The organism is Shewanella sp. 10N.286.48.B5, from assembly GCF_002874355.2.
GTDB lineage: Bacteria > Pseudomonadota > Gammaproteobacteria > Enterobacterales > Shewanellaceae > Shewanella.
In genome coordinates this window covers 288358-345001 of the sequence record NZ_MCVG02000002.1, presented here as the reverse complement: position 1 = coordinate 345001, position 56644 = coordinate 288358, and the positions used below count along the sequence as shown (strand labels likewise).

Sequence of the window (56644 nt, the reverse complement as noted above, 5' to 3'; positions counted from 1 at the left end):
GATTATTGGTGTATTTACTGCACCTATTACGCTTGCTGATTCAATGGAAATAAATGTTAATCCACTAGTCAAATCTGTTTTATTGCAAGAGATTATTGACGACGCGAGTGCTCATGACCGCATTGCTTTGAGTAATCAAACCTATCTTGGTAATGCGATTATTAATAAGCCCCTCACATTAATCGGTCATCCCAGGTCAATTATTGATGCTCAAGGTCAAGGTAGCGCCATCACGATTGCCAGTAATGACGTCAATATTAAGCAATTAAACATTCTCAATTGGGGAGACGATCAATATGAACTGAATGCAGGCATATTGATTAATGATGGCATGACAAACATTGTGATCGCTGACAATGTACTCACTGGCGATGGCTTTGGCATTCGCGCCGATAATAGCCATCATATTGAAATTTCTCACAACCTGATTAGCGGCGATGCTGAACGCTTTGTATTGGATAGAGGCGATGGTATTTATCTAAAACGTGTGGATCATGCTGTTATCAATGGCAATGTAATTAAAGATGTAAGAGATGGCGTGTATCTAGAATCAGGTAAACACAGTTTAGTCACCAATAATCAATTTTCTAAGCAGCAATACGGTATTCATTACATGTATACCGAAGATGACGAAGCCTTTAATAATGCAGCCACAAAAGTCGATGGTGGTTACGCATTAATGAACTCTAAGCGGATTAATCTACATCATAATCAAGTTAATGGTGCTGCGATATTTGGTGTGTTGCTAAACATGACCAATGACTCAGACGTTCAAGCCAATCATGTGAATAATATCGTTAATGCAAACCCTAAAATGCCAACGGGCGATGAAGGTAAAAGCATGTTCATTTATGGCGCCCGTGATAACCGTGTTTATAACAATGAATTTGCTAATAGCGAAATTGGTATTTATATGGCGATGGGCGGCGAAGGCAATCAAATATATCGTAACCAGTTTATTAATAATCAAGCTCATGTGAAGTATGTCGGCGATACGATTGTTGAATGGAGTCATAAAGAACAAGGGAATTATTGGAGCGGTTTTATCGGTTGGGATCGAACAGGTGATGGGTTTAGCGAGCAAGCTTATCAGCCAAGCGATCATTTAGATCGTTTGTATTGGCTTTATCCTGAAGCGCATTTTTTATTGAAAAGTCCTGTGGCTTCTTTGCTGCGCTGGACTCAGCAGCAATTTCAAATTATGCCGGAAGCAGGTGTGATGGATAGTTTTCCAATGATGAGTCCGACTGCAAATTCCAATATTGGTTATGCCGCTGAACTAGCAGATTATTCATATGTAAATTCAAACATAGTTTCAACAACTCAGCCTTCTGAGCATTCGTTAAATAAGTAGGTTTTTATGCCAAGAAATTCAGTTATTCAGGTTCAGAACCTCATTAAACAGTACGGTGAATTTACTGCCGTAGGCAATATCAGTTTACAGGTACATGCGGGGGAAACGTTAGCATTGCTGGGGCATAATGGTGCAGGTAAATCTAGCCTGATAAAAATGCTGTTAGGCATAGTAAAACCCACATCGGGCCAAATTACCATGATGGGTAAAACGGTGACTCATGAGAAAGATCGCCGTCAGATCAATCTAGGTTACCTACCTGAAAATATCAGTTTATATGAAAAGCTCACCGGCAAAGAGGTGTTGAATTATTTTGCCGCGTTAAAGCGGATTGATAAATCAAAAGTTCTACAAGTACTCGAAGAGTTTGGCCTTGAGCATGCGCAAGATAATCCGGTTAAAAGCTATTCAAAAGGCATGAAGCAGCGTCTAGGTTTTGCCCAAGCAATATTGTCATCTCCTGATATTTTATTACTTGATGAACCTACAGTTGGACTTGATCCACAGGCCTCACTGTTTATGTATCAAAAGATTGATGAACTCAAACGCCAAGGTTGCGCCATTGTAGTGTGTACCCATGAGTTGGCAGTTGTTGAAGATAATATTGATCGTGCTTTTATTATGGCTAACGGCATGGAATTAGCCTCTGGCTGTGTAGAGACGTTGCGCCAATTAACAGACTTAAAAGTGTTGTTTAAAGGAGAGGAAATTAATCAAGCGATAGCAGAGGATGAGTTTTTAAATACATTGGCTGTGAATAATCAATTATTGATTCATCAGGTAGATAAGCCAAGAGTCATGCAGTATCTCACGCAGCATTGTGGCGTTTATAACTTCTCTATTGAAGAACCTGGTTTAAGTGATATTTATCATCACTGCATGAATAACCGTCAGCAAAACGTTGCTTGAGGAATTATGATGTTTACACCTATTTTAACCATCGCCAGTAAAGAAATTAAAGACAACTTTCGTAATCGTTGGGTTGTGTTTATCGGTCTGATATTAACTAGTTTATCCTTAATAATTTCATTTTCAGGTTCAGTTGTCACGGGTGAGTTAGCTGTTCCAGAGCTGCCAATGTTAATGGCCAGTCTAAGTTCCATTGGAGTATTTATTTTACCATTAACGGCTATTTTGTTGAGTTATGACAGTTTTATTGGTGAAGAAGAGTCTGGTACCTTGCTGTTGCTATTGTCATACCCTTTAAGCCGCAGTCAGATATTATTAGGTAAGTTTGTTGGCCATATCACTGTGCTAGCTTGCACTATTGTATTTTCTTTTGGATTAACAGCTGCACTTATTCATGTGTTTACTGGCACTGAATTGTCATTATTGTTGCCGTTGTTCTGTCATTTAGTGTTTAGCAGTATTTTACTGAGTATGTGCTTTGTATTAGTGGGTTATGTGGTGAGTTTGCAGGTGGCTGAAAAAGCTAAAGCCATTGCTATTTTATTGTTTATTTGGGTAGCGGTTGTATTGGTTTACGACCTTATTTTACTCACACTTATGGTAGCGGAAACTGTGGAGCTTTCTAGTCAACTTTTACAGGTAATGATATTGCTTAATCCAAGTGACATTTTCCGCGCTCTGATGTTAGTTGCTGCCCCTCAACAGGATACTAGCAGTAGTTTATCGTCGTTAGTTCAATTTCCTCTGTCTAACTTGTATATCGCATTAACAATATGGGTTGGGGTAATGATGTTGATTTCACAAAGTTTATTTCATCGGAAAATATTTTAACTGCAATGCTTAATTTTAGAGAATGAAATGGTTATTCATTCACAATGTTAATAGCAGTAATTAACAAAAATATATTTTGAGGTATATCTATATAAGTGTTTGTATTATCAGATTTTAAAATATTTTAAGACTGAGTCGGTAATCACATATTTTTGATAAGATATGAATTATGATTCATGTGATTTCAATTGACTCAATAGTAAAACTTTAGGTGCAGGCAGTGCTAAAAATTACTTCATATTTAACACTCGATACTTCAGCCAAGCAGCTGATTAATCATCTTAATGATGAGAAAACCAGTCTGACTTTTTCTGAAAATGCAGTATTAATTAAATTATTAGATAATAGCGAAGAAATCTGGACAAAAGAGCACCTATTGGCGGAAGGATGGCCTGATAGGGTGGTTGCACCTACTTCATTAACGCAGTGTATTAGTACATTACGCCGTAAATTAGAGCCTTTTTCTGAAATTCATTTAAAAGCTGTCGCAAGACGTGGCTACCAGCTTCATATTGATGAACGCAGTCATGTGAAAATGGTTTCTTTAACTGACTCCGGTACGATTAGAGCTGCTTTTTTAGATGTCAGCGTGATGGTCAAAATTGCTGGAGCGTTATTTGTTATTGGATTAATCATTCTTGCTTGGTATCAATGTGAGTACCATAAAGTCCTTAAAAATACCGCATTTTGGAGCAGTGACAAGCAAGTTGAGATTAATATTGGTGGCTTAGAAGAAAGCGCAACTTTATTATACAAAAACGATACTGATCAACTGCATAAATCTAAGTGGCAGAAACATATTGCGCCTGAAAGTAATGTTGTGCTTGGACTCAAGGGCTTTAGCGCTTTCGCATTGACCAATGGCAACAATTACTCATTTGCTGCTTGTCCTGGTTATGCATTAGATGATTGTAATGGCGTCGGGATTATCAATATCAATGCGCTATCTCCAGAGCCTGCTGGCTTGAATATGCGTGAATTTGTACCGTTAACTAAAAAAATGGAAGAACGTATTCGATTTAATCGAGTGCTGATCCCAAAAGATAGCGTTGGCAATATTATCGAGCATCATTACCATGCTGACGTGTATTTTCCCGCAGCAGGTGAGAAGCTTATCCGTGGTGATTTTAGTCTCTCACTTGTCTATGACAGTGAAAAGAGTGGCCAAATCTATACCACGATCTGCATCACTGACGAAGATTGCAGTACGACGCCAATTAAATGGAAAACCCGTGGTACGTTTAATCAATATGAACAAACCATTGGCGATTATGAGGTTGACGTTTTCTATAGCAAAATAGCTCAAAAAGAGTTTATAAAGCCAGACTTCGTTACCCCGTCGGCAATGCGCTTTTACCGTGAAATTCGTCGAATGGATATTCAAGAAACCGAATTGATTTTCTTTAGAGTGCATTCCACTGAGAATACCGCTGTATGGATATTCCCTTTTATGGATGGACTTGTAGCTTGGTCTAAATATGAGAAAGTACAATTCTAGCCATTAGTTTAGCGTACTGAATAATTGAGTTTTAGTGCGAAGAAATAATGGGGGTAAACAAAAAGCCGACTAAAATAGTCGGCTTTTTAATGGGTAAATCAATTAGGCTTATTTGATAAATGCGAAGGCATCACCATAAAGGTGAGCTTCTTCTACGCCCATACCGCGAAAGACTTCACGGGCGGCGCCAACCATATCGAAACGGCCAGCAATATAAATGTCGTAACCCACTAAGCTGATATGATCTTGGTTTATTTGCTCAAGCAAGTTGGCTTGTTTACCATTCCAGTTAGCTGTCGCTTCTTCAACAACGGGAATAAACTCTAACCATTCATGGTTTGCATGCCATTGGCGGGCAATGTCTTGGTAGTACATGGCTTGCTCGTTACGACAACCCCAGTAAAACTGTGTTTTTATTGTATGGCCGCTAGCAATTTGCTGCTCAATAATACTCTTAATGTATGAAAACCCCGTGCCGCCAGCAATCATGATGCGAGGGCGTTGGCTGTCTTGACGAAAAAAAGCCTCACCAGCAGGGGCTTCAATATCAATAAACTCGTTGTTTTTTAGGCGCTCAACCACTTGCATTGGGTAGCTTTCTGATACTGCGGCGCCAATGTGTAGCTCAATTAAATCAGCGTTAGGCGCAGAGGCGATAGAAAAAGGACGTTTGTCTTTTTCTCCCATAACGATGGATAAGTATTGCCCTGCTTTGAAGTCAAAAGGGACTTCTGGTTTAAGTATGACCTGAAAAACAGCATCATTAAATGGGGTGATCTTTTCAATTTTACAGCGAATGGTGTTCATCTAACATCCTTGGTAGCCCTTTCTTTGAAGGGTGTTTTTATTTTATTTGTAGGGTAGAGGGTTAACTCTTTAGCTGGGCATTATAGCGTTGGGCTATCATCAATACCTAATTCGTCCCAGATTTGATCCACTTTATCTTTGACTGCTGGATCCATCACAATTGGCGTGCCCCATTCTCTGTCAGTTTCGCCTGGCCACTTATTGGTCGCATCTAAGCCCATTTTTGAACCTAAACCGGCAATAGGCGAGGCAAAATCAAGGTAATCAATCGGCGTATTATCCACCATTACGGTATCTCTTGTTGGGTCCATACGGGTGGTAATCGCCCAAATCACATCTTGCCAATCGCGGCAATTGACGTCTTCATCAACGATGATGATGAATTTGGTGTACATAAACTGTCGCAAGAACGACCAAGCGCCCATCATTACCCGTTTGGCATGACCGGCATATTGCTTCCGAATTGAAATTACTGCCATGCGATACGAGCAACCTTCAGGCGGCAAGTAAAAGTCGATAATTTCAGGATATTGCTTACGTAAAATCGGCACAAAGACTTCGTTTAACGCCACACCTAACATGGCAGGCTCATCCGGTGGACGACCTGTGTAGGTGCTGTGATAAATCGCATCTTTACGCTGGGTCATATGGGTGACGGTGAAAACTGGAAACTTGTCTGTTTCGTTATAGTAACCAGTGTGATCGCCATAAGGGCCTTCTTCAGCCATCTCTTCAGGGTCAATATAGCCTTCTAAAATGATTTCGCTGGTGGCTGGGACTTCTAAGTCGCAACTGATGGCTTTGCACACTTCGGTGCGTTCACCACGCAGTAAACCCGCAAAAGCATATTCGCTCATTGAGTCTGGCACAGGGGTTACCGCGCCTAAAATAGTCACCGGATCGGCGCCTAATGCCACTACCACAGGGTAGCGCTCACCTGGGTGTTTTTCTTTGAAATCTTTAAAGTCTAATGCGCCGCCGCGGTGATCAAGCCAGCGCATAATCAGTTTGTTTTTACCTAATAACTGCTGGCGATAAATGCCTAAGTTTTGTCTTTTTTGGCGCGGACCTTTAGTAATGGTTAATCCCCAAGTCACTAGAGGCGCCACATCGCCAGGCCAGCAATGTTGTACCGGTAATTTGGTTAAATCCACCTCGTCACCAGTTAATACCACTTCCTGACAAGGTGGGTTACGTACTGTTTTTGGCGGCATGTTTAACGCTTGTTTGAACTTAGGTATTTTGGCAATCGCGTCTTTAAAGCCACTTGGCGGCTCAGGTTCTTTTAAAAAAGCTAGCAATTCACCCACTTCACGCAAAGCCAGTGGGTCGTCTTTACCTAACGCCATAGCAACACGTTTTGGAGTGCCAAATAAATTCACTAAAACTGGCATGTCGTTATTGGTTGGGTTTTCAAATAACAACGCAGGGCCGCCAGAGCGCAAGACGCGATCGGCAATTTCAGTCATTTCTAGATTGGGATCAACAGCATAACTAATCCGCTTTAGTTCACCATTAGCTTCAAGGTGATCAATGAAGCTACGTAAATCCTTAAAACTCATGGCTTATTCACTCTATTGTTAATCGCTCTTTGGGGCGCACTATAGCATTTTTCTAAAATAGGGTTAAGCGATGTTTATTTGTTGGTCGTTGATTTTAATTAACCTGCTCATAGCTATTGCCCGCGTATCTATCAGCATTTTTATAAAACTGGGTTAAGCGATGATTATGGGTTAGATGTTGATTTGAATTAACCAGATAGCGCCGGTATCTATGAGCATTTTTCTAAAATAGGGTTAAGCGATGGTTATTGGTTATAGGTTGTTTTGAGCTAGACTTGTTTATAGGGTAATTGCCATTTAATTGCCCTATATTAGCTGCTGTAGAAAATGCTGCTTAGGTACAAAGGGGGGCGTGAGATGAACAAAGAAGCACAACAGACACTGCCAAAGACCTGCTTTACGGCTTTATATCTGATGAGCTTAAAAGGGTATATCTCAGTAACTGTAGGCTTGAGTTTAATGCTTGGCATAAGCACTAATGCCCAAGGGGCTAATGCTCAAGACGCGAGTCCCCACAAGATTTCAGCTAGCATGCAAGCTTTTGATGGCTTGCCGCAACTGCGATATCTTACATCCGATCGTCATCATGGTCATTCACGTCATTCACGTCATTCACGTCATTCAGGTTCATCAGTGCGCTGGGGCGTCGGTGTGGGGTGGAATAACGGTTGGCGTTACCCTTATTATAACCGGTGGGGAAATCGATGGAATAATGGCTGGGGCTATGGCTGGAATAATGGCATAGGCTGGAATAACGGCTGGCAAACGCCCTATCGCTATGATTACTATGATCGCCATTACCGCAGAAACTATGTGCAACCGCAGCAACATCAAGTGGTGTCTCAACCGAAACGATCCACCACCAGTATTGAATACGCCAGTGGCTTAACCCAGCTACCTGAAAATGCCCGCGCTATCCAAAGAGACGGCAGAACAATTTATCAGTGGCAAGGGCAAGAGTATTACTTTGACTGGTCATCACAACGCTATATGAGATTAGCCGCAGAAAAAGACTAATTGAGTGGCGCTGTTTCTACATAGGCTGAGAACGTTTATAACGTTTAAAGATAAAAAAGCCCTGATGGATCCTTCCATCAGGGCTTTTTGTGCATTGTCTACCGACAAAATGTATCGGCATTAAAACTGTTGTTGATGAAAACTTATTCATTCGCTCACTACGAAAACTGGGGAGAGAAGCAGTTGCTCATGTCCAAATAGTCGTCAACGGACTCAATAGGTTTGATAGTAGAAAGCCATTCCATGAAGTAAGGGGTATAGAATGTTTTCATAATCAATAGTCGCTGGGGACGACCATCAATCAAATCAAAGCTATTGGTTGTTAAATTAGTTAATACTCGTAATACATCTCCTAGTTTATGCTTTTTAATATTTCCCCTTATGACTTCCATTCATCAGAGTTACGCTGTTGCTTGCCTACGACATATTATTGTTATTATTCCTTGTTGCAGGTATTCAATTCAGTGACCATGCAAGCATGGGGGAGAGTGCTGTCACCTTGTTGAAACGGATAAATTAGCCATGTTGATAGAAGTATTACCTTGGGCGCTTAAGCCCTAATAAAACCTCTATTGCTCACTGCTGGGGAACAGTTAGCAACACATCAAATCTGCCTGAATCTATCTCCAATCACCCTAGTGACATCCTTACCTTAGGGTGGTTTACCTGCCTGTAGGCATACCTGCGACTTATAATTATTGTTAGCCTTGTTGCAGGTTTCAATTCAGTGATACTGCAATCATGGGGGGAATGCAGTCACTGAGCTTGAATAAAATTGACAAGCTTGATTGTTTAAAAGCCTTTATCGTCGGAATATTAGCTTCTTAATAAGTGCACTTGGGGTGGTGCGCTTATCGAATCAAACCTGCCGGAACCGTTATAAAATCAATTCGTTTTGTCTTTACTGGCACTAATGACATCCTTTCATTAGCACCGGCCTTACACTGCCTTTTGGCATTCCTGCGACCTATTATTATTGTTAGTCCCTGTTGCAGGTTTCAATTCAGTGATACTGCAATCATGGGGGGAATGCAGTCACTGAGCTTGAATAAAATTGACAAGCTTGATTGTTTAAAAGCCTTTATAGTCGGAATATTAGCTTCTTAATAAGTGCACTTGGGGTGGTGCGCTTATCGAATCAAACCTGCCGGAACAGTCTTAAAATCCATTCGTTTCGTCTTCACGGGCACCAATGACATCCTTTCATTAGCACCGGCCTTACACTGCCTTTTGGCATTCCTGCGACCTATTATTATTGTTAGTCCCTGTTGCAGGTTTTTTACTTACATAGCTGCTTTATAACAGCTTTTTTTGTAATAAAATTGACAAACCTGAGGGTGAACAGCTCTATATCTTACAATAGATTTGTCGCTAATTAATTGCCGATGGGGGCAGCGTTTAATTCAATCAAGTTTGTCGGAACTGTGTTAATCCCCACTAATTGCTATTAATCGATAACAGCTGCTGATTCAGCTGAGATAACTTAAGTTGTAAGTGAGCTATCTCTGACACTAAAGCGCTTTTCTGTTTAGCTTGTGTACGCTTGCGAGTGGTCACGCCCTCGGCATTAGTTTTTGATGTCATCGCGGTTTCTTTATTTTTAACCCATTGGTAAACCGTTTTTGCTGAGATGCAGTATTGCTTAGCAACATCAGAAATTAATCGATTATGTTGCTTCACTTCAGCGATCACTTGCTGCTGAAAGCTCTCGGGATAAAACTTTGTTTGTGCTGACATATTAGCTCCAAGCATTTAAAAGCGATTAACTTCGTCGGCTTAACGATAAGACTATTCTACTTCCCATAGGCTACAGCCTACATGCTTATAAAAGTGGCACTGATTACGACAAAGATTCAAACATGTGTGTAATAATTTCATCATCGACTCCTGCTGATATTCAAATTTATAAGGCTTAAATTTCTCCACTAAATTGGTCAAATTAAAAGCTACCTCTTTAGTGATACGTAACTCAATGGAATACTTGTGCCAATTATGAAATAAATATTTTACCCTTTTATTACAGTGACTTATTTTTTTAAAGTGTTAGCTCTAAAAAGTGAGCGTGAAACATCTTGGTGCAAAAGTACTATTTTGGTGCGAATTGGTTTTAATTGGTAAACAAAAGTAACCATTAAAACTCTATGGTTTTAAGGCACAAAAAAGCGGCAATAAATGCCGCTTTTTATGTTGATGAGAGAGGGGGTTTTACGGCGCTACATTAAGAAAATGGTCGCTAAGCCTAAAAAGGCGAATAAGCCAATCACATCGGTGACTGTGGTTAGTACCATACCGCCAGCCAATGCCGGATCGATATTGAGTTTTTTAAGTATGAGCGGAATACTGGCCCCCGCTAGTCCGGCAACGGTCATGTTAATGAGCATCGCGCCGCCAATGAGACCGCCCAGTGCCATATCACCTTTCCATAGCCACACTGCAAAGAAGACCAGTACCGACCACATGAGGCCATTAAGAAAACCAATGGCTAATTCTTTACCGATAAGCCAACGGGAGTTACTTTGGCCAATATGACCCAAGGCGATACCACGAATAACCAGAGCTAAGGTTTGATTGCCTGCCACACCGCCCATACTAGGGACAATAGTCATTAAAATCGCGATGGTGGCAAATTGCTCTAACGTGCCTTCAAACATATTACTTACTGATGCAGCAAGTAAGGCGGCAAACAAGTTAATGGTAAGCCATAGCGAGCGTCTGAAGGTGCTTTTCATTACGGGGCCAAAGGTATCTTCATCGTCATCCATACCCGCCATCCCCATCATTGAGTGTTCGGCATCTTCACGAATAACATCGACCACATCATCAATGGTAATACGGCCTAATAATTTTTGCGCTTCATCTACCACTGGGGCCGAAATCCAGTCATGGCGTTCAAATAATTGCGCCACTTCATTATCAGGCATGTCCACAGGGATGCTTTCTAATTCAGGATCCATGATGCTGCGAATGGTTGAATTAGGATCACAAGTGAGTAGATCGGCAAGGCGCACCCCACCAAGCACATGATCGTTGCGATCAACCACATATAAGGTATCTGTGGTATCGGGTAAGTTGCCGCGCTGGCGTAAATAGCGTAATACCACATCAATATTAACGTCAGGACGCAAAGTGACCGTATCAGTATTCATGATACTGCCAGCGGTGTCATCAGGGTATGACAGTGCTTGTTCGACGCGATGGCGGTCTTGACTGCTCATGGATTGCAGTACTTTTTTATAAACAGCATCTGGCAAACTTCTTAAGATGTAAGCCAAGTCATCGGTATCCATCCCTGAGGTGGCTTGGGCTACTTTTTCTGGGGTCATAGCGCTGATGAGTGAATCTTTTAACTCTTCACCGAGTTCTTCTAGGATTTCACCCGCTTGCTCATGATCAATCAGTTGCCATAACACTTGACGAGTTTTCGGCGGTGATGATTCAAGAATTAATGCGACATCGGAGGCGGCCATGTCATGAAGCATATTTCTGACATGAACAAACATACCGCTACCTAATGCTTGTGTAAGCTGATTAAGACGTTGTTCGGTCAGTTCGCTGTCGATGACTTCAATACCCATTGGCTACTCCTGAAAAGACGATGATGAAATGTTAACTTAACTCACCGGAAAGAATGAAGAAATTTCTAATATCTGATGGCTTGATGCGCAATTCATAAATACGCTAATACTGCTTGGTGGTGTGTTGAGTATAGCTAATAAAATAATGGAAAAGGTGAGTCGCTGTGTTTCCTTGGAGATGTTACTGGGCGCAGGCGGTTAGCTTTCTTCGTCAAATTTATCGTTGATTAACTTGCATACGGCCTCAAGGGCTTTTTCTGCATCACGGCCTTGAGCTTCAACAGTAATGATTTTACCAATGCCACTTTCTAACATTAATAACCCCAATACACTGGCAGCACTGGCTTGTTTCTCACCTTGGATAAGGGTGATAGTTGCGTCAAACTCGGTAGCTAAAATTGCCAATTTAGTCGCCGCTCGCGCATGCAAGCCTAGCTTGTTACTGATGGTAATTTGCTTTGAATAGGCCACCGTTTTGGCTGGCGTTGTGGTTAGCTTATTCAATGCCAAGCTCTCTATGGCGGGCGCTGACTTTGTGCTTAGAGTTGTTGAAACGTTTAGCGAGCTGATCGGCAATATAAACCGAACGGTGCTGACCGCCAGTACAACCAATGGCAATGGTCAGGTAGCTGCGGTTATTACGCTCTAAATGTGGCATCCAAGTGTCAAAAAGGTTTTCAATTTGCCAGATAAACTTATTCACCAAAGGCTGTCGCTCTAAGAACTCTTGCACGGGCGCATCTAGGCCTGTGTAGGGCCTTAACTCAAGCTCCCAGTGCGGATTCGGTAAAAAGCGCACATCAAACATAAAGTCTGCTTCAGCCGGCATGCCATGCTTAAAGCCAAATGACTCAAAATGTACCACTAATTCTTTATCAACACTGCCTAGCAAGATTTGCCGAACATGATCGCTCAATTCGTAGATATTAGTTTGCGAGGTGTCGATATAGTGATCAACCATTTTGGCTATGGGTTCGAGTAACCGCCCCTCAAGCTTAATGGCTTCTTGTAACGAAATTTGATTCTTAGACAGTGGGTGTAATCGGCGGGTCTCACTAAAACGCTTCAGTAACACTTTATCGTTGGCGTTTAAAAAGAAACTGGTAATGCAGGTATCGTCAGACAGTAAAGCAATTTGCTCTTTGAGTACTTTGCCTTGCTCTTCGATATTACGCACATCGACGCTAATGGCGACAAGCTCGTTACTATCTTTAAGCTGTTCAAGCAGGCTGCCAATCAGTGGCAGTGGCAGGTTATCAACACAGTAATAACCTAAATCTTCAAGCACTCTCAGTGCGACTGATTTTCCTGAACCTGAACGTCCCGATACGATGACAAGTTTCATGCAGTAATAACCTGATAAAGTTCTGTAGCGTCATGACTCTTTCGAAGTCGTTTAAGTATCAATTTATCACTGAGTTTCTCTGCCATGCTAGATAATGTGCTTAGGTGTTGCTGGCACTGATCTGCAGGTACAAGAAGCGCAAATAAAATATCTACAGGTTGCTTGTCTATGGCATCAAAGGCGATTGGCTCTTCGCATTTGATTAAAATAGCAATGGGTTCTTCGATATTATCTAAGCGCCCATGTGGAATTGCTATGCCATTTCCTATACCTGTACTGCCCATTTTTTCACGCGCTATTAGACTTTCAAAAATAGCCTGTGAAGAAAGGGTTGGGTACTGGGCAGCCATTAAATTGCTGATTAATTCCAGTACCTTTTTCTTACTGCCCGGAGTGGCACAGGTAGTGCACGCCGGCTGCAGGATGGTACGAAGTTCCATCGTTAATGCTTAGTGAGTTTCTCTTTATGTTTAATTACCTGACGGTCTAGCTTATCTATCAGGGCGTCTATTGCCACATACATATCAGCGTTACGCGATACAGCAAACACTTCACCGCCTTTTAGGTGCAGTTTGGCTTCGGCAATCTGTTGTAGCTTTTGAACATCGAGCACAACGTGAACATTATTGATCTGTTCGAAGTGTCGTTCAAGCTTTGAAAATTTTGTTTGCACGTATTCCCGTAAAGATTGAGTTATTTCAATATGGTTTCCAGTCAGGTTAATTTGCATAGGTCATCCTCCAATAACAAAAGTTATAAGCTTTTGCGTTGGTTTGAGGGAGGGATGAGCATTGCCTCTCGATATTTGGCTATCGTACGTCGAGCAACGTTAATCCCTTGTTCAGCCAATAGTGTCGCCATTTTACTATCACTAAGAGGCTTTTTCGGGTTTTCTGCAGCTACGAGCTTTTTAATAAATGCGCGAATTGCTGTAGAAGAGCATTCTCCACCATCATCGGTACTTACATGGCTTGAGAAAAAATATTTTAGTTCAAAAAGTCCACGGGGGGTATGCATGTATTTTTGGGTCGTGACCCGCGAAATGGTCGACTCGTGCATTTCAACCGCTTCAGCAATATCATTGAGCACCATCGGCTTCATGGCTTCTTCACCGAACTCAAAGAAACCTTGCTGAAATTGTACGATACAGTTAGCCACTTTTAGTAAGGTTTCATTACGGCTATCGATGCTTTTGATAAACCATTTAGCTTCTTGTAAATGACCACGAATAAATTGGCTGTCAGCTTGGCTTGAACCGCCTTTGGCCATAGCTGCATATTGCTGATTAACGCCAATTTTAGGCATGTTATCGGGATTTAGCTCGACCACCCAGCGACCATTCTTTTTAAGTACAGTAACATCAGGAATGACGTACTCATCTTTAATGGGGGTAATTTGCAAGCCTGGACGTGGATTGAGCGTTTGAATAAATTCAATGGCTTCACGTAAATCATCTTCTTTAAGCTTGGTTTTACGCATCAGTAACCTAAAGTCACGACCGGCGATTAAATCAAGATGATCTTTAATCAGTAACTTAACATTATCTATGCAAGGAATTTCATTAGGGTATTGGCCTAATTGAATTAATAGACACTCACTTAAATCTCGCGCTGCAATGCCGACGGGATCGAAGTGTTGTACCCGTTTAAGTACAGCTTCAACTTCATCGAGTTCGATATCGTCAGTGCCTAAGGATTGCAAAATGTCTTCAACGCTCTGGGTGAGGTAACCGCGCTCATCAATGGCATCAATAATGGCGGTTGCAATCACTAAGTCATTTTCAGAAAAGGGAGTGAGGTTTTTTTGCCATTCAAGATGCTCATACAAGCCTTCACTGGTTTCGCCTTGAAACGGCATATCATTACCGCTCGATACTGCGCCAGAGCCAGAAGTAGGCGAGGCGGTATACACCTCATCCCATGTGGTATCCATAGGGAGTTCTTCAGGCATAGAATCTTTAGTGAGCGATTCAGTGGTATCAACCGTTGAGGTGTCTTTTTCTATGGTGACTTGGCTATTATCACTAAAATCGGTGTCAGTTTGCAGGGCGTTTTCTTTTACGGGCTCTTTGGCTTTAGTGAATTCGTCTTCAAGCTCTAATAGCGGGTTTGAATCAAGTGCTTGTTGAATTTCTTGCTGTAGCTCCAATGAGGAAAGTTGCAATAAGCGAATCGCTTGTTGCAACTGTGGGGTCATGGTTAAGTGTTGACCCATTTTGAGTTGGAGTGAGGCTTTCATGTACCGCTTGTCCCTAATTGAATTACATCATCGCGACGAACAGTGTGGGCGCTAGTTTATGATCCTAGAAAAATAGACTAGATTAAGGTTTGTTGTTGGCCGCGAATGCCATACTAAAAACTGAATAGTGCTAACTATAGCTTGAATTGTTCACCTAAGTATACCGACCTAACTTGCTGATTGACTAAGATCTCAGCAGGTGTTCCTTCAGCAATCAAGTTTCCGTGACTCACAATATATGCTCGCTCACACACATCAAGTGTTTCACGGACATTATGGTCGGTAATTAGCACCCCTAAACCACGGCTTTTAAGTTGTTGAATAATTTTCTTGATGTCGATTACTGAGATAGGATCTACCCCTGCAAAAGGTTCATCTAATAAAATAAACTTAGGATTTGCCGCTAATGCGCGTGCAATTTCAACTCGGCGACGCTCGCCTCCCGATAACGCCATACCTTGGCTATCACGGATATGAGTTATGTTAAATTCTTCTAATAAATGTTCCAGTTCTTCAATGCGCTGCTCATTTGATAAGCTTTTGCGAGTTTGAAGCACTGCCATTATATTATCGTGTACTGTGAGCTTACGAAAAATACTGGCTTCTTGAGGTAAGTAGCCAATGCCTTTTCGGGCGCGCAAATGCATTGGATCTGCGGTTAAATCATCTTCATCGATCAGAATGCGGCCCTTATCACTTTTGACTAGGCCTACGACCATATAAAAGGTGGTGGTTTTACCCGCGCCATTAGGGCCAAGTAAGCCAACAATTTGGCCGGTTTTTACCGTCAGGCTGACATCTTTTACTACCTGGCGACTTTTATAACTCTTAGCGAGATTTTCAGCGGTTAACGTAATTTGGGTCATTAGTCATTTTGCTCAGCTGCTGGGGCTGACAATGTCGCCTGCGCCTCAGCGTTAAGTGATTCAGTTACTTCGGGTGTTTCAGTTGAGTTCACAGCCTCTACAGCAGATAAATTGTTGTTTTCAATTATAGCTGGTGGCGTGTCATCACCGGGTTTAGCGCTGTCTGGTAAATGTGGTTGCTCATCTTTTTTCTTTTCAGAATCAATCAAGTCTGGGTGACTTTCTGGTTGAAAAATAGTGATAACCCGATCTTCACCAGTACCGGTGCTTTCAGCAATTAACTGCTGCTTTTCAATGTTGTAGCTAATTAGGTTACCAGTAACCTGGCTGCCAGCTTGGTCCAATTTAGCATTACCCGTTAAGGTTAAAATGCTAGTGGCAAGCTCATATTTAATTTCATCGGCACTGGCAGTACCAATACGGCCATCATCTAACTCTTGGGAAAATGTCGCAGGGTTACCTGTGGCAACCATGGTTTTTTGGGTGCCGCTTTCGGTGCCAAATGCGCGTAATTCGTCGGCATTAATGTTAATCGACCCTTGAGTCACATTAACTGGGCCATAGAAGATGACCTGATTGTTTTTTATGTCAGCTTTTTGGCTCACAGCTGCGACTTTAAGCTCTTGCTGTAAATCGCCTTCTTTTGCATAGGCGCTGGCAATACTGACTACACTGAGTAGTGAGGCAATCAAAAGTTTACTTTGCTTCATACGTTCCTTCTACTTGACTTAAAAGTTCAAGTTCTTGAGCATTTAAATCAGCATACAGGCCTAAACCTTGTATATTAAAATCTGACCCAGTAACAAAAATTTGTCTATCTGAGGTCAAAATCATGGTGTTCATATCGAGTGCCAACATGGTGGTTGTCAAAGATTGTAATGGCTCGTCGATGTTTATTGCATCAATAATAACATTATTTTCTAAAACTACTTTGCCTGTTTCATTATTCAGCTTGCCTAAATCTGCGCTTAATTGCCATTCGGCTTCACCATTTTCAGGATAAATAAGGTAGACAGGCTCAGTAAACATGGTTTCATTACTTTGCTGAAAGTGCTCCATGTATTTCGCTGAGACTCGGCTTTGCACTAAACCTTGCTCATTAAATTCAGTGGTGCGTAAGTCATTGGCGATAAAATCAGGGCGAGCAGGGGCAGGCAATTTACTTGCCTCCATCTGACTACGTTTAATTTGTACTTGCCAATAAAGGACTAAGGCTGCGCCAAAAAATCCGATAATAGCGAAGGTCACTCGGCTCATATACTCATTCCGTGGGCATTTTCAAACTTATCTTGGCTAAGTAATAGCAAATCGGTGAGTTCACGTAATGCGCCATTTCCGCCGTTAATGGTGGTGGTCATATGGCAATGTTGTTTAACATAAGGATGGCCATCAGCCACACAAACTGCAAGGCCAACCTGTTTCATCACAGGTAAGTCAACCATGTCATCACCAATATAGGCGACTTCATCTGGGCTAACGCCATAGGTATCTAACAGGCTTTGGTAAGGCACTAGTTTATCATCAACACCTTGATAAATATGAGTGACACCTAAAGCGGTCATTCTATTTTCCACAATGGCAGATTTACGCCCGGTTATCACAGCAACATGAATATTACTGGTTAAAATAGAGCGAATGCCATAACCATCACGGGTATGAAATGCTTTTAACTCTTCCCCTGCATTACTTAAATAAATACGGCCATCGGAAAATACCCCATCGACATCGCAAATAAGCAGCTTAATTTTTTTGGCTTTTTGCCAAACATCATCAGAGATTGGGCCGTAAAAACCTTGGTGCAGTGTTTCGTGTAATGACATGTTAAATGACTCCAGCTTTAACCATATCGAGCATGTTAAGTGCGCCGACTGGGCGTTGGTTCTCGTCTACGACAATTAAACCGTTAATACTTTTTTCTTCCATAATCTGTAATGCTTGCGCGGCTAAAATACCTGGGCTGATGGTAATGCAGTTGGTTGTCATTACATCGGCAATAGCGGTAGTACGCAGGTTCACTTCAGCATCGATGACGCGGCGTAAATCACCGTCAGTAAAGATCCCGACTAGCTTGTCTGCATTATCGATCACTGCAGTCATACCTAAACCTTTATTTGAGATCTCATATAGGGTTTCAGTAATGCAGAGCTCACTTTTCACCAGTGGAATATCAGCGCCTTTGTGCATTACATCGCTGACTTTAAGTAATAGTTTACGACCTAAAGATCCACCAGGGTGGGATAGGGCGAAATCATCACGGGTAAAGCCTTTCGCTTGCAATAATGCTACGGCCAAGGCGTCACCCATCACCAAGGTTGCGGTAGTGCTTGATGTTGGTGCTAGCCCTAATGGGCAGGCCTCTTCAGGCACTTCAATACATAAATGCAGTTTAGATAGCTTGGCCATATTGGATTCTGGTTTACCCGTAATCGCGATTACCGGGACCCCCATGCGCTGTATAACGGGCATTAAGGTGAGAATTTCACTGGCTTCACCAGAATTTGATATGGCTAAAATAATATCATTTTTTGCCAGAGCGCCTAAGTCGCCATGGCTTGCTTCGCCAGGGTGAACAAAAAATGCAGGCGTGCCTGTGCTGGCGAGTGTGGCAGAAATCTTATTGCCAATGTGGCCAGATTTGCCCATGCCCATGACAATGACTTTGCCTTTACATTCTAAAATGAGTTCACAGGCTTGGCCAAACTCGTCTGAGTCTACATATTGATAAAGGTTATCTAATGCTGCCTTTTCAATATCAATGACTTGACGACCCCATTGGCGCAATTGTGTTTGTTCTGTCATATGTATCTCTCTATTGTCCAAAGCGATTTCGGGTTACGCTTTGGTGAGTCACACATCTTTATGCCCCATTATTGTGATTGAAATAAGACAACTTGGTACGCAATAAAGACGATTAATAAAAGGGCTCCATGCCAGCGAGTAAGCTGCTTTTTAGCGCCACTCGATAATACCAGTACTGCTAATGCGGTGCTGGTTGCTAGTACCATGTAAAAATCTCGACCGCTTGCATTTATGTCGATTTCACCTGGGGCAATCAGCCCTGGAATGGCCAGCACTGCTAAAATATTAAAAATGTTTGAGCCAACAATATTACCAATCGCGAGGTCGTCTTCTTTTTTTAGGACGCCAGCGATGCATGCTGCTAGTTCCGGTAAACTGGTGCCAATGGCAATAATGGTCAGGCCGATGACCAGATCTGACAAGCCAAATGTCTTGGCAATGCCTACCGCGCCTGTCACCATCCAGTCTGCCGAGAGTGGCAATAACACCATACCAACAATGATCCAGATAATAGCATGTAATGTGGGTACATTTTTAGGGATCTCTGCGTCAGACTCATCAGCTAGGACATCTTTTTTCTTATTTCGCATCGCGCTCCAAATGAAATAGCCCATCAAGGCGAAAAATGCGATTAATAATACCCCACCTTCAACACGGGTGAGCATGCCGTCGTGAATAAGGTAGCCAGCTAATACGGTTGCCGCAATCATGATTGGAATTTCACGCTTTAAGGTTTCTGAGCGAACTGAAATAGCCCCAAACAATGCGGTAACCCCTAATATCAAGGTGATGTTAGCCACGTTTGAGCCGAGCACGTTACCAATTGCAGTATCGCTCATGCCTTCCATTGATGCGGTGGCAGCAACCAGCATTTCTGGCGCTGAGCTGCCCATGGCCACAATGGTTAAACCGATTAACATTGGTGGCAGGCCTAAGTTTCTAGCAAAGGCGGCAGCTCCGTAAACAAAGCGATCTGCGCTCCAAACTAATGCGCCCAATCCGACGATGAGCATCATGATATTAAAAAGCATCTTGTTCCAATTATTTGAGTTATGGCGATATTTTTGTCAGATATTAACAAAAATCGTCGCTATTGCGAAAATTGTTAGGGATTGTAACGCATGGTGATTGATTTGTTGTAGGTTCTTACACAATTTCGTACACTTCAGCTCTACATCTCGTTCTCTAGGAAGGCTATTATTTCCTCTATAGACATGTCTACTCCAAGTTTAGAGCCCACTAGGTCAGCCCTTGTAGAAGTTAAGAACATGGGCTTTAGCCGAGGGACTAAGGTTATCTTTGATGATATCAGTCTCAGCATTCCAACTGGCAAAGTGACCGCCATTATGGGGCCAAGTGGCATAGGTAAAACCACCTTACTTAAACTTATCGGCGGTCAATTAACCCCTGATAGTGGTGAGGTGCTTTTTGCTGGGCAAAACATTCACCAACTGAAGCGGCAACAATTATTTGAGCAGCGAAAGCGCATGAGTATGTTGTTTCAAAGTGGGGCGCTTTTTACCGATATGAATGTGTTTGATAATGTGGCGTTTGCGCTGCGTGAGCACTCAGGGTTAGCTGAAACTATTATTCGTAAGATTGTGTTGATGAAGCTGCAAGCCGTGGGGCTGCGGGGCGCCGCTCTGATGATGCCCAATGAGTTATCCGGCGGCATGCAGCGCCGAGTTGCATTGGCGCGGGCGATAGCACTTGAGCCTGAAATGATTTTGTATGACGAGCCTTTCGCCGGTCAAGATCCTATTTCGATGGCGGTGCTGGTGAAATTGATTGGCGAATTATCTGAAACATTGAGGCTGACTTCGGTGGTCGTGTCCCACGATGTGGATGCAGTATTGAGTATTGCCGACTATGTTTATGTTATCGCCGAGAAAAAAGTAATCGCTTCAGGCACGCCTGCTGAATTACGGGCTTCAACCAATCCACAAATTGAGCAATTTATTCATGGAGCACCCGATGGGCCGGTGGCTTTTCATTATCCAGCTGAAGACTATCAACAGGAGATGTTAAGTGGACGTGATTAACTTTATCAGTAATATTGGCCGCTTTGCTTTGGATTTTATTTCAGGTCTAGGCCGAGCAGGGCTGATGTTATGGGGCGCTATTGCCCGTTGGCCGAATGTTAAAAAAGATATTGGCTTAATCACCAAGCAAGTTTATGTGTTGGGTGTTCGCTCCATGGTGATCATCATAGTCTCTGGCCTGTTCATCGGTATGGTGCTGGCATTACAAGCTTATACGGTACTGGCTGATTTTGGCACGGTCGAAAGCCTAGGGCCCATGGTGGCATTGAGCTTATTAAGAGAGCTTGGTCCTGTGGTTGCGGCATTACTTTTTGCCGGGCGCGCAGGCTCGGCATTAACCGCTGAAATTGGCTTAATGAAGTCAACCGAGCAGTTATCAAGCTTAGAGATGATGGCGGTTGACCCTTTACACCAAATCATAGCGCCACGTTTTTGGGCGGGGGTTATCACCCTGCCATTATTAGTGATGATGTTTTGTCTTGTTGGCATTATCGGCGGTCATTTAGTGGGAGTTGAATGGAAAGGCATTGATAGCGGCTCTTTTTGGTCAATTCTGCAAGCATCGGTTGAGTGGCGCCAAGATATTGTAAATTGTTTAATCAAAAGTGTGCTTTTTGGCGTAGTGGTAACCTGGATATCTTTATATCGTGGTTATGAAGTCATTCCCAACCCCGAAGGCATTAGCCGAGCGACCACATCCACTGTGGTTCAGGCGAGTTTAGCAGTGTTAGCGCTCGATTTTTTACTGACAGCGATTATGTTCGGCAATTGATGTTAACTGCTGAGTGTTAGCGGGAGGTAAGTTGGGTAAATTTTGCATTCATTAATTAAAGTGGTTTAGTCGTATGTTGACACGGAAAATAGAGTTATTGGTTGGATTGTTCTTATTGTCAGGCTTAGTGGCATTTTGTGTGCTGGTATTTAATGTGGCCAATGTTGAGCTTAAGCCTAATCAGGCAACTTACAGTTTACACGCTGAATTTAGCAATATCGGTGGCTTAAAAGTACGCTCGCCAGTGAAAGTGGGCGGGGTGGTTGTCGGAAGGGTAACTGATATTCAGCTCGACCCCAAAAAGCTTGTACCGATAGTGAGCATCACTATGGATAAGCAATATGATCAATTTCCAGAGACCAGCAGCTTATCGATTTTAACTGCAGGTTTATTGGGTGAGCAGTTTTTGGGGTTAACCCCAGGCTTTATGGATGATGATATTGAGATGCTCGCTGATGGCGATAAAATTTATGACACGCGCTCAGCATTAGTACTGGAAGACTTAATCGGTCAGTTAATCTATAGCATGTCATCGGATGATAAGTAGGAGCGGTATATGAAGCAGTTTATTCGCGTTATGTTAAGTGTCTTTTTATGGTTAAGCATCAGCCCGCTTGGTGCTGCAGAGCTGACGACTGATGACATAGATACCCGTGATCCGTTCAAGCTAGTGCAGCAAGTATCAGAGAAAACCTTTGCGCGTTTTGATAAAGACAAAGCCCTCATTGACAATGATTTAAGCTATTTAAAAGTTATCGTTCGCGAAGAGCTTATGCCCTATGTTGATTATAAATACGCCGCGTATAAAGTGATGGGGCAATACCTGCGTGACACGACTCCTGAACAACGTCAGCGGTTTGTGGATGCTTTTGAAGGTTATTTAGTGGCTACCTATGCCCAAGCCTTTACTGAGTACACTGGTCAGCAAGTACAGTTTTTCCCGGCTGCTGATTTTAGTAACGAGAAAATGATCGATGTCCGCGTCGAAATTATTGAAGATGGTCGCCCGCCCATTAAAGTGGTGTTTAAAGCCAGACGTCTAAAAGATGACAGCTGGAAAGCGTTTGATTTGGTGGCGGAAGGCGTGAGTTTACTGGCGTCAAAGCAATCAGAAATTTCCAATTTAATTCGCCAAAAAGGCGTCGATAAGGTCATCGACATGCTTTATGAGCGCACCAACCAAGATATTCGCTTAGATCAGGACGAGGGTAATGCTGCGTGATTGAATTTTCACAGCAAGGTGATATTTGTCACCTAAAAGGGCAATTAACTCAGGTTGAGGTCAGAGAATTGTGGCCAAATCAACAACAATTGTTTACTGATACGACTCAAGTGTTAGACTTGTCTGCTTTAGAGTATGTTGACAGTGCAGGCGTGGCCTTATTGCTTGAACTAATATGTTTAGGTCATTGTCATGGGGACAACACTCAGCCAAGGAGCTTGGCTAATCCGAGTAAGCATCTAAAAAAACTTATCGAGTTGTATGATTTAGAGTCCTTTTTCATAGAACAATAGCATTGAATTTAAGGTAGCACATTTCATGGATTGCAAAGTAATTGAGCAGATTTTATCAGAGGCGTTAACCCTAGATGAAGTACATGTGACTTCAGATGGTAGCCACTACAAAGTGGTTGCAGTTGGCGAAATGTTCGACGCTATGAGTAAAGTGAAGCAGCAGCAGACCATTTATGCACCACTGAATGAACATATTGCCAGTGGTGAGTTACATGCGCTTACTATCAAGACTTTTACGCCGACTCAGTGGAAGCGTGAAAAATTATTTAATATGTAAGCGTAATACTGAGTGTAGAGAATTAGTGTGGATAAATTAACAATACAAGCCAGCAAGCCCCTTGCCGGAGATGTGACCATCTCTGGCGCCAAGAATGCGGCTTTGCCGATCCTGTTTGCTGGTGTTTTAGCTGAAACTGACTTTAATATTTCGAATGTACCTAACCTTCGCGATGTAAAAACAACCTGTGAATTACTTCGCTGCCTTGGTGCTGATGTCACTGAGTTAGGCAATAGCCAATATCGGATCTCAACCACTAATCTCAAAGAGTTTTGTGCGCCATACGATTTGGTTAGAACCATGCGCGCCTCTATTTTGATTTTAGGGCCGTTACTGGCTCGATTTGGTACCGCTGATGTTTCATTGCCTGGTGGCTGCGCGATTGGCGCAAGACCTGTAAACTTGCATTTGCAAGGGCTAGAGCAAATGGGCGCTACTATTGAGGTAAAAGAAGGTTATATTAAAGCCAGAGTTGATGGCCGCTTAAAAGGCGCGCATATCTTTATGGATATGGTCAGCGTTGGTGCCACTGAAAACCTATTGATGGCTGCGACCTTAGCTGATGGTGAAACCATTATTGAAAATGCCGCTCGCGAACCTGAAATTAATGATTTAGCACATTGCTTAATTGCAATGGGCGCAAAAATTACCGGTGTTGGCAGCGCAACCTTGCGTATTCAAGGGGTTGAGAAACTCTCTGGTTGTAACCACAGAGTGATGCCTGATCGCATCGAAACCGGCTCATTTTTAGTGGCTGCAGCCGTGACGCGCGGAAAAATTCGCTGTCTAAGCGCTGATCCTTCAAGCCTAGAAGCAGTTCTGGCAAAACTTGAAGATGCTGGCGCGGTGATTAATACTGGCGACGATTGGATTGAACTTGATATGCAAGGCAAGCGCCCTAAAGCGGTTAATATTAAAACTGCGCCATATCCTGCTTTTCCGACGGACATGCAAGCGCAATTTTGTGTGTTAAACGCATTAGCTGAAGGCACCAGTCATGTGACTGAAACGATTTTTGAAAATCGTTTTATGCATGTACCTGAGTTAAGCCGTATGGGCGCTGAAATGGAGCTAGAGGGTAACACCTGCATCATTAATGGTATTGAGCGCATGAACGGTGCGCAAGTGATGGCGACAGATTTACGCGCTTCAGCGAGTTTAGTGATTGCAGGCCTTATGGCTGATGGTACGACAACCGTTGATCGTATATATCACTTAGATCGTGGTTATGAGCATATCGAAGAGAAGTTTAAAGCCATCGGCGGTGAAGTGGTTCGTATTGCATAAGCTGTAGATTGCTTAAGTTGTTTGCCAAAGCTTTATAGTAAAGAATAAAAAGTCAGTTACCTAAGGTAGCTGACTTTTTTATGATTAAATGGTTAAGTTGTAATTTGTGCTTAAGGTTCGACAGCCTTCTCACCAATAATCACTGGCACATCATAAGACTTACCTTCGCGGATGATGGTCATTGTGATGCTATCTCCGGGCGCTGTTTCAGCAATTCTATCCATCAGCATTTCAACCCCAGGAACACTCTCTTCTGCATAAGCGATAATCACATCTCTTGGACGCAGTTTCGCATCTGCCGCAGGCCCTTTGGGATCAACAGCGGTGACTAATACGCCTTTTAAATCCGGTAAGTTGAGGATTTGCGCCATAACAGGGCTTAACGGCTCGCCTGAAATCCCTAACGCGCCACGAATAACGCGGCCATTTTTAATCAACTTTCCCATAATGCTGTGAGCCAGTTTAATTGGGATGGCAAAGTTAATACCGTGCCCGCCACCTTCATCACCGATTTGAAATGCCGCAGTATTAATACCAATTAGTTCGCCAGTGGTGTCGATAAGTGCACCGCCAGAGTTACCGGCATTAATGGCTGCATCGGTTTGTAAGAAATCAAGATAGCCTGAACTTAAGCCGTTTCGGCCGGTTGCACTGATAATACCTTGGGTAATGGTTTGGCCTAAGTTGTAAGGGTTACCAATGGCAAGTACCACATCGCCCACTTGTGCAGGTTTGGATAAATTGATCGGCACGATAGGTAGATTATCGCCTTCAATTTTAAGGACCGCTAAATCGGTGACTGGATCTGAACCGACAACTTCTGAGGTAAATTTTCGGCCATCTTGTAGCGCGATAACAATTTCATCGGCTTTTTTAATTACATGGTAATTGGTTAAAATGTAGCCTTCTTTACTCATGATAACCCCAGAACCCAAGCCTTGAAGCGAGCTTGAATTTAATGGGCTATTTTGATCTAAACTAAGGCTATAAATATTGACCACAGCAGGGGCTGCTCGACGAACGGCTTTAGCAAAGGATAAGTCATTGTGGTGCTGGGTAGTGGTTAAGCCATTATTGAAATTACTGTTGTTGGTTATCGAAGTAACAAATATGAAAGCGGCCGCCATGACTAATCCAAATGCCACAGCTTTGGTCAAATATAAAATTGTGTCTTTGAAATTCATTGGCTGACTAAATTATGAAAAAGTACCCAAGATATTATCATGATTAAAAAAATTAAGCATCGTAACAGGGCTACGATGCTTATTGGGTAAAACAACAGGGTTTATTCGGTGCTGCTTTAACGCAGTACCAAGTAAAGCAGCTTATTGTCACGCAATATTTTCAATGCGACCGCGCCTTGCTGAGTCTTTAGCTGCTCTTTTAAGTCTTTAAGGCTTTTTACTTTACTGCGATTTAGCCCGACAATTAAATCGCCTTTCTCGAGTCCATTTCTGGCGGCTGGCGATCCTTGAGCCACTTCAGCAATTTCAATACCTTTACGGCTATTACTTAACTCAGCCCCTTCAAGCATTGGGTGTAATGCATCAGCACTGGTGCCTGAACTGCTATTTGACTCACCAAGGGTGACATTAATGGTTTCATTATCACCATCGCGAATGATGCCAATTTTAACTTTAGCACCAGCGCCCATAGTGGCGACCTTTGCTCGCAAGGCTTGGAAGTTTTTAATCTGCTTACCATTGACACTGACAATGATGTCACCCGCTTCTATACCTGCTTTGTCTGCGGCGCTATCAGGCATGACTTCACTAATAAAACCGCCATGCTGGGTTTCTAGACCAAATGCTTTGGCCAATTCGTTATCTAAGTCTCGGCCCATAACGCCAAGCACGCCACGTTTAACTTCACCATGCTCAATAATTTGATTAATTAGGTTGTTAACCATATTAGCCGGAATAGCAAAGCCAATACCGACGTTGCCACCACCGGGGGCCACAATGGCGGTATTAATACCGATTAACTCACCGTTAAGATTAACCAAGGCGCCGCCTGAGTTACCACTATTAATCGCGGCGTCAGTTTGGATAAAGTTCTCCAGCATTTCAATCCCTAAACCGCTACGGCCCAAGGCGCTAACAATACCTGAAGTCACGGTTTGCCCTAAACCAAATGGGTTACCAATGGCGATAGCAAAATCGCCGACACGGATATCATCAGAGTTGGTTTGTTTCACTTGGGTAAGGTTTTTCGCTTCTATTTGTAATAGCGCAATATCAGATTCAGGATCTGAGCCAATGAGTTTTGCGTCAATCTCACGGCCATCATGCAGACCAATTTTAATTTCATCAGCACCATTAATAACGTGGTTATTCGTGACGATGTAACCCTCTTTGGCGTTAATGATGACCCCTGATCCTAAGCCTCTAAAAGGGCGTTCACGCACTTGTTCTTGGGGGGCGTTAGGGCCAAAGAAATATCGAAACACATCGGGAATTTGTTGTTTAGAGGTTTGGGTGCCGCTGACTGCAACAGAGACGACAGCGGGAGTTGTTTTTTCTAGCATGGGAGCGAGGCTAGGTAGCGCTTGACCATTAACAGTTTGTGGAATTGCAGCTTGGGACAACGCCGGCATTAACGATAAAGAGGCGGATAATATCGCTGCTGAAACTAAGGTTAATTTGGGTTTCATTGTTTCTTGCTCCTTGAAAATTAATCTTTGCTTATACACATATTATGGGTGACTGGCGTAAATACAACTTCAGTTTAGCTGTATTGACTATATAACCTCGGAGTGTTCTAAGTTTCAATAAGTTCAGCCATCATTAACAAAGGTTAATTTTTATGTGGTTTACCGTTACGCCGGCTAAGGGTGATATGTTATGGTTGTGTGGAATTTTCAGCAGTATATAGAGAGTAGTCCCCGTGTCGCAGTTAAGCCCTTGGCAGCATTACCAGCAAGATTTAACCCGTGAAGGTTTCTCCCATGATTTAGCCCAAGAGCAAGCGGTAAAGTCATTGCAACGTGTTTATGAAGAACTTATCGCAGCCGATGTTCAGCAGTCCTCATTGAGTCGGCTTTTAGGTTCAATCGGCCTTAAAAAATCAGCCCCTAGCGTCAAAGGTTTATATTTATGGGGCGGAGTAGGTCGTGGTAAAACTTACTTGATGGATACTTTTTTTGATGCGCTGCCAACAGAGAAAAAACTGCGGGCCCACTTTCATCGCTTTATGCACCAGCTACACCATGACTTAGGCGAACTTGACGGTGTTCAGGACCCATTAATTACTATTGCTAACAAAATGGCGCAGCAATATAACATCATATGTTTCGATGAATTTTTTGTTTCTGACATTACCGATGCCATGTTATTGGGCACCTTGTTCCAACACTTATTTAAAGAAGGGGTCGCGTTAGTGGCCACCTCAAACATCATTCCCGATGACCTCTATAAAAATGGCTTACAGCGCGCAAGATTTTTACCCGCAATCGCCTTAATAAACCAAAACTGCGAAATCCTTAATGTGGATTCGGGTATTGATTATCGCTTACGAACCCTTGAGCAAGCTGAGATTTACCACTACCCACTGGATGAGCAGGCTGACACCAACTTGTTAAGCTATTTTGCCCAGCTTGCTCCAGAATCAGAAGTATTCACTGACGCCATTGAAATTGAAGGCCGTGAGGTGAATATTCGCCAGCAATCCCAAGGGGTGCTATTGGCCAACTTTAGAGACTTATGTGACGGCCCTCGATCCCAGCGCGACTATATGGAAGTGGCTCGTTTGTACCATACCGTTCTATTAAGTGGGCTTGAACAAATGGGCTCAGCCACAACCGGTGATGATATTGCTCGGCGATTTCTCGCGATGGTAGATGAATTTTATGAGCGTAATGTGAAGTTAATTATTTCTGCTGAAGTTTCATTAGAAGATATTTACACAGATGGTTTACTCAGTTTTGAGTTTAGACGCTGCCGCTCAAGATTGATTGAAATGCAATCACATGACTATTTAATGTTGGAGCATTTACCATAAATAGTTATTGAGGGATGAAATCAGCTAAAGCACCAGAGAAGTTTTTTAGAAAACTATCAGAAATTAGGTGATTTTTAACTCAGCTTTGTCTATAATCCGCCACCTGCCCTCGTTACTCCACCGAATTTGGGTGGACGATTTAAACCAATTTCAGCTCGAAGGGGCTTTGAAATGGTCATTGTGTTGTTTGCATTCCGCATTCAGCATTGAGACAGAATTTTAAACATTGGGTTTTTGTAAAAATGAAGACTACATTTACTGCTACACCAGAAACAGTCACACGTGACTGGTTCGTCGTTGATGCCGAAGGTAAAACTTTAGGTCGTATCGCTACTGAAATTGCTACTCGTTTACGTGGTAAGCACAAGCCAGAGTATACTCCTCATGTTGACACCGGTGACTACATCATCGTTATTAACGCTGAGAAAGTTACTGTGACTGGTAACAAAGCTAAAGGCAAAATTTACTACTCACATACAGGTTTCATCGGTGGTATTAAGCAGATTTCTTTTGAAAAGCTGCAAGATCATAAGCCTGAAATGATTATCGAGAAAGCAGTTAAGGGTATGTTACCAAAAGGTCCTTTGGGCCGTGCTATGTTCCGTAAGCTTAAAGTTTACGCTGGCACTGAACATAACCATGCTGCACAACAACCTCAAGTTCTTGATATCTAATACGGGAGTAAGCTAATGTCTGCAACTCAGTACTACGGCACTGGCCGTCGTAAAACATCAACTGCTCGCGTATTCGCTAAAGCAGGTAGTGGTCAAATCGTTGTTAACCAACGTCCACTAGATGTATATTTTGGTCGTGAAACTGCTCGCATGGTTGTTCGTCAGCCTCTAGAGCTAGTTGAAATGACTGACAAACTTGACATCTATGTAACTGTTAAGGGCGGTGGAACCACTGGCCAAGCAGGTGCAATTCGTCACGGTATTACTCGTGCATTGCTTCAGTTAGACGAAGCTCTACGTCCTTCTTTACGTTCTGCTGGTTTCGTTACCCGTGATGCTCGTAAAGTTGAGCGTAAGAAAGTTGGTCTACGTAAAGCACGTCGTAAGCCACAATTCTCAAAACGTTAATACGTTTTCAGAATTCAAAAAACCCAGCTATATGCTGGGTTTTTTATTGGCTTTTTTTAGGTAAAAACGCCAATTAGTCATTCGATGTAATGCGATGACCGCTTAGAAGCGTTATGGTGTAGTCGATGTTTTTTGCTAATGTGTAAACCAAATAGTGGAACTAGACCATGAATTTTCAAATGTTGATGTTTGCCATGGGGCTTGTTTTGGTACTTGAAGGTATCGGACCCTTATTATTTCCGCTGCAATGGAAAAAATATTTAGCCGAATTTTCGATGCAAAATAAGAATAATCTCAGGCGGTTAGGTGGCTGCCTAGTCTCTGCCGGCATAGTACTATTAATAATTTTCGCATAAAATACTTGCATATTACCCCCCTAAATCTGTTAAAATTCGCCTTTATACCGCAACCTTGCAGCAGACGATGGGCAAAAACGTAGTAGTACTCGGCACTCAATGGGGTGACGAAGGAAAAGGTAAGATTGTCGACCTTCTAACAGAACAGGCAAAATATGTAGTTCGTTACCAAGGCGGCCACAATGCTGGTCATACTCTGGTAATTGACGGCGATAAAACCGTACTTCACTTAATTCCGTCAGGGATTTTACGTGATAATGTGAAATGCATTATCGGTAATGGTGTGGTATTGGCTCCTGATGCTTTGATGAAAGAGATCAACATGCTTAAAGAGCGTGGTGTTCCTGTCGAAGAGCGTCTTCTTATTTCAGAAGCATGTCCACTGATCCTACCTTTCCATTGTGCTCTTGATGTAGCTCGCGAAAAAGCGCGCGGCAATCAAGCTATCGGTACAACGGGTCGTGGTATTGGTCCAGCTTATGAAGATAAAATTTCTCGTCGTGGTCTACGCGTTGGTGATTTATTCAATGCAGAGTTATTCGCAGTTAAATTAAAAGAAGTGATGAAATATCACAACTTTATGCTGACTGAATACTATGACTGTGACGCAGTTGATTATCAAACTACCCTTGATGATGCATTAGCAATTGCTGATTATCTTAAGAGTATGTGTACTGATGTTACTGAATTACTTGATACAGCCCGTAAAGCGGGTGAGCCTATCTTGTTTGAAGGTGCACAAGGTACATTACTTGATATCGACCATGGTACATACCCATATGTGACTTCATCAAACACTACAGCAGGTGGCGTCGCTACCGGTTCTGGTTTTGGTCCTCGTCACTTAGATTATGTTCTAGGTATCATGAAAGCTTACACTACACGTGTAGGTGCAGGTCCTTTCCCAACAGAGCTTGAGAATGAGATCGGTGATTACTTAGGTCATAAAGGTCAAGAGTTTGGTGCAACTACTGGTCGTAAACGTCGTCCAGGTTGGTTAGATGCTGTGGCAATGCGCCGTGCAGTTCAAATCAACAGTGTTAGCGGCTTCTGCCTAACTAAACTTGACGTTCTTGACGGTCTTGAAGAAGTTAAGATCTGTGTTGGTTACCAGTATCCTGATGGAACTGTAGAAACTGTCACACCACTTGCAGCTGAAGGTTACGAACAGGTTACTCCTGTATTCGAAACTATGCCTGGCTGGAGTGAGTCTACCTTTGGTGCGACTTCAATTGAGCAACTGCCACAAGCAGCGCTTAATTATATTGCTCGTATCGAAGAGTTACTTGAAGCGCCTGTTGATATCGTATCAACCGGTCCTGACAGAAACGAGACAATCGTATTAGTTAATCCATTTAACTAACACATAAAAGGCCGCTATTTAGCGGCCTTTTTAATATGCAAAATTAACAAACCTTAGACGATAAAATTGAAACTGTAACTCCGCGCAATTTCTCTTCTTTTTACTGCTTTTTTAAAATCATTTTGGCAATTCAAATAACCACTAAATATTGTTGTTTGTGCAGTTAATACTCAAGATATAGGCTATAATGCCGATGCATAGAGTAACTAAAGTGTCATTGAGAATCGTTATGCTGCGTTTATGTTTGTTGGTGTTGTGCTTACTGCCGAATTTAGCTGTTGCTGAATTAACCGCGGTGGATATCTATGGTGATGAGCAATTAATTAAATTGATCCGCAATGATGTTTATTTAAAGCAAGTTAAACGCGATGACTGCCAACTAGTGCAAGATATTGAAGCTAGAGCAGAAGTACTCCAGCAGCCCATGTATCAGTTTTTATGGGCCGAAATGCTCAATCATGGTGTGTGTGTAGATAAACACGCTTCCCGTGGCATGGCGTTATTACAAACTGCTGCAGAGCAAGGTAGTGCTGAGGCGATGCTGAAACTGGCCGAATATTACTATCACGGTGAAATGGTAGTGCAAGACAAAAATCGAGCAGTGCAATATGTGATGCCGGCAGCAGCCAATGGCGATCTGCCTGCAAGATTGATGTTAGTTCGCCTATACGGCGAAGGTTATGGTAGCCCTGTTGATTATCAATTAGGTTACCATTGGTTATATAACAGCGTATTTAATGATGCCGCGACACAGAAAAAAGCCACATCATTATTGCAGATGTTAGCCGCTAAAATGCCCGCCAGTATAATAGAGCGAGCACAGCAGCCACAGCTGCACAACCGCTAAGACTCCCACGAGGGAGTAAATTATTTGGAAATTGAATGATCATCGATCCTCATTTTGAGAGAGAGCAAGACAAGTACGAAAACCCAATCCCAAGCCGTGAATACATACTAGAGTATTTGCGTGAGCAAAAGTCACCTGTCACCAGAGAACATATCGCCGCCGCGCTAAAAATGGTTGATGAAGACCACTTAGAAGCGTTAAGAAGACGACTGCGCGCCATGGAGCGTGATGGGCAACTGGTTTATACCCGAGGCCATAGTTATGGTCTTCCTGAAAAAATGGATCTGCTTACCGGTACGATTATCGGCCATCGTGATGGTTTCGGATTTTTTAAATCTGATGAAGGCGGTGACGATCTCTTTATTAATAATCGTGATATGCAGATGTATTTTCACGGTGATAAAGTGTTGGCGCAAAAAGCAGGTTCCGATCGCCGTGGACGACGTGAAGCGCGTATCGTTCGTTTAGTGCAGCAGCGCAGCGCGCCATTAGTCGGCCGTTATCATGTTGATGCTGGCATGGCATTTGTGATTGCCGATGACAGACGCATTACCCAAGAAATCTTGATTGCCAAAGAAGACGCTAATGGCGCCAGAGCTGGCGACGTTGTTGTGCTTGAATTAACCCGTCGTCCTGGACGATTTGTTAAAGCGGCAGCTAAAGTGACCGAAGTGCTCGGTAAAACAATGGCGCCAGGTATGGAAATTGAAATTGCTCTGCGCAATTACGATTTGCCTCACAAATGGTCAGCTGTTATTGAGAAAAAACTTAAGCGCATTCCGGATGAAGTCCCAGAGTCAGATAAACAAGGTCGCGTCGATTTAAGACATTTACCCTTAGTGACCATTGATGGCGAAGATGCCCGCGATTTTGACGATGCTGTTTATGCCGAAACTAAACCTAGCGGTGGCTGGCGTTTATGGGTCGCTATTGCTGATGTAAGTCACTATGTGCGTACAGACTCGGCATTAGATGATGAAGCGAGATCCCGTGGTAACTCAGTGTATTTTCCATCGCAAGTTATCCCGATGCTACCAGAGAAAATCTCTAATGGTTTGTGTTCACTAAATCCCCATGTTGATCGCCTTTGTATGGTGGCTGAGATGACCATTTCAGCTGCGGGTAAACTATCGGGTTATAAGTTTTATCCGGCAGTGATGCACTCACATGCGCGTTTTACTTACACGCAAGTGGCAGCCATGCTAGAAGGTGGCAAGATTGCCCCTGAGCATGAAGCTTTGTTCCCGCATCTTCAGTGTTTACAGTCGTTATATTTAATCTTAAATGAGCGCCGCGCAGAACGTGGGGCGATTGCGTTTGAAACCGTTGAAACCCAGTTTGTGTTTAACGAGCAACGTAAAATTGAAGCAATTGTGCCCCGTAGCCGTAATCAGGCACATAAAATCATTGAAGAATGTATGATTTTAGCCAACGTCGCTTCAGCTAAGTTCGTCAAAAAGCATAAAGGTGAAGTGTTATACCGTGTGCATGAGTCACCTTCAGAAACCAAGTTGGCAAACTTCAAAGAGTTTCTGGCAGAACGCGGTTTATCAATGAATGGCGGCACTGAACCTACGCCGTCAGATTATCAGGACTTAATGCTGAAAATTGCAGATAGACCGGATGCTGAATTGATCCAGGTAATGTTACTGCGCTCAATGAGACAAGCGATATACACCCCTGATAATGACGGTCACTTTGGCTTGGCATTAGAAGAGTATTCACACTTTACCTCGCCTATTCGTCGTTACCCTGACTTAGTCTTACATCGCGTTATCCGTTATTTGTTAGCGGCAGAGCAAGGTGAGATGAAGCAGAAGTGGACCCCAGAAGGTGGCTACCATTATCTACTTGAAGAGCTAGATAAACTGGGCGAAGAGTGTTCAACTACTGAGCGCCGTGCAGATGAAGCCACACGTGATGTCAGCGACTGGCTCAAATGTGAATACATGCAAGATCATGTTGGTGATGAATTTGAAGCTGTCATTGCTTCAGTGACCAATTTTGGTTTGTTTGTACGTTTAAAGGATTTGTATATCGATGGCTTAGTGCATATCTCAAGCTTAGTCAGCGATTATTATCAGTTTGACCCAATGCGTCAGCGTTTGATTGGCGAAAACACCCGCAAGGTTTATCAAGTGGGTGACGAGGTCAATGTCAAAGTTGCCGCGGTTAACTTAGATGATCGTCAAATCGATCTGATCATGATTGGTGATCACGGTAAGAGCCGTAAGAAAGCCAATAAGAAGCCATTAACAGCCAGAGAAAGAGCCAATCTTGAAGGCGCTAAAATGGGCGCATCAGCAAAAGGTGAGCCAGCTGCAGAGTCGCCAGCAAAGGGGCGTTCTGGCAAAGCGGGTAAAAGCACAGCGGGCAAAGCGAAAAAATCTGCCACTAAAGGCGGAAAAAAGCGCAAGCCTGCAGCTAAAGCTGCAAATAGTTCAGCGGCTGGTGTAACATCACCGGCTGCTAAAAAACCATCGATTAAAGCAAAGCGCAAGAGAAAATAAGTAAATGAAAAAACAAGATATCATTTTTGGCATTCACGCAGTAGAAGCTTTGCTAAGCAACTCACCTGAACGCGTCATTGAAGTTTGGGTATTACAAGGTCGTGATGACGAGCGTTTATTACCATTAATCAAAAAAGCGACAGAGTTTGGTGTGTCTGTACAAAGTTCAGGTCGTAAAGTACTAGATGACAAAGCATCGAGCACTCAGCATCAGGGTATTGTTGCACGAGTTAAAGCTGCTAAAATCTTGGCTGAAGCGGACTTAGATGCTTTATTAGAAAAGACAGACCTACCATTTTTGTTAATTCTTGATGGTGTCACTGACCCACATAATCTAGGTGCTTGTTTACGTAATGCCGATGCTGCCGGTGTACAAGGGATTATCGTACCAAAAGATAACTCGGTGGGACTGACGTCAATCGTGAGCAAGGTTGCTTGCGGCGCGGCTGAAACGATTCCATTATTCCAAGTTACCAACCTTGCCCGTACTATGCGTCATATTCAGCAAAAAGGGGTGTGGATTATTGGTGCCGCCGGTGAAGCGGATTGTGAGTTATACCAAGCAGACTTAAAAGGGCCTTTAGCCATTGCGATGGGCGCAGAAGATAAAGGTTTACGCCGTTTAACCCGTGAAAGCTGTGATTCAATAGTGTCAATCCCGATGGCGGGAAGTGTCTCAAGCTTGAATGTATCAGTGGCAACCGGTATTTGTTTGTTTGAAGCTGTGCGTCAACGTTTAGTGAAGTAATTTACTGAGCTGATCAGCAGATAGTGGAACGGGCCTTAAGGCCCGTTTTTTGTATCTGGAATGTTGAAAAGGCTCATTACAGGCCGCTGTAACGGCGTTGCAATTTATTGGAAAGTATATAGCAAGTTAAATGTGGTGATGGTATCGGTTTTTACACTGTCTTCAGGAACTACCGCTGTGTATCTCACGTTCACCCCGAGTTTAAAGGCCCAGTCCTGTAAAAAGGTATTTCTGTAACTGACGTCTAAGGTCAAGGTATTGTTATCTTCACCCACTTCAGAGGTCAAATCGGCATTGAGGCTGGTATATTCTTGCAATTTAATATTGTACTTGGCGGCGGTACGCAAAATGATGTCTTGGTTGGCTGCAGGGTTTAAGTCTGTATCTGTTGCTTTGGGTAAGTCATAACGGTAACCGGGGCCGACTTCTATGCTCAGGCTCTGGGTATAGTTTGAGAGTAAATCAAAACCATAACCGGTAGAAACCGTCGACAGTTTGGTATAACTACCAAAATCATCCCAGGTAAATTCACCGCGGCCAAAAATATAGCCGCTTTCTAGCTTATAACTCGACTGGGCAAATACATCATACTTTTCAGCCGTGGTAGAGTCTTTATCTGCGGCGTAATACACCTTAAAGGTAAATTCCTGACGGGCTTTTTCAGTATCGTAATTTAAGTAGGTGCGGCCGTTGAAGTTTTGCGATTGGTTATTACCAGTATTGAGTTGCATACCGGCTTCAATTTCAGCCTTAAAGTCACTGGGAGGCTCTTTATAGTCTGGGGGAACAAGTGCCCACGCTGAAGACGTTGTGAGAAGAGAAGACATAAAGATACAGACTTTTTTCATTACGTTGTTTCTATGTAGTTATTAGGAACGCCTGAAATACGGATGAAGCGCCATAATACCTGTATTCGCAGTGGCTGCAAAGCGCTCAATGGCTTCATCTGTGAATTCAATATCAAATTAAATTTCACGCTGGTTATTGTTTTTTGCTGGGTATTTTCATTATTTACCGTCATTGCTGTCAACGCCTGCTTGAGTGAGTTAATCAGTTAAAGGTAATAAAGCATGCACCACACAAGTATTGCTTGAGTTTTGTGCGGGCTTTATGTATCATCCCGCGCTTAAATCAGTCATTTAATTCCGTTCCTTGCCTCCAACTTGGTCTGACTGAGCCACACGTGAGGCTAATTAACCGTAAGGAGCAATAAATGCGTCATTATGAAATCGTATTTATGGTTCACCCAGATCAAAGTGAACAAGTCCCAGGTATGATCGAGCGTTACAGCAGTTTAATCACTGATGCTAACGGTACTATCAGCCGTTTAGAAGATTGGGGTCGTCGTCAATTGGCTTACCCAATTCAAGACCTACATAAAGCTCACTATGTTCTTATGAACGTAGAAGCAACTGCAGAGTCTATCGAAGAGTTAGAAACAGCTTTCCGTTTCAATGACGCTGTTCTGCGTAACATGGTAATGCGCACTAAAACTGCTGTTACTGAAGCTTCTCCAATGGCTAAAGCAAAAGATGAGCGTGATTCACGTCGTGCTCCTACTGCTGCACCAGCTGCTGAAAAAGAAGTTGAAGCAAGCGCTGAAGAAACTGCTGAATAATTAGTCTGTGATTAATCACTTAGTGTTGACCGGAACGATAACTCGTTCAAAGCGTTTTGATAGTCCCAGCGGCATTCCCCATAAGGTGATTACGCTAGAACACAAAACACAGCGGTATGACGATCAAATGTTGAGAAATGTTTATTGTCTGATCCAAGTCATATTAAGTGGTAAGCGCTTTAACAGCGTAACAGAAGAATTAAAAGCAGGTGTGCAGGTCCAAGTTGAAGGGTTTATCTCTTTACAACAAGGGCGAAATGGCCAAAATAAATTGGTTTTGCATGCCGAAAATGTCGAATTGAAAACTTAGGAGACTGTCAACATGGCACGTTATTTCCGTCGTCGCAAGTTCTGTCGTTTCACCTCTGAAGGTGTTGCAGAAATTGATTACAAAGATATCGTTACTTTAAAAAACTACGTAACTGAAAGCGGTAAGATTGTTCCTAGCCGTATTACTGGTACTAGTGCTAAATATCAACGCCAACTAGCTCGCGCGATTAAGCGTGCTCGTTATCTTTCTCTACTGCCTTACACTGATTTACATCAGTAATCGCAGTATTTAAATCAGAGGAATTAGATAATGAACGTTATTCTGCTTGATAAAATCGCTAACCTAGGCAACTTAGGTGACCAAGTTGCTGTTAAAGCTGGTTATGCTCGTAACTTCCTTTTGCCACAAGGCAAAGCTGTTATCGCTAATGACGAAAACGTTAAAGTTTTCGAAGCACGTCGCGCTGAATTAGAAGCTAAATTAGCTGCTGAATTAAGTGTTTGTACTGCTCGCGCTGAAAAGCTTGCTGCATTAGAGTCAGTTGTTATCGCTTCTAAAGCTGGTGACGAAGGTAAATTATTCGGTTCAGTGGGCAACCGCGACATCGCTGATGCAGTTACTGCAGCAGGCGTTGAGCTAGCTAAAGCTGAAGTACGTCTACCTTTAGGTGCTTTACGCAACCTAGGTGACTTTGAAGTTGAAGTTCAACTTCACACTGAAGTTAAATCAGTAGTTAAAATCTCTGTTGTTGCAGAAGATTAATAGCTCATTGATTTAAATAAAAACACCGCCAATTGGCGGTGTTTTTTTATGTCTTAATTTTAGGCTTTTAAGGCTTCAGCTTTACCTGTAATGAGAGTGGTCAGGGTCACCCCAAGCTCGTTTGCACAAGTTGGGGCGTGATACTCTAATTTCTTACTAGCTCTAACTCATCAATCAAGTTTTGGGCGTGATCAACTTTATCCATCATCCATAGGATGTAACGAAAGTCTACGTGTACTGCACGGGTTATCGTTGGGTTAAAGAACCAATCTTTAGTAATCGCCTCGTAAGTTGAATCAAAGTTCAAACCTACTAACTCACCTTTACCGTTAAATACCGGTGAACCTGAGTTACCACCTGTAGTGTCAACACTGGATAAGAAGTTAACCGGCACTGAGTTAAATTCTTCTGGCGTATCTAAACAAGAGAATAAACGACAAATCCATGAGCGTGGATCTTGATAAACCGATGCGACAGAGTGCTCACCGTTATCATTGGCTTTAATTGCCGTTAATAGCTTTTGTGGCGCGTTATATGGATCTTCGCCAGTATGTTTAGCCACTATGCCTTCGAGACGGGTAAAAGGCTGCTTATAGAGTGCATCTGCAGACTGATAACCATCGACCATGCCGTAGGTGATCCGTAAGGTGCGATTGGCATCTGGATACACAGGCCAGTCATTGGCTTTGTAATAGCTGATGATGGCTTTCATGTATTCAGGGCGAGCGGTTGATAACTTACCTTTTAAAGTGTTTTCGGCTTTTTCCTGTGCCATGTTGGTGTCGTGCAGCGCTACCGCTAAGCGAATAAACGGATCTGAGCTGGTTTCAAAGGCTTGGGCGTCTTTGTCCATCCAAGCTAAACGCTGCTCTTTATCCATTAAAGTGGTTAAGGCGTAATAGGCATCTAATTTTGCTGATAATGCCTCAGCATCAGAGATCTTATTCAGTGCGTTATCAAGAATTTCAACGCGCTGATTTTGCCCCATGTAAGCGTTCAAGTCTTGTAGCCACAAGGTTTTATCGACACTGGCATCAAAACTTCTATCAAGGCGTTTTAAGTTAGCGGCAAACATTTTCATATCACGCTGCTGAAACCCTTGCTCACGCTCTGCATCGGGCAGTTGTTTTTCTTTGGCTAAACGATAGAGCTTTTTAGCTGCGGCAAGTATTGCACTTGATTGGGCATTATTAAAATAATAGTCAGTTTGAATGAGGTTATTTTGCTCAGCCAGTAATGCTTCTAATTCACCAATCAATTGATGGTTAGCATTGGCGTCTTTTTTAAGCCAAGCTAAGAAGTTATCTTCACGTGATTGTTTGATACCGACAATATCTGTGGCTTTAAAACCATCGAGTAACCCGTTCAGTTTTTTCATTCTGTTTGCCATGGAGGCAAGGTTACCGGCGTATTTAATCGCAATGGCGTTATTGTCGGCAGCCATTTGATTAATGGTGTCGATTTGCAGTTGATAGCGCTTAGCGTAGGTTGGATACATCCAATCACTGGCAAACTCTAACTCGCTGGTTAGGCGGTAACGACTGGTCGCTCCCGGATAGCCTGCGGCAAACACGCCATCTCCGGCTTTAACGCCATCAGCATTTATTTTAAGATAACTTTTTGGCTGATAAGGCACATTGTCTTCGGCATAACTTGCCGGCTGACCGTCTTTGCCCACATAGGCACGTAAGAAGGTAAAATCGCCCGAGTGGCGTGGGTATTCATAGTTATCAATATCGCCGCCAAAAGCCCCTACGCTTTCAGGTGGTGCGTATACTAGTCTGACATCACGAATAATGAGTTGTTTAATTAAGTAATACTCAAGTCCATTATGAAAGCTGCTGACTGAACAACGGTAGTTTTCGTCGGTTTCGCAGTCTTTGATTAATGCTTTACGGTTTGATTGGATATCTTCATAACGACTAAGAGGATCGCGACTTAAATTCGCATTCACTTGAGAAGTGACATCCGTTACCTTCTCAGTGATGTATAATCGCTCATTAGGGCCTGCTGATGGCTCCTCTTTTTTAGTATTAGCTAGAAAGCCGTCTGCTAAGTAATTATGTTCAGTTTTGCTGTTATATTGGATGGCTCGATAGGCACAATGGTGATTGGTCACAACTAAGCCTTGGGGAGAGACAAAACTGGCGGTACAATAGCCCAGACCCACAACCGCATTCATTGGATACTGGGTTAAATCTGCAAGCTGTTTAGCAGGAATATCGATGCCGCGTTGTGCTAATTTATCTGCAATAGAAGGCATTTGATAGGGTTGCCACTGACCTTCATCGGCATAGGCAAATCCAGAAGACAGCACAAGGGCTGCAACGAGTGCATAACGCATGTTCTTTCCTTATTTTTTATTATTTATTGTTGTTATTTATTCTGATTGTTTATCCGTGTTGGGATAAATGTTACGCGATATCATTGTACTACATGTTTGCATGACCTCGGTGTTATACCATATTTACAAACAGGTTGGGAATTGGGAGTTTTAATGTCACAGAAAGGTCCTTTTAAAGCCAGAGAAAGGTTCAAAGATGCTCAAGTTGATGCGCTGAAATTACCGCCGCATTCAATTGAAGCTGAGCAATCGGTTCTTGGTGGGTTGATGCTTGATGCTGAGGCCTGGGATAGAGTGGCTGAAGCGCTTGTGCCCGAAGATTTTTATTCTCGCTCCCATCGGATGATTTACGCTGCGATGAGCCGTTTGGTTGAAAGCAGTCACCCGATTGATTTGATCACCGTATCAGAGCGCCTGGAAGTTGAAGATCAACTTGAAGACGCTGGCGGCTTTGCTTACTTAGGTGAAATTGCCAAAAACACCCCGAGTGCGGGTAATATTTTATCTTATGCCGATATTGTACGTGAACGAGCTGTTGTACGTGACATGATTGGTGTTGCCCATGAAATTGCTGATGCAGGCTATAACCCTGAGGGTCGTAACTCCAGTGATTTACTGGATTTAGCGGAAACTAAAGTTTTTAAAATTGCTGAGTCGCGTGCTAATGCCAACGAAGGCCCTGAAGGGATTAAATCGATCCTTGAAAAAACCGTCGACAAAATTGAGCAGTTATACAATAACCCCCATAACGGTGTGACCGGTGTATCAAGTGGTTTTACCGATCTTGATAAAATGACCGCCGGCTTCCAATCGGGTGACCTTGTTATTGTGGCGGCACGTCCTTCAATGGGTAAAACCACCTTTGCGATGAACTTGTGTGAACAAGCAGCCATGAATGAAGATAAACCTGTGCTTATTTTCAGTTTAGAGATGCCATCAGAACAAATTATGATGCGTATGCTGGCATCACTTGGCCGGGTTGATCAAACTAAAATTCGTACCGGTCAGTTAGATGATGAAGATTGGGCGCGTGTTTCTTCAACCATGGGGATTATGCTTGAGCAAGGCAAAATGTATATCGATGACGGTTCAGGCTTAACGCCGACAGAAGTGCGAAGTCGTGCCCGTCGTATTGCGCGTGAGTATGGCGGTTTATCAATGATCATGATTGATTACTTGCAGTTAATGCAGGTGCCTTCATTAAAAGATAACCGTACCTTAGAAATTGCAGAAATCTCGCGCTCACTTAAATCCTTAGCCAAAGAACTAGAGATCCCGGTCATTGCGTTATCACAGCTTAACCGCTCGTTGGAGCAACGTGCTGATAAGCGTCCAGTTAACTCTGACTTACGTGAATCAGGTTCAATTGAGCAAGATGCGGATTTGATCATGTTTATTTATCGTGATGAAGTGTATAACGATGATTCAGAACAAAAAGGTGTCGCTGAAATCATTATTGGTAAACAACGTAACGGCCCGATTGGCCGCGTGCCGCTGGCGTTCCAAGGCCAGTTCTCGCGTTTTGATAATTATTCTGGCGCACAAGTCTTTGATGAAGATTAATCTCATCAGATAGGTATTTAGTCTTTGCGTTAGTCGTACCGAAAAGCCTCTGTTTTAACGCAGAGGCTCATTTTTTAGTCTTGTGTTGCCCAATTATTTGAATGAAGCAATCAGTAAGGTTAGTTATTTGAAACCATTTCCCCGTGCTGAAATTAGTCGTAAAGCTTTGCAAGCTAACCTTGCAAGGCTGCGTGAAATTGCGCCCAACAGTAAAGTCATGGCTGTGGTTAAAGCCAATGGTTATGGGCATGGCTTGCTCAACGTGGCCGAGTCTGTCGCTGACTGTATTGACTGCGCCGATGGATTTGGACTGGCGCGACTTGAAGAAGCGCTTGAATTACGCCAAGGCGGTGTTAACGCTAAGCTACTGTTGCTTGAAGGTTGTTTTCGTCAATCTGACTTACCCACATTAGTTGAGCATAAAATTGATACCGTGGTGCATCATGAGTCGCAATTGGTGATGTTAGAGCAATCGACACTTACTGCGCCCATTACCGTCTGGCTTAAAATTGATACAGGCATGCATCGTTTAGGCTTTGGTATTGAACAATTCAAGGCTGTTTATCAACGCTTAATGGCTTGCCCACAAGTTGCCAAACCTATTCATTTAATGACCCATTTTGCTTGTGCCGATGAGCCTGATAACCCCTTAACCCAAGTGCAAATTGATGCTTTTCAGCAGTTGATTAACGATTTACCTGGCGATCGAACGTTAGCTAATTCTGCCGCTACGTTATTTTGGCCTCAAAGCCAGTGTGACTGGATAAGACCAGGTATCGCACTCTATGGGGTATCGCCTGTACTGGGTGATAAAGGTGTTCATCATGGGCTAGTTCCCGCAATGGAGTTAGTGTCAAACCTTATTGCGGTACGTGAGCATAAAGCCGGACAAAGTGTTGGCTATGGCGCTTATTGGACTGCAAAACAAGATACTCGTCTAGGCGTGGTTGCCATAGGTTATGGCGATGGTTATCCGCGCAATGCCCCTGAAGGTACCCCCGTGTTGCTTAATGGCCGCAGAGTGCCCATTGTTGGTCGAGTCTCTATGGACATGCTGACCGTTGATTTGGGGCTTGATGCAACTGATAAGGTCGGGGATTCAGTGCAGCTGTGGGGTAAAGGGCTCGCTGTAGAAGAAGTGGCAGAGCACATTGGCACCATTGCTTATGAGTTAGTAACTAAACTCACCCCAAGAGTCGTGGTTGATTTACAAGATTAATCTCAATTTAATTAATGGTTTATAGCCTAGAGCTTGAATCTTAAATTAGTCATAGATAGGAAGTATTAAGTGCAGTTGTATAAATCAGTCGTTATGATTTATTGCGTGTTTTTTAGTATCGACAGTGTCGCCCAGTCTGAAGCTATTCACTCCGTAATTTCAAATGATCCAGAGTATGTGACTGCCAGTAAAACCACAACGAGTCATCGCCCTGATACAGAAGTGGTTGTAGAGACTGAGCTTATTTCTGAGATAAACCCACAGTCACAGCAACAAAATACTGCTGAAAAGCCGTCTGCGGTAACGCCCTCTGAAAAAGCACTGTCTCCAGAATTTGTCGCAGTGCCAATTGTCTTTTCAACTGAGACCTTGAGCACCACATTCGGCGCAGCAGGTGTCCTTAAGCATGCCGGTCAACCGCAAGCCGTAGCATTAGGCATTGGCTTATACTCTGCCAATGACAGTTGGCTAAGTTATGCAGGTTTTTATCATTATCAATTGCCAGAGCTTGATCAATGGTTATTTAGTGCCGAATTGTTTCGTGGTCATTACGAGCAAGGGATATATTACTTGCCCAATAGTGACCTATACGAGCCAAAAGCCAATGACATCAGTCGAGTCATTAGTGTCGGGGATGAAGGCTTTAACAAACTGACCATGGAATATGTATTACCCATCGCCAGAGGTAAGCATGGCGCTGCAAACGCGCTTGGGGAAAACACCACACCAATTAGCTGGAACCCATTAGAGTCAGGTGTTAGCTCTATCAGCTTAACCCCGTTTAGCAAGTATCGAGAGCTTGAAGCATTAGCCTATTTAGCCGACGAAGCCCGTGGTGTTGAGCTTGCTTTTAATTGGGATAACCGCGATGCCAAACTAAATAGCACCGAGGGTGGTCAAACAAATCTAACCATCACCAAAGGCTTTAGTGTCGATGATGATCCAAGCTGGTTGATGTGGGAATTTGAACAAAGCGCATTTATGTCTTTTGGGAGTAACAGTTGGTTTGAGCAACAAGTGCTCGGGATTAATTTCTACTTAGCGGATACTCCAAGTTGGGAGCAAGATTATAAACAACAGCAATTTCAGCAGCCTCCTAGTTTTGCTGGGGTGTCATTAGGTGGCTTTGATCGTTTGCGCGGTTACTCTTCAAAGCAGTTTACTGGCCGCAGCGCAGTCAATTATGCCCTAGAGTATCGAGTCACACCTCAATGGCAGCCACTACAATCACTGCCGGTGTTTAATCTATATAACATTCCTTGGTGGCAGTGGGTATTATTTGCCGAAGCTGGCAATGTGGCTGATGAATTTACTTTAACTGAACTGCATGATGATATGAAAACTAACTACGGCGCAGGCATACGTTTTGAAGTTGAAGGTATAGTGATAAGAACCGACTTTGTTACTGGCGGTGATGAAAGTCAGTTTTGGGTTATGGTTAATCAAGCATTTTAGTTTCTTGGTGATGAAATTAGTGGCTGCTGATATTAATTAGCCGTTTGTTAATGATATAATCACTAGTTCGTTTTTTAGTAAGCATCATATTTTATTAATCGTTGATTTTCTTCGATAAGGTACCATTTTGGCTCTAACAACACTCAACCGCTCGCTTTCTATCGCCCCCATGCTTGATTGGGCTGATAGCTTGCTGTAGGTCTTGGTGTGTAAGGTTTCTTGTTTTGTGTGGTTCCCTATTGGTTCCCCAATTTATTTATTGCTAGCTTTGGGTTCCCTGTTGATGTTATTTTTATTCTAACAAGATAGTGAGGTGTTCTATGGATGGAAAATGTGTTTTATTACTTGCGCTTAGTATAGCGGCCTTTTCAACTGATGCAGCAGTGTATAAATGTGCTGATGGTGTTTACCAGGCAGAGCCTTGCGATGATGAGAGTGAACCACTTGATTTAAGCAATGTGGGTAGTTCAGTTGCCAATACAACTGCGTTGAGTGATAGTTCTTCTGCTCAAAAAGAGCAAATTAGCACCTATGTTCGCAATAAGAAAATAGCGCGTCAAATCGCTGAGCTTGAACGTGATCGTAAGCAAGTGATAAAGAGCCGTGATAAGGAACTTGCTCACCTTCGTGAACGTGGCCAGTGGGCTAATAATAATCTTGCTGGCGCTACATGGCAGCAAAGTTTGGCGCAAGAAATGACAGCTGTTACTCAGCAGGCAGATACTCAGGTAACATCAATTGATAGGCAAATCAGCTCACTTAGATATGAGATGAAACAATAGGGTCTTTCGATGGCCTTGTTATTTAGAAGGACCATTTACGGTCCTATTAAATTCAAATTAATTTCCAACCAAATCCGCTTTAGCCTTCGCACATTGTTCTTCAATGTATAAAGCAAGATCATCAACATGAACTACAAATGGGCATTTAGCGCTTTCTCTTATCTTAAATACAGGAAATGGAAGCGCGCCAGCCTTAGCCTTATTCTTAGCTGTTCTAGTATTCATTCCAAGATATGCCTTCGCTATATCATCAAGGGCAATGAGAAACTGATTATTGAACTGCGCCAATAGAAGGTGGTGCGTCATAGTCATTTTGTTAATCGAATTCCGCTCAGTTTTTTTGTTCGCTTTATATGTAGGTGTGTTTCTCATAGTAACAATCCATGTACCTGAATTGGGTACAGTGTACCTTGTCTCTAAAATAGGGACAATGAGCAAAACATTATACGCACCAGAATATCGAAGACTTATCGAATGGCTTAAATCTTCAAGAATTGAGCAGGGTTTGACTATGCGTGAATTAGCTAAAAGGCTAGAGGTTCCTCATTCCTATGTTGGGAAAATTGAACAGTGTGAGCGAAAATTAGATGTATTGGAGTTCGTTAAATACTGTAATAAATTAGGGTTAGCTCCGAATATGGGGCTTTTGATGTTATCAGAGTAACTATGTAAGCTATCCTGCACCTATTAGGTTAAATATTTCTTTGATGTTCCTGATGAAAAATATGAATACGTTTTTTAGAATGTTGATATGCTAAAACTTAGTTTATTATCTGTTAGAAAGTGATATAAATAATCATCTTATCAATATTTAGGACAGATTTATTTCAAATGAATTTTACTCAAGTAAAAGTAGCAGCGATAAACTCGATCCAATGGTTTTTTGATGATCAGAAGCTTGATTTGATGGTTGGAGAGGTTAGCGATGATGATTATAAAATTCTGTGTGGTGGCTATGGCGACTTAGAGTGGCCATGGGCTCTATCTGATATTGGTAACGCGGAGAACAGTATTAGTTTTTGCTTCAAAATAACAGGAGGGAAAATCCCAGATGGTATTGCTATGGGCTTATTCGATACAGAAAATGAAACTCTATCAATTTACATGATTGAGTCATTTGTGAGGCAGAACAACACTCATCCTCTGAGTGGTCGAATGGTCTATTTCACTTTAGTCTCTTCATTGTTGTTTTTAGAAGCTTTTGATGGGAAAACTCTACATTTTGTTGACCCATTAAATCAAGATTTAGAGGGTTATTATAAATCATTTGGCTTTTCAGAACCTTACAGCTATGATGGTGAAAATATACAATCTATTTCAATAGATGATTTACGTAAGAGTATTACAGACTATAATTAAAGTGATTGATATTTGATATCATGTGTTTATAATATGACCCCTATTCGTTTTTCTATGAATATGAAATTATATAAAAAGGTAGTTTCGTGTTATAAGTCACAATTTATTTTGTATTAATAAGTTTATTATTAATAATGTCTTTGTTAGGAGTATGGCTATGAAAACAATGGAAGCCTCTGCTTTGAAAGCAACATTATCTGTCGATAAAGTCTATGGCCGCTTAGGGTTAGCCTTGAAAGGCTTAACAAAAGCAGCACCAAAACATTTAGATGATGCGAACAGATATCAAGGTCCTGAAATACATGGACGCCGTAAAGCAAAAGCTGCATAAGTGCAGTAAGTAAAAAATTAAGGCACCAATACGGTGCCTTTTTGTATTTTTGGACGAAAAAGACTCAACCTCCCCTTTGTACAGTTTAATTCCGGTAAACTTCAATTTTAGCTTACACCCGTTTTCAAAAAAATTTGAGCTCTTGGTTAAAGCTTTATTTGGTAATTACTACCTTGATATTGCTTTTATACAATATGTGCTTTTATAAGTTTAAAGCTTAAATAAATGACCATATTAGATGTGAATTAAATCAATTTTATTATAGATTTTATGAGATAGTTTAAGTTAATATGATAAGTAAAAATTCAATTAAATCAATAGATAGAAAAATTTCTTTAGCGCCAATGCTTGATTGGACCGATAGGCATTACCGTTACTTTGCGCGCCTGATGTCTGCACATACTGTGCTTTATACCGAAATGGTGACGACAGGGGCGATCATTCATGGTCAGGCTGATTACTTAGCTTATAACCAAGAAGAGCATCCGCTTGCTTTGCAGCTTGGTGGGTCTAACCCTAAAGATTTAGCCACCTGTGCCAAACTGGCTTTTGAGCGCGGTTATGATGAAATCAATTTAAATGTGGGTTGTCCATCAGATAGAGTTCAAAGCGGACGGTTTGGCGCTTGTTTGATGGCTGAGCCTAAGTTAGTTGCAGAATGTGTTGATGCCATGAAGCAAGTTGCTGATATCCCTGTGACGGTTAAAACCCGTATTGGTATCGATGAGCAAGACAGTTATGAATTTCTCACCGAATTTGTTGATACGGTTAAAGCTATTGGTTGCGATACTTTTATTGTCCATGCCAGAAAAGCGTGGTTACAAGGGTTAAGCCCAAAAGAAAATCGTGAAATTCCAGAGCTTAACTATGAGCGGGTGTATCAATTAAAGCGGGATTATGCCGATTTAAATATCAGTATTAATGGCGGCGTTAAAACCATTGAAGATTCATTGGTGCATTTACAGCAATTAGATGGGGTGATGATCGGCCGTGAAGCGTACCAAAACCCTTATATATTAGCTGAAGTGGATCAACGTATTTACGGTGACGACAAAGCTGTGTTAACTCGTGAGCAAGTGATTGAACAAATGGTGCCCTACATTGAGCAGCATATACAATCAGGCGGGCGTTTAAACCACATCACTCGTCACATGATTGGCTTATTTCAAGGCCTACCTGGCTCAAGGGGCTGGCGTAGATATCTTAGTGAAAACGCTCATAAGCCGGGTGCGGGTGTTGAGGTTATTTGGGATGCGGTTGAGAAAATGCATCAAAGTAGGCCGCCTGCTGATGTGACTTTCTACCCTAATAACATGAGTAATGATTAAGTCTTTATTCGTTAAAAATAGCGTCTCATTGAGGCGCTTTTTTTATGCCTGTAGCTTAGCTAATTAAGTATTAGCTAAATTCACTATCAGGATGGTGAAAATGACTAATTGTTTGATTATTGTTCAGTGGCTGTTGTGAGCCTGTTTTTGTTTAAAGTTAATATAACTACTATTAATCAGTCGTTTATATTGTTTTTTAAAACTTGGCACGTAGCTTGTAATAACCATGGTGTACCCAACATTAGGAAAGGAAAACATCATGTTTAACTCAATATCAAATGAAAATTCAGTGGTTAGTTCATCATCTACAACAAGCAATCGCATGTTTAAGAAACTGGCATTAATTGCTGTTATCGCCACCGCAAGTATTGGTGCTCAAGCAAATGAACTTAATAGTGCTGAGATGGTAGAGGTATTAGAAGCTCGTTTGACTGATGCAACCACTGAAATGCTACAAACTGCGAGACAAGAAATTAGCTTGAGCTTACATAGCCAAATTGCTGAACAAGTTTTTGAGTTAAACAGCTCGCTTGAAATGACTGACGATGTAATAGCAACACAATCAGACACTGCTTTAGCAAGCAATGAGGACTGATTTATGGATTTAATGATGATATTTCATTTAGCTGATCCATTAACTTCTTTACTACTGCTTCCTGTTTTTAGCTTTATCGCATGCTCGATAATGATATGTGGGTTGCAGTGGTACCAATTTAATAGCGTCAAGGCAATGTCTGCTGAACTGGCTTCAATGGAGATCGCAGGAGAACAAAAATGAACTTAACAGACTTAGAAAAATGGTTAACAACCGATGACAGTTTGATATGTGGCGCATCACACGGATTAGCAAAACAATTTGGCTGGTCAGTATTGTGGACCCGAGTGTTAACCCTAGTGGCAATTTTAATGAGCCCTAGCATCGGACTCATTGGTTACTTTGTGACTGCCATTATCATGACCCAGAAAAAATCCAGATATTAAACTGAAGTATGAACGCTGCTGTCGTTCAAGATTAGTTCAGCATTATCATTCATACTTCAGTGTTAAATGACTATTTTACTGGTTTATCCCAGCGTAAATGATATCAATGCTTAAACCAGAGACTACTTCGTTAAAAAAGCTTGGAACCGAGCTTTGGCCTCATCACTTTTTAGTCTTTCACTAAACAACACTAACTCTTTAAGCATTTGTTGTTTCACTTCAGCTTGGTTATGCCTTAATAACTGTTTAGATGCCTGCAGCGCCAACGGTGGCTGAGCTGCTAATTTCTTTGCTTGTGATAATACAAAATCATCTAATTGTGATTGCTCAACCACTTGGTTGATAATATTTAATTCTTTTGCGGTGCTGGCAGTAAAGCTTTCACCTAATAAGATAAGTTCAGCCGCTTTTTGCTGCCCGACAATGAGCGGAAGTAACAAGCTTGATGCTGCTTCTGGTACCAAGGCGAGATTGACAAAAGGTAGCTGAAATGTAGCGCTGTTATCGGCATAAACCAAATCGCAATGCAGTAATAAAGTGGTACCAATGCCCACAGCTGCGCCTGATACTGCGGCTATCAATGGCTTTTTTATCTCAAGGATACAATGCAAAAATTGCACTGTGGGATGGGTTTCATTTAACTCGCCGCTGTTGAGGAAATCGCTAATATCATTACCCGATGTGAAACAATTGCCTTCGCCTCGTAACATAAAGGCGCGAATTGCATTGTCGTGCTCACCTTGGATCAGGTATTCTGTAAGCTGTTGGTACATTTTAAGATTAAAGGCATTTCGTTTTTCAGGACGATTGAAACTGATAATACGTACGCCTTGATCATCCTTTATCTGAATCTGACTCATAGGCTGTTTTCCTTCGGGAAGCGACTAGGGTGTACATGGAGTTTAAGACATTGAAAGCGATATTCAAACAGCTGTTTAGTTTTTTAGTTTTAACCACATTTTCTATTTCGGCCACTGCGGGCATTATGCTTTCAGAAGGCCATGTTAGAGCCATGCCTGCCAGTGTGCCCAACACCGCAGCTTATCTTACTTTAATGAACCATTCAGATAACACTGCTACATTAGTCTCTGTGACTACACCAGTGGCAAAAGAAGCCCAATTACATACCCTAATTGAAGAAAATGGCATTGTGAAAATGCGCCAAGTTGAAGGGTTTGATATAGAATCACATGGCAGCTTAACATTGCAACCATCGGGTGATCACATCATGCTGTTGTCACTGGTTAAGCCGTTAACCGTCGGTGATAAAGTACCATTAACATTAACTTTTGCTGATGGTCAGCAGTTAAATATTGAATTAATGGTTGATAAAAAGGCGAGTACTGATCAGCAAGAAAGCCATCATCACCATCATCATTAAGGAGTTGTATTGATGCAAATCACAAGGAAAAAAATTTTTAGTGTCATAGGGATTATTCTATTAATCGGCTATGTCATTGCGGTTTGGTGGAGCATTGAGCCAGACATCCTAGAGCCCGAAACGCTACAAAATGAACGTGGCGAGCACGTTATTGGCTACGCGACAACTTCTTCACTGATAGACACTCTCGAAAGCTTATTGGACAAACCAGGTGGCTGGCTTTCCAACGATATTATGCCGCCATCAGTGATGATGGATAATATGCCAGCATTTGAGTTTGGTGCATTAGAGCAGTCTCGCGATTTAGCGCTGATTATGCGTAAAGAGTTTAGTCGCTCACAATCTCAATCGACAGCAGATAGCGATTTACTGGCTGCGCATTCAAAACTTAATATTGAGCATACCAGTTGGTTGGTGCCTAGCGCTGAAGGCGAGTACCGTGAAGCGATAAAATTACTGAAACTTTACCGCGCTAAAATCAGTGATACCGAAAACAGTAATGCCCAGTTTTACGCTCGCGCAGATAACCTCAATGAATGGCTTAAAGAAGTGCAAAAACGTTTAGGCAGTATCTCACAACGGCTGTCTGCCAGTGTTGGTCAAGAGCGTTTAAATACTGATTTAGCCGGTGATTCTACTGCAAGGCAATCAACGCCATCGCTCGCCAGTTCAGAAATTAAAACCAGCTGGTGGAAAATTGATGATGTGCTTTATGAAAGCCGAGGCAGTGCTTGGGCTTTGCTTAATTTCATGAAGGCAATTGAAGTTGATTTTGCAGATGTACTGGAAAAGAAAAATGCTGAGGTGAGTTTACGACAAATTATTCGTGAACTTGAAGCCACTCAGCAAACTGTTTGGAGCCCAATGGTGCTGAACGGAGATGGTTTTGGTTTAGTCGCCAACCATTCATTAGTCATGGCTAACTATATTTCCCGCGCGAATGCTGCGGTAATCGATTTAACTAACTTACTCTCTCAGGGATAATGATGAAAAAGACACTTCTTGCCACCAGTTTATTGGGTTTATTAAGCATCTCTTCAGCGCAAGCTGCAACTGTGCTTGGTTTTAAAGTCGGTGGTGATTATTGGCAAGCTGACACCAGCGGCTCATTCAATAGTGACGATGGTGTAGGGCAAACTTATAACTATGACTCTGATGCACAGGGCAGTGTATGGATTGCTTTTGAGCACCCAATTCCGTTAGTGCCTAACGTTAAAATTCGTGAAAATCGTTTAGAAGGTAAAGGCAAGCAAACTGATTCAAACTTTGCCTTTAATGGTCATGATTTTAATGGCGCGACCACGGCATATAATGACTTAAGCAATACTGATTTCGTACTTTATTACGAAATTTTAGATAATGACTTAGTGGCATTAGATTTAGGTGCGGCTTATAAGCAAATGCATGGTTCTTTACGTGTCCAAGATGCTGGTCACCCTGAAGAAGTCGATGTTGATAGCGGTATTGTTATGCTTTACGGTAGTGCTGAAGTCGGTGTGCCAGGGCTGGGTTTATATGCATTTGCTGACGTTATGCTAGGCATTGATGAGTCAAATGTTTATGACTACAACGCTGGTTTAGGTTGGAAATTTGATGGTGTTGCTTTAGACACGGCAATCCGAGTGGGTTACCGCGAGTTCAAATTTGATGTTGATGATTTTTCTCGCACAACTCAGAATATGTCGTTTAAAGGTGCCTTTGCCGGTGTTGAACTGACATTCTAAAGACTGAATAAGCGTTATAAATGCCCAATAAAAAACCGCCATTTGGCGGTTTTTTTGTTGCCTGAATAAGGCATCAGCAATAGGGCTTACTCAGTAACAAAGGTTATTCTGAAATAAGGCCATTGTTAATTGAGATGATATCGTCTTCGTTTAAAGTACCGGCTGCTTGTTTAAGAGCAAGGATTGAAGTGATATAGCCGTAACGAGCATCAGACAGTTGACGCTTTGAATCGTATAAATCACGAGTACGGTTTAATACATCAACAATGGTACGCGTGCCCACTTCAAAACCTGCTTGAGTGGCTTTTAAAGCACTTTCAGAAGATATAACAGATTGCTCGTAAGCGCGGATAGAGCTGATTGACGCGCCGACATTGTTAAAGTTATTGCGTACATTTTTAACCACACTACGGTGAGTTTGCTCAAGCAGTTCACTGGCTTCAACATATTGATATTGAGCTTGCTTTACTTGTGACGAAACTTTAAAGCCTTCAAAAATCGGTACGCTTAAGGTAATGCCAATGTTGGCATTGTCGTAATCAAGACCTGGGTTTTGATCAAAGCCTTTAGTGTAACCAGCGCCCAAGTTTAATGATGGCATATGGCCAGCTTTAAAAAGGCTAATGGTTTCACTGGCAATATCACGGCCAATACGTTGAGTCATTAAATCAATACTGTTGGTTTCTGCAATTTTTAACCATTCAGCTGAGGTTGTTGGCGAGGTTGCGCCAGCAGAAAAGCGGGTCGTATCTAGAATGTTAATTGACTTGTGATCTATACCTGTGATTTCACGTAATGCTTCGTAACTGTTTGCTAAGGTATTTTCGGCCAAAATCTCAGTGGCTGAGGCTAAATCATATTGCGCTTGAGCTTCATGAACGTCGGTAATCGCGGTAAGACCTACTGCAAAACGTTGCTTAGTTTGCTCCAATTGACGCTCAATCGCACGTTTTTCAGCACCTTGGAACTCAAAGTTATCTTTTGCGGTTAATACAGCAAAGTATGCATCAGTTACACGGATAATTAATGATTGTAACGTTGATGCATAAGCTGAGTCAGCTTGTGATGCTGCCATTTCAGCTAAATCTAAACCGACCCAAGCGCTGTGATCATAAATAACTTGGTTTAAGCTGATACCACCAGTAAAGCCATCTGGCTTGTTGGTGTCCTGACCATCTTCTTTATTCCATGCCTTTGAGTAACCCACGTTGGCACTAATAGTCGGCAGTAAAGGCGCACGGTTTTCTTCAATGCTTTCGTATAATGCATCGCGCTGAGCTTGTGCTTGCAGTACTACGGTGTCACTGGTAAGTGCTTGTTGATAAATTTGCAGTAAATCGTCAGCATTTGCCGCAGGTGCAGCAACTGCTAATGTTAGCGCTGCGTATATTGAACTAATTTTAAATTTCATTTGCTGCCCTTTTAGACAATATCTCCATCAATGGAGGAAAAATAATTTTGGTGTTTACGGTACTCATTATTAAGTAAGCATCATTTAGTACTATCGCACTTGCTTAAAATCCTGAGTTGTCGCTATGCAGCGAGGATCTGTTCATCTTTCTAGCTTAAATTTTACAGTGTTTCAGTAGCATTTATTGCTACGGATAATGCATTAATTGGTATGAAAAATGCCAATGTTACATTTATTGCTCAATTACCTAGATAGATTTTAGCTGTTGTTGCAAAAATAACCATGAAAGATCAACAGACTCTGCTGTATATCGTGAAAAAGGTTATCATTTCTAAGGCAAATATCAACTTTCAAGTTGTAACAGACTTTATTAAAATCCCCTGCTTAAATATAACCACCGTATAATAGTGTATGAAATATTTTAAAGGGCTTACAAATTGTAAGAAAAAAATATGAAAAATAATGAAATACTTGCACAGTTTAACGCTGAAACAGATGTTGAAATCATTGACATTAAAACCGTTTTTAAAGGCTTTTTTCAAGTGGATGAATATCAATTTAAGCATAAACTTTTTGACGGTGGTTGGAGTGAGGTTGTCTCTCGTGAAGTATTTGAAAGGGGTAATGCGGTTGTGGTACTGCCCTATGATCCAGTCACTCATCAAGTCGTCCTTATCGAGCAAATACGCTTACCTGCAATAGGGACCACCAATTCTGTTTGGCTACTTGAATTGGTTGCAGGTATGATCGCCGCTGACGAGGTGGCCGAAGAGGTTGCCCATCGAGAGTTAATGGAAGAGACAGGGCTTAGTGCCACTGAAATGCATTTCGTTAATAGCTTTCTGGCGACACCAGGTGGTTCATCTGAACGATTTTATTTTTACTGGGCTAAAGTTGATGCCAGTAAAGCCCAAGGCATACACGGCCTTGAATATGAGCATGAAGATATAAAAGTGCATGTGGTCGATTTTGATGTCGCCATGGACATGGTCAACAATGGTCGTATTGATAATGCCTCTACCGTGATTGGTCTACAATGGTTGGCATTAAACTTAGATAAAGTGACCTCATAGCCGTTCAATCAGCACACTGGCTAAGCGGCTTATCATCAATATTTAAGCGTAATGTAAAGCTAATTAAAGAGGTTTGAATTGAGTCAGCAAGTAACCAAAAATAAGTACCAGCCAAACGTGAGTGCTTTTTTAGCATTGTGCGGCCGTAATTATGCGCTGATTTTGAAATGGTTACCTGAAGATGGTGAAATTAATGAGCCTTGGACTGTTAAAGGCCAATTTGGGCTATTAGATATCACGATTATTGAAAATACTAAATATACACAACTAATTGAAATAAAGCGGCATTTTCCTTTGGGAGATTTCCTTACCACACCTAAAGCATGTGTGCGAGTCTATCATGATGCTCAATTAGCAGAAGTGTTAACTAGTCAACAGATTTATCGATTAAAAGCAGTGTATGATTATCCAAATGTACATATGCATCAAACGGATGAGAAATATCAAGTTAATGCATTTTTGGAAGAGCTACTTAAGATTGGATGCCGTCCCCAGCATCTATGTTCGACATAGTTCTGCTACATTGAATTAATTTATGTCTAGGATTAATTAGTGCTAAAAGAGCCAGTGAGTTACCCCATCGCTGAAACGGATGTCGTCAGGCTGATTCAAGTCACTGATCCTCATCTATTTGCCGATCCAGAAGCGCAGCTTTTAGGGGTGAATACGGCTGCCAGTTTTCAGGCGGTACTAGACATTTTTTTAGCATCAGATCAGCAAGCTGACATCATGTTGGCCTCTGGCGATATCAGCCAAGACTACTCTCCTCAGTCATACCAGCATTTTTCAAATGCAGTTACAAAACTCGATATGCCTTGTCATTATTTACCGGGTAATCATGATGACCCACGCTTGATGAGCTTGCATATGCAGGGCAAACAATTGTTTGGTCAGCAGCGCATTATCATTGGTAACTGGCAAATATTGATGTTGGACTCAACAGTGCGTGGTAAACCGGGTGGCTTTATGGCTGAAGATCAATTTAAATTGATTGATGCTGCTATCAAAGCTGATCCTGAGAAACACGTGTTACTGGTTATGCACCATAATCCGATTTTAGTGCAGTGCAGCTGGCTTGATCAGCATTGCATGATTAATGGCGATAACTTTTTACAGCGCATGGGGGAATACCCTCAAGTGAAAGCCGCGCTATGGGGCCATGTGCATCAAGCTATTGATAGTGAACATCAAGGCGCCAATGGCGCTATTCACTTAATGGCGACCCCGTCAACTTGTATACAATTTAAGCCAAAATCTTCTTATTTTGCCCTAGATGGACTTCAACCCGGCTATCGTTTGCTGGAGCTAGCTAGCAATGGTAGCATTCATACTAATGTTTATCGGGTGCCTGGCGAAAACTTCTCTCCAGATAATGATGCGAGCGGTTATTAGACGTTTTTTCGTTATTGGTTAACTTGATATTCATTCTGCTGTTGGAATTTC

62 protein-coding genes (1 of these 62 cut by a window edge) are annotated in these 56644 nt (G+C 42.2%); 40 read left to right on the top strand and 22 right to left on the bottom strand.

The features are described 5' to 3' along the window. The 4 genes from nosD to BCU57_RS16385 form a co-directional block, all read left to right on the top strand. A protein-coding gene (gene nosD / locus BCU57_RS16400) for a nitrous oxide reductase family maturation protein NosD (RefSeq protein ID WP_102440248.1) crosses the window boundary here: on the top strand, positions 1–1354 show its 3' portion. 29 nt of this gene lie to the left of the window's left edge; only the last 1354 of its 1383 coding nucleotides appear in the window; the start codon falls outside the window, past its left edge; its stop codon occupies positions 1352–1354. Positions 1355–1360: 6 nt separating this feature from the next. Further along, complete coding sequence (locus tag BCU57_RS16395) at positions 1361–2263, top strand: ABC transporter ATP-binding protein (protein WP_102440249.1); 903 nt, start codon at positions 1361–1363, stop codon at positions 2261–2263. Between the two features lie 6 nt (positions 2264–2269). Further along, positions 2270–3094, top strand: coding sequence for an ABC transporter permease (locus BCU57_RS16390; RefSeq protein WP_102440250.1), 825 nt, complete (start codon positions 2270–2272; stop codon positions 3092–3094). Between the two features lie 220 nt (positions 3095–3314). Further along, positions 3315–4592, top strand: a complete 1278-nt coding sequence (locus tag BCU57_RS16385) for a winged helix-turn-helix domain-containing protein (protein WP_102440091.1) — start codon at positions 3315–3317, stop codon at positions 4590–4592. A 108-nt stretch (positions 4593–4700) separates the two neighbouring features. Here the strand turns inward: BCU57_RS16385 and fre are convergent, their stop codons facing one another. Together fre and ubiD are read right to left on the bottom strand one after the other, a co-directional pair. Continuing rightward, the gene (fre, locus tag BCU57_RS16380; RefSeq protein WP_102440092.1) at positions 4701–5399 is read right to left on the bottom strand and encodes an NAD(P)H-flavin reductase; all 699 of its coding nucleotides are present in this window, start codon (positions 5397–5399) and stop codon (positions 4701–4703) included. An 80-nt stretch (positions 5400–5479) separates the two neighbouring features. Beyond that, positions 5480–6961, bottom strand: a complete 1482-nt coding sequence (gene ubiD / locus BCU57_RS16375) for a 4-hydroxy-3-polyprenylbenzoate decarboxylase (protein ID WP_102440093.1) — start codon at positions 6959–6961, stop codon at positions 5480–5482. A gap of 357 nt (positions 6962–7318) precedes the next feature. Here ubiD and BCU57_RS16370 point away from each other — a divergent pair, with 357 nt between their 5' ends. Then, a complete protein-coding gene (locus BCU57_RS16370; protein WP_102440094.1) occupies positions 7319–7978 on the top strand; it encodes a hypothetical protein in 660 nt (219 codons plus the stop codon). A gap of 1437 nt (positions 7979–9415) precedes the next feature. On the opposite strand, the gene BCU57_RS16365 is transcribed toward BCU57_RS16370, so the two are convergent. From BCU57_RS16365 to BCU57_RS16305, 13 genes are all read right to left on the bottom strand, one after another. Further along, positions 9416–9715: a transposase gene (locus BCU57_RS16365; protein WP_102440095.1), complete on the bottom strand. Its 300-nt coding sequence runs from the start codon at positions 9713–9715 to the stop codon at positions 9416–9418. Between the two features lie 476 nt (positions 9716–10191). Beyond that, entirely contained in the window at positions 10192–11553 is a 1362-nt protein-coding gene (mgtE, locus tag BCU57_RS16360) for a magnesium transporter (RefSeq protein WP_102440096.1), read from the bottom strand. Between the two features lie 198 nt (positions 11554–11751). Next, complete coding sequence (locus tag BCU57_RS16355; RefSeq protein WP_102440123.1) at positions 11752–12024, bottom strand: HPr family phosphocarrier protein; 273 nt, start codon at positions 12022–12024, stop codon at positions 11752–11754. 25 nt (positions 12025–12049) lie between these two features. Next, positions 12050–12898, bottom strand: a complete 849-nt coding sequence (gene rapZ, locus BCU57_RS16350; RefSeq protein ID WP_102440097.1) for an RNase adapter RapZ — start codon at positions 12896–12898, stop codon at positions 12050–12052. Next, entirely contained in the window at positions 12895–13338 is a 444-nt protein-coding gene (gene ptsN / locus BCU57_RS16345; protein WP_102440098.1) for a PTS IIA-like nitrogen regulatory protein PtsN, read from the bottom strand. Before ptsN ends, rapZ begins: the two co-directional genes overlap by 4 nt. A gap of 2 nt (positions 13339–13340) precedes the next feature. Then, positions 13341–13628, bottom strand: coding sequence for a ribosome hibernation promoting factor (hpf, locus tag BCU57_RS16340; RefSeq protein ID WP_076539186.1), 288 nt, complete (start codon positions 13626–13628; stop codon positions 13341–13343). A 23-nt stretch (positions 13629–13651) separates the two neighbouring features. Further along, on the bottom strand, positions 13652–15136 hold the full coding sequence (locus BCU57_RS16335; RefSeq protein ID WP_102440099.1) for an RNA polymerase factor sigma-54: 1485 nt from the start codon (positions 15134–15136) through the stop codon (positions 13652–13654). A gap of 134 nt (positions 15137–15270) precedes the next feature. Further along, positions 15271–16002, bottom strand: a complete 732-nt coding sequence (gene lptB, locus BCU57_RS16330) for an LPS export ABC transporter ATP-binding protein (protein WP_076539182.1) — start codon at positions 16000–16002, stop codon at positions 15271–15273. Then, positions 16002–16712, bottom strand: a complete 711-nt coding sequence (gene lptA / locus BCU57_RS16325; protein ID WP_102440100.1) for a lipopolysaccharide transport periplasmic protein LptA — start codon at positions 16710–16712, stop codon at positions 16002–16004. The genes lptB and lptA overlap by 1 nt, the downstream gene beginning before the upstream one ends. Further along, entirely contained in the window at positions 16699–17259 is a 561-nt protein-coding gene (gene lptC / locus BCU57_RS16320) for an LPS export ABC transporter periplasmic protein LptC (protein ID WP_102440101.1), read from the bottom strand. Before lptC ends, lptA begins: the two co-directional genes overlap by 14 nt. Next, a complete protein-coding gene (kdsC, locus tag BCU57_RS16315) occupies positions 17256–17822 on the bottom strand; it encodes a 3-deoxy-manno-octulosonate-8-phosphatase KdsC (RefSeq protein WP_076539176.1) in 567 nt (188 codons plus the stop codon). Before kdsC ends, lptC begins: the two co-directional genes overlap by 4 nt. 1 nt (position 17823) lies before the next feature. After that, positions 17824–18801, bottom strand: coding sequence for a KpsF/GutQ family sugar-phosphate isomerase (locus BCU57_RS16310; protein WP_102440102.1), 978 nt, complete (start codon positions 18799–18801; stop codon positions 17824–17826). Between the two features lie 68 nt (positions 18802–18869). Further along, a complete protein-coding gene (locus BCU57_RS16305) occupies positions 18870–19832 on the bottom strand; it encodes a calcium/sodium antiporter (protein ID WP_102440103.1) in 963 nt (320 codons plus the stop codon). A 183-nt stretch (positions 19833–20015) separates the two neighbouring features. Here BCU57_RS16305 and BCU57_RS16300 point away from each other — a divergent pair, with 183 nt between their 5' ends. The 7 genes from BCU57_RS16300 to murA all read left to right on the top strand — a co-directional run bounded on the left by BCU57_RS16300 (position 20016) and on the right by murA (position 24694). Continuing rightward, on the top strand, positions 20016–20843 hold the full coding sequence (locus BCU57_RS16300; protein ID WP_102440104.1) for an ATP-binding cassette domain-containing protein: 828 nt from the start codon (positions 20016–20018) through the stop codon (positions 20841–20843). Beyond that, the gene (gene mlaE / locus BCU57_RS16295; RefSeq protein ID WP_102440105.1) at positions 20830–21615 is read left to right on the top strand and encodes a lipid asymmetry maintenance ABC transporter permease subunit MlaE; all 786 of its coding nucleotides are present in this window, start codon (positions 20830–20832) and stop codon (positions 21613–21615) included. The genes BCU57_RS16300 and mlaE overlap by 14 nt, the downstream gene beginning before the upstream one ends. Before the next feature lie 73 nt (positions 21616–21688). Then, on the top strand, positions 21689–22162 hold the full coding sequence (gene mlaD, locus BCU57_RS16290; protein WP_102440106.1) for an outer membrane lipid asymmetry maintenance protein MlaD: 474 nt from the start codon (positions 21689–21691) through the stop codon (positions 22160–22162). Positions 22163–22171: 9 nt separating this feature from the next. After that, positions 22172–22837 (top strand): phospholipid-binding protein MlaC, encoded by a 666-nt coding sequence (locus BCU57_RS16285; RefSeq protein WP_102440107.1) that lies wholly within the window; start codon positions 22172–22174, stop codon positions 22835–22837. After that, positions 22834–23130, top strand: coding sequence for a lipid asymmetry maintenance protein MlaB (locus BCU57_RS16280; protein WP_076539162.1), 297 nt, complete (start codon positions 22834–22836; stop codon positions 23128–23130). Before BCU57_RS16285 ends, BCU57_RS16280 begins: the two co-directional genes overlap by 4 nt. Positions 23131–23155: 25 nt before the next feature. After that, positions 23156–23407 carry a BolA family protein gene (locus BCU57_RS16275; RefSeq protein WP_076539160.1) on the top strand — a complete coding sequence of 84 codons (252 nt, stop codon included), beginning with the start codon at positions 23156–23158 and terminating at the stop codon, positions 23405–23407. 27 nt (positions 23408–23434) lie between these two features. Further along, complete coding sequence (murA, locus tag BCU57_RS16270; RefSeq protein ID WP_102440108.1) at positions 23435–24694, top strand: UDP-N-acetylglucosamine 1-carboxyvinyltransferase; 1260 nt, start codon at positions 23435–23437, stop codon at positions 24692–24694. A 110-nt stretch (positions 24695–24804) separates the two neighbouring features. Here the strand turns inward: murA and degS are convergent, their stop codons facing one another. Next, complete coding sequence (gene degS, locus BCU57_RS16265) at positions 24805–25878, bottom strand: outer membrane-stress sensor serine endopeptidase DegS (RefSeq protein WP_102440109.1); 1074 nt, start codon at positions 25876–25878, stop codon at positions 24805–24807. A gap of 116 nt (positions 25879–25994) precedes the next feature. After that, positions 25995–27347, bottom strand: a complete 1353-nt coding sequence (locus BCU57_RS16260; protein ID WP_102440110.1) for a DegQ family serine endoprotease — start codon at positions 27345–27347, stop codon at positions 25995–25997. Positions 27348–27580: 233 nt separating this feature from the next. Between BCU57_RS16260 and zapE the strand changes: the two genes are divergently transcribed. The 8 genes from zapE (at position 27581) to rlmB (ending at position 35599) form a co-directional block, all read left to right on the top strand. After that, positions 27581–28693 (top strand): cell division protein ZapE, encoded by a 1113-nt coding sequence (zapE, locus tag BCU57_RS16255; RefSeq protein ID WP_102440111.1) that lies wholly within the window; start codon positions 27581–27583, stop codon positions 28691–28693. 242 nt (positions 28694–28935) lie between these two features. Then, entirely contained in the window at positions 28936–29367 is a 432-nt protein-coding gene (gene rplM, locus BCU57_RS16250) for a 50S ribosomal protein L13 (RefSeq protein WP_076539151.1), read from the top strand. Between the two features lie 15 nt (positions 29368–29382). Continuing rightward, a complete protein-coding gene (rpsI, locus tag BCU57_RS16245) occupies positions 29383–29775 on the top strand; it encodes a 30S ribosomal protein S9 (protein WP_076539149.1) in 393 nt (130 codons plus the stop codon). Positions 29776–29942: 167 nt separating this feature from the next. Further along, positions 29943–30131, top strand: coding sequence for a DUF2065 domain-containing protein (locus BCU57_RS16240; protein ID WP_102440112.1), 189 nt, complete (start codon positions 29943–29945; stop codon positions 30129–30131). A 67-nt stretch (positions 30132–30198) separates the two neighbouring features. Next, positions 30199–31494, top strand: a complete 1296-nt coding sequence (locus BCU57_RS16235) for an adenylosuccinate synthase (protein WP_076539144.1) — start codon at positions 30199–30201, stop codon at positions 31492–31494. A gap of 193 nt (positions 31495–31687) precedes the next feature. After that, entirely contained in the window at positions 31688–32341 is a 654-nt protein-coding gene (locus BCU57_RS16230; RefSeq protein ID WP_102440124.1) for a tetratricopeptide repeat protein, read from the top strand. Between the two features lie 35 nt (positions 32342–32376). After that, positions 32377–34851 carry a ribonuclease R gene (gene rnr / locus BCU57_RS16225; protein ID WP_102440113.1) on the top strand — a complete coding sequence of 825 codons (2475 nt, stop codon included), beginning with the start codon at positions 32377–32379 and terminating at the stop codon, positions 34849–34851. A 4-nt stretch (positions 34852–34855) separates the two neighbouring features. Further along, positions 34856–35599, top strand: a complete 744-nt coding sequence (gene rlmB, locus BCU57_RS16220; RefSeq protein ID WP_102440114.1) for a 23S rRNA (guanosine(2251)-2'-O)-methyltransferase RlmB — start codon at positions 34856–34858, stop codon at positions 35597–35599. Between the two features lie 104 nt (positions 35600–35703). Here rlmB and BCU57_RS16215 read toward each other — a convergent pair whose 3' ends face one another. Next, complete coding sequence (locus tag BCU57_RS16215) at positions 35704–36447, bottom strand: YdiY family protein (protein ID WP_198589973.1); 744 nt, start codon at positions 36445–36447, stop codon at positions 35704–35706. A 365-nt stretch (positions 36448–36812) separates the two neighbouring features. On the opposite strand from BCU57_RS16215, the gene rpsF reads away from it, so the two are divergent. Genes rpsF through rplI form a run of 4 tightly spaced genes read left to right on the top strand, consistent with a single transcriptional unit; the run spans position 36813 to position 38250 of the window. After that, complete coding sequence (rpsF, locus tag BCU57_RS16210; RefSeq protein WP_102440115.1) at positions 36813–37217, top strand: 30S ribosomal protein S6; 405 nt, start codon at positions 36813–36815, stop codon at positions 37215–37217. Between the two features lie 7 nt (positions 37218–37224). Continuing rightward, a complete protein-coding gene (gene priB, locus BCU57_RS16205) occupies positions 37225–37527 on the top strand; it encodes a primosomal replication protein N (protein ID WP_076539129.1) in 303 nt (100 codons plus the stop codon). A 12-nt stretch (positions 37528–37539) separates the two neighbouring features. After that, complete coding sequence (gene rpsR, locus BCU57_RS16200; RefSeq protein ID WP_055023454.1) at positions 37540–37767, top strand: 30S ribosomal protein S18; 228 nt, start codon at positions 37540–37542, stop codon at positions 37765–37767. A 30-nt stretch (positions 37768–37797) separates the two neighbouring features. Then, positions 37798–38250 (top strand): 50S ribosomal protein L9, encoded by a 453-nt coding sequence (gene rplI / locus BCU57_RS16195; RefSeq protein ID WP_076539126.1) that lies wholly within the window; start codon positions 37798–37800, stop codon positions 38248–38250. Positions 38251–38395: 145 nt separating this feature from the next. Here rplI and BCU57_RS16190 read toward each other — a convergent pair whose 3' ends face one another. After that, positions 38396–40594 (bottom strand): S46 family peptidase, encoded by a 2199-nt coding sequence (locus BCU57_RS16190; RefSeq protein WP_102440116.1) that lies wholly within the window; start codon positions 40592–40594, stop codon positions 38396–38398. A gap of 153 nt (positions 40595–40747) precedes the next feature. Here BCU57_RS16190 and dnaB point away from each other — a divergent pair, with 153 nt between their 5' ends. The 4 genes from dnaB (at position 40748) to BCU57_RS16170 (ending at position 45613) form a co-directional block, all read left to right on the top strand. After that, a complete protein-coding gene (dnaB, locus tag BCU57_RS16185) occupies positions 40748–42157 on the top strand; it encodes a replicative DNA helicase (RefSeq protein ID WP_076539121.1) in 1410 nt (469 codons plus the stop codon). 127 nt (positions 42158–42284) lie between these two features. Further along, positions 42285–43376, top strand: a complete 1092-nt coding sequence (alr, locus tag BCU57_RS16180) for an alanine racemase (RefSeq protein ID WP_102440117.1) — start codon at positions 42285–42287, stop codon at positions 43374–43376. Between the two features lie 69 nt (positions 43377–43445). Continuing rightward, positions 43446–44831, top strand: coding sequence for a hypothetical protein (locus BCU57_RS16175; protein ID WP_102440118.1), 1386 nt, complete (start codon positions 43446–43448; stop codon positions 44829–44831). Between the two features lie 320 nt (positions 44832–45151). Then, positions 45152–45613 carry a hypothetical protein gene (locus tag BCU57_RS16170; protein ID WP_102440119.1) on the top strand — a complete coding sequence of 154 codons (462 nt, stop codon included), beginning with the start codon at positions 45152–45154 and terminating at the stop codon, positions 45611–45613. 57 nt (positions 45614–45670) lie between these two features. On the opposite strand, the gene BCU57_RS16165 is transcribed toward BCU57_RS16170, so the two are convergent. Continuing rightward, complete coding sequence (locus BCU57_RS16165) at positions 45671–45985, bottom strand: pyocin activator PrtN family protein (protein ID WP_102440120.1); 315 nt, start codon at positions 45983–45985, stop codon at positions 45671–45673. Positions 45986–46043: 58 nt separating this feature from the next. Between BCU57_RS16165 and BCU57_RS16160 the strand changes: the two genes are divergently transcribed. The 6 genes from BCU57_RS16160 (at position 46044) to BCU57_RS16135 (ending at position 49612) form a co-directional block, all read left to right on the top strand. After that, positions 46044–46277 (top strand): helix-turn-helix domain-containing protein, encoded by a 234-nt coding sequence (locus tag BCU57_RS16160; protein ID WP_102440121.1) that lies wholly within the window; start codon positions 46044–46046, stop codon positions 46275–46277. Positions 46278–46444: 167 nt separating this feature from the next. After that, positions 46445–46972: a hypothetical protein gene (locus BCU57_RS16155; protein WP_102440122.1), complete on the top strand. Its 528-nt coding sequence runs from the start codon at positions 46445–46447 to the stop codon at positions 46970–46972. 157 nt (positions 46973–47129) lie between these two features. Further along, the gene (locus tag BCU57_RS16150) at positions 47130–47303 is read left to right on the top strand and encodes a hypothetical protein (RefSeq protein WP_198589967.1); all 174 of its coding nucleotides are present in this window, start codon (positions 47130–47132) and stop codon (positions 47301–47303) included. A gap of 290 nt (positions 47304–47593) precedes the next feature. Next, positions 47594–48631, top strand: a complete 1038-nt coding sequence (gene dusA, locus BCU57_RS16145; protein ID WP_198589966.1) for a tRNA dihydrouridine(20/20a) synthase DusA — start codon at positions 47594–47596, stop codon at positions 48629–48631. Positions 48632–48890: 259 nt separating this feature from the next. Next, positions 48891–49226: a hypothetical protein gene (locus BCU57_RS16140; RefSeq protein ID WP_133149386.1), complete on the top strand. Its 336-nt coding sequence runs from the start codon at positions 48891–48893 to the stop codon at positions 49224–49226. A 179-nt stretch (positions 49227–49405) separates the two neighbouring features. After that, positions 49406–49612 carry a PspC domain-containing protein gene (locus BCU57_RS16135; protein ID WP_102439957.1) on the top strand — a complete coding sequence of 69 codons (207 nt, stop codon included), beginning with the start codon at positions 49406–49408 and terminating at the stop codon, positions 49610–49612. Positions 49613–49734: 122 nt separating this feature from the next. Here the strand turns inward: BCU57_RS16135 and BCU57_RS16130 are convergent, their stop codons facing one another. Beyond that, on the bottom strand, positions 49735–50472 hold the full coding sequence (locus BCU57_RS16130) for an enoyl-CoA hydratase (protein WP_102439956.1): 738 nt from the start codon (positions 50470–50472) through the stop codon (positions 49735–49737). A 35-nt stretch (positions 50473–50507) separates the two neighbouring features. Between BCU57_RS16130 and BCU57_RS16125 the strand changes: the two genes are divergently transcribed. Genes BCU57_RS16125 through BCU57_RS16115 form a run of 3 tightly spaced genes read left to right on the top strand, consistent with a single transcriptional unit; the run spans position 50508 to position 52717 of the window. Continuing rightward, positions 50508–50993, top strand: coding sequence for a copper chaperone PCu(A)C (locus BCU57_RS16125; protein WP_102439955.1), 486 nt, complete (start codon positions 50508–50510; stop codon positions 50991–50993). Positions 50994–51005: 12 nt separating this feature from the next. Continuing rightward, entirely contained in the window at positions 51006–51977 is a 972-nt protein-coding gene (locus tag BCU57_RS16120; protein WP_102439954.1) for a DUF2333 family protein, read from the top strand. Positions 51978–51979: 2 nt separating this feature from the next. Further along, positions 51980–52717 (top strand): TIGR04219 family outer membrane beta-barrel protein, encoded by a 738-nt coding sequence (locus BCU57_RS16115; RefSeq protein WP_102439953.1) that lies wholly within the window; start codon positions 51980–51982, stop codon positions 52715–52717. A 103-nt stretch (positions 52718–52820) separates the two neighbouring features. Here the strand turns inward: BCU57_RS16115 and tolC are convergent, their stop codons facing one another. After that, positions 52821–54128 carry an outer membrane channel protein TolC gene (gene tolC, locus BCU57_RS16110; protein WP_102439952.1) on the bottom strand — a complete coding sequence of 436 codons (1308 nt, stop codon included), beginning with the start codon at positions 54126–54128 and terminating at the stop codon, positions 52821–52823. Positions 54129–54580: 452 nt separating this feature from the next. Between tolC and nudF the strand changes: the two genes are divergently transcribed. The 3 genes from nudF to cpdA all read left to right on the top strand — a co-directional run bounded on the left by nudF (position 54581) and on the right by cpdA (position 56593). Continuing rightward, complete coding sequence (gene nudF, locus BCU57_RS16105; protein WP_102439951.1) at positions 54581–55201, top strand: ADP-ribose diphosphatase; 621 nt, start codon at positions 54581–54583, stop codon at positions 55199–55201. Positions 55202–55279: 78 nt separating this feature from the next. Then, positions 55280–55714, top strand: coding sequence for a DUF1249 domain-containing protein (locus BCU57_RS16100; protein WP_102439950.1), 435 nt, complete (start codon positions 55280–55282; stop codon positions 55712–55714). Positions 55715–55753: 39 nt separating this feature from the next. After that, positions 55754–56593, top strand: coding sequence for a 3',5'-cyclic-AMP phosphodiesterase (gene cpdA / locus BCU57_RS16095; RefSeq protein ID WP_102439949.1), 840 nt, complete (start codon positions 55754–55756; stop codon positions 56591–56593). The last annotated feature ends 51 nt before the right edge of the window (positions 56594–56644 follow it).

Bases quoted from the DNA above. Each gene is read 5' to 3' on its own strand.
- dnaB (WP_076539121.1), top strand. From the start codon at position 40,748: ATGTCACAGAAAGGTCCTTTTAAAGCCAGAGAAAGGTTCAAAGATGCT.
- BCU57_RS16165 (WP_102440120.1), bottom strand. From the start codon at position 45,985: ATGAGAAACACACCTACATATAAAGCGAACAAAAAAACTGAGCGGAAT.
- BCU57_RS16170 (WP_102440119.1), top strand. From the start codon at position 45,152: ATGGATGGAAAATGTGTTTTATTACTTGCGCTTAGTATAGCGGCCTTT.
- BCU57_RS16230 (WP_102440124.1), top strand. From the start codon at position 31,688: ATGCATAGAGTAACTAAAGTGTCATTGAGAATCGTTATGCTGCGTTTA.
- BCU57_RS16370 (WP_102440094.1), top strand. From the start codon at position 7,319: ATGAACAAAGAAGCACAACAGACACTGCCAAAGACCTGCTTTACGGCT.
- BCU57_RS16125 (WP_102439955.1), top strand. From the start codon at position 50,508: ATGGAGTTTAAGACATTGAAAGCGATATTCAAACAGCTGTTTAGTTTT.
- BCU57_RS16240 (WP_102440112.1), top strand. From the start codon at position 29,943: ATGAATTTTCAAATGTTGATGTTTGCCATGGGGCTTGTTTTGGTACTT.
- rplI (WP_076539126.1), top strand. From the start codon at position 37,798: ATGAACGTTATTCTGCTTGATAAAATCGCTAACCTAGGCAACTTAGGT.
- BCU57_RS16285 (WP_102440107.1), top strand. From the start codon at position 22,172: ATGAAGCAGTTTATTCGCGTTATGTTAAGTGTCTTTTTATGGTTAAGC.
- rpsR (WP_055023454.1), top strand. From the start codon at position 37,540: ATGGCACGTTATTTCCGTCGTCGCAAGTTCTGTCGTTTCACCTCTGAA.
- BCU57_RS16130 (WP_102439956.1), bottom strand. From the start codon at position 50,472: ATGAGTCAGATTCAGATAAAGGATGATCAAGGCGTACGTATTATCAGT.
- BCU57_RS16395 (WP_102440249.1), top strand. From the start codon at position 1,361: ATGCCAAGAAATTCAGTTATTCAGGTTCAGAACCTCATTAAACAGTAC.
- BCU57_RS16305 (WP_102440103.1), bottom strand. From the start codon at position 19,832: ATGCTTTTTAATATCATGATGCTCATCGTCGGATTGGGCGCATTAGTT.
- BCU57_RS16190 (WP_102440116.1), bottom strand. From the start codon at position 40,594: ATGCGTTATGCACTCGTTGCAGCCCTTGTGCTGTCTTCTGGATTTGCC.
- degS (WP_102440109.1), bottom strand. From the start codon at position 25,878: ATGAATTTCAAAGACACAATTTTATATTTGACCAAAGCTGTGGCATTT.
- BCU57_RS16115 (WP_102439953.1), top strand. From the start codon at position 51,980: ATGAAAAAGACACTTCTTGCCACCAGTTTATTGGGTTTATTAAGCATC.
- nudF (WP_102439951.1), top strand. From the start codon at position 54,581: ATGAAAAATAATGAAATACTTGCACAGTTTAACGCTGAAACAGATGTT.
- BCU57_RS16365 (WP_102440095.1), bottom strand. From the start codon at position 9,715: ATGTCAGCACAAACAAAGTTTTATCCCGAGAGCTTTCAGCAGCAAGTG.
- rlmB (WP_102440114.1), top strand. From the start codon at position 34,856: ATGAAAAAACAAGATATCATTTTTGGCATTCACGCAGTAGAAGCTTTG.
- BCU57_RS16275 (WP_076539160.1), top strand. From the start codon at position 23,156: ATGGATTGCAAAGTAATTGAGCAGATTTTATCAGAGGCGTTAACCCTA.
- tolC (WP_102439952.1), bottom strand. From the start codon at position 54,128: ATGAAATTTAAAATTAGTTCAATATACGCAGCGCTAACATTAGCAGTT.
- BCU57_RS16235 (WP_076539144.1), top strand. From the start codon at position 30,199: ATGGGCAAAAACGTAGTAGTACTCGGCACTCAATGGGGTGACGAAGGA.
- BCU57_RS16300 (WP_102440104.1), top strand. From the start codon at position 20,016: ATGTCTACTCCAAGTTTAGAGCCCACTAGGTCAGCCCTTGTAGAAGTT.
- mlaD (WP_102440106.1), top strand. From the start codon at position 21,689: ATGTTGACACGGAAAATAGAGTTATTGGTTGGATTGTTCTTATTGTCA.
- rplM (WP_076539151.1), top strand. From the start codon at position 28,936: ATGAAGACTACATTTACTGCTACACCAGAAACAGTCACACGTGACTGG.
- BCU57_RS16215 (WP_198589973.1), bottom strand. From the start codon at position 36,447: ATGAAAAAAGTCTGTATCTTTATGTCTTCTCTTCTCACAACGTCTTCA.
- lptA (WP_102440100.1), bottom strand. From the start codon at position 16,712: ATGAAGCAAAGTAAACTTTTGATTGCCTCACTACTCAGTGTAGTCAGT.
- kdsC (WP_076539176.1), bottom strand. From the start codon at position 17,822: ATGTCATTACACGAAACACTGCACCAAGGTTTTTACGGCCCAATCTCT.
- rnr (WP_102440113.1), top strand. From the start codon at position 32,377: ATGATCATCGATCCTCATTTTGAGAGAGAGCAAGACAAGTACGAAAAC.
- BCU57_RS16160 (WP_102440121.1), top strand. From the start codon at position 46,044: ATGAGCAAAACATTATACGCACCAGAATATCGAAGACTTATCGAATGG.
- BCU57_RS16260 (WP_102440110.1), bottom strand. From the start codon at position 27,347: ATGAAACCCAAATTAACCTTAGTTTCAGCAGCGATATTATCCGCCTCT.
- BCU57_RS16120 (WP_102439954.1), top strand. From the start codon at position 51,006: ATGCAAATCACAAGGAAAAAAATTTTTAGTGTCATAGGGATTATTCTA.
- ptsN (WP_102440098.1), bottom strand. From the start codon at position 13,338: ATGGAACTTCGTACCATCCTGCAGCCGGCGTGCACTACCTGTGCCACT.
- ubiD (WP_102440093.1), bottom strand. From the start codon at position 6,961: ATGAGTTTTAAGGATTTACGTAGCTTCATTGATCACCTTGAAGCTAAT.
- dusA (WP_198589966.1), top strand. From the start codon at position 47,594: ATGATAAGTAAAAATTCAATTAAATCAATAGATAGAAAAATTTCTTTA.
- rpsF (WP_102440115.1), top strand. From the start codon at position 36,813: ATGCGTCATTATGAAATCGTATTTATGGTTCACCCAGATCAAAGTGAA.
- lptB (WP_076539182.1), bottom strand. From the start codon at position 16,002: ATGACCCAAATTACGTTAACCGCTGAAAATCTCGCTAAGAGTTATAAA.
- BCU57_RS16150 (WP_198589967.1), top strand. From the start codon at position 47,130: ATGAAAACAATGGAAGCCTCTGCTTTGAAAGCAACATTATCTGTCGAT.
- BCU57_RS16335 (WP_102440099.1), bottom strand. From the start codon at position 15,136: ATGAAAGCCTCACTCCAACTCAAAATGGGTCAACACTTAACCATGACC.
- rapZ (WP_102440097.1), bottom strand. From the start codon at position 12,898: ATGAAACTTGTCATCGTATCGGGACGTTCAGGTTCAGGAAAATCAGTC.
- BCU57_RS16140 (WP_133149386.1), top strand. From the start codon at position 48,891: ATGTTTAACTCAATATCAAATGAAAATTCAGTGGTTAGTTCATCATCT.
- BCU57_RS16155 (WP_102440122.1), top strand. From the start codon at position 46,445: ATGAATTTTACTCAAGTAAAAGTAGCAGCGATAAACTCGATCCAATGG.
- rpsI (WP_076539149.1), top strand. From the start codon at position 29,383: ATGTCTGCAACTCAGTACTACGGCACTGGCCGTCGTAAAACATCAACT.
- mgtE (WP_102440096.1), bottom strand. From the start codon at position 11,553: ATGGGTATTGAAGTCATCGACAGCGAACTGACCGAACAACGTCTTAAT.
- BCU57_RS16135 (WP_102439957.1), top strand. From the start codon at position 49,406: ATGAACTTAACAGACTTAGAAAAATGGTTAACAACCGATGACAGTTTG.
- hpf (WP_076539186.1), bottom strand. From the start codon at position 13,628: ATGCAAATTAACCTGACTGGAAACCATATTGAAATAACTCAATCTTTA.
- BCU57_RS16310 (WP_102440102.1), bottom strand. From the start codon at position 18,801: ATGACAGAACAAACACAATTGCGCCAATGGGGTCGTCAAGTCATTGAT.
- lptC (WP_102440101.1), bottom strand. From the start codon at position 17,259: ATGAGCCGAGTGACCTTCGCTATTATCGGATTTTTTGGCGCAGCCTTA.
- fre (WP_102440092.1), bottom strand. From the start codon at position 5,399: ATGAACACCATTCGCTGTAAAATTGAAAAGATCACCCCATTTAATGAT.
- BCU57_RS16390 (WP_102440250.1), top strand. From the start codon at position 2,270: ATGATGTTTACACCTATTTTAACCATCGCCAGTAAAGAAATTAAAGAC.